At 70.7% G+C, this 56910-nt stretch carries 52 protein-coding genes (2 of these 52 running past the window's edge); 18 read left to right on the forward strand and 34 right to left on the reverse strand.

The features are described 5' to 3' along the window. The 4 genes from fdhF to FF100_RS23700 form a co-directional block, all read right to left on the reverse strand. Window positions 1-2390 carry the 5' portion of a formate dehydrogenase subunit alpha gene (gene fdhF / locus FF100_RS23685; RefSeq protein ID WP_139038227.1) on the reverse strand. 472 nt of this gene lie to the left of the window's left edge, so the window shows 2390 of its 2862 coding nt (coding positions 1-2390); the start codon lies at window positions 2388-2390; its stop codon lies off the left edge, out of view. A gap of 11 nt (window positions 2391-2401) precedes the next feature. Further along, on the reverse strand, window positions 2402-3964 hold the full coding sequence (locus FF100_RS23690) for a formate dehydrogenase beta subunit (protein ID WP_139038228.1): 1563 nt from the start codon (window positions 3962-3964) through the stop codon (window positions 2402-2404). After that, on the reverse strand, window positions 3961-4458 hold the full coding sequence (locus FF100_RS23695) for a formate dehydrogenase subunit gamma (RefSeq protein ID WP_139038229.1): 498 nt from the start codon (window positions 4456-4458) through the stop codon (window positions 3961-3963). The genes FF100_RS23690 and FF100_RS23695 overlap by 4 nt, the downstream gene beginning before the upstream one ends. Window positions 4459-4660: 202 nt before the next feature. After that, on the reverse strand, window positions 4661-5569 hold the full coding sequence (locus FF100_RS23700; protein ID WP_139038230.1) for a LysR family transcriptional regulator: 909 nt from the start codon (window positions 5567-5569) through the stop codon (window positions 4661-4663). Between the two features lie 312 nt (window positions 5570-5881). On the opposite strand from FF100_RS23700, the gene coxB reads away from it, so the two are divergent. The 10 genes from coxB (at window position 5882) to FF100_RS23745 (ending at window position 16877) form a co-directional block, all read left to right on the forward strand. Beyond that, window positions 5882-6754, forward strand: a complete 873-nt coding sequence (gene coxB / locus FF100_RS23705) for a cytochrome c oxidase subunit II (RefSeq protein ID WP_139038231.1) — start codon at window positions 5882-5884, stop codon at window positions 6752-6754. Between the two features lie 96 nt (window positions 6755-6850). Continuing rightward, window positions 6851-8479 carry a cytochrome c oxidase subunit I gene (ctaD, locus tag FF100_RS23710; protein WP_139038232.1) on the forward strand — a complete coding sequence of 543 codons (1629 nt, stop codon included), beginning with the start codon at window positions 6851-6853 and terminating at the stop codon, window positions 8477-8479. 195 nt (window positions 8480-8674) lie between these two features. Continuing rightward, window positions 8675-9625 (forward strand): heme o synthase, encoded by a 951-nt coding sequence (locus tag FF100_RS23715; protein WP_139038233.1) that lies wholly within the window; start codon window positions 8675-8677, stop codon window positions 9623-9625. 30 nt (window positions 9626-9655) lie between these two features. Then, the gene (locus FF100_RS37250; protein WP_048431787.1) at window positions 9656-9811 is read left to right on the forward strand and encodes a hypothetical protein; all 156 of its coding nucleotides are present in this window, start codon (window positions 9656-9658) and stop codon (window positions 9809-9811) included. A gap of 22 nt (window positions 9812-9833) precedes the next feature. Next, window positions 9834-10427 (forward strand): cytochrome c oxidase assembly protein, encoded by a 594-nt coding sequence (locus tag FF100_RS23720; RefSeq protein WP_139038234.1) that lies wholly within the window; start codon window positions 9834-9836, stop codon window positions 10425-10427. A gap of 194 nt (window positions 10428-10621) precedes the next feature. Beyond that, window positions 10622-11479: a cytochrome c oxidase subunit 3 gene (locus tag FF100_RS23725; protein ID WP_139038235.1), complete on the forward strand. Its 858-nt coding sequence runs from the start codon at window positions 10622-10624 to the stop codon at window positions 11477-11479. A 104-nt stretch (window positions 11480-11583) separates the two neighbouring features. Continuing rightward, entirely contained in the window at window positions 11584-11952 is a 369-nt protein-coding gene (locus FF100_RS23730; RefSeq protein ID WP_139038236.1) for a DUF983 domain-containing protein, read from the forward strand. Then, window positions 11949-12743: an SURF1 family protein gene (locus tag FF100_RS23735; RefSeq protein WP_139038237.1), complete on the forward strand. Its 795-nt coding sequence runs from the start codon at window positions 11949-11951 to the stop codon at window positions 12741-12743. The genes FF100_RS23730 and FF100_RS23735 overlap by 4 nt, the downstream gene beginning before the upstream one ends. Before the next feature lie 78 nt (window positions 12744-12821). Continuing rightward, window positions 12822-15821 carry a penicillin-binding protein 1A gene (locus FF100_RS23740; RefSeq protein ID WP_139038238.1) on the forward strand — a complete coding sequence of 1000 codons (3000 nt, stop codon included), beginning with the start codon at window positions 12822-12824 and terminating at the stop codon, window positions 15819-15821. Window positions 15822-15842: 21 nt separating this feature from the next. Next, window positions 15843-16877 carry a hypothetical protein gene (locus tag FF100_RS23745; RefSeq protein ID WP_139038239.1) on the forward strand — a complete coding sequence of 345 codons (1035 nt, stop codon included), beginning with the start codon at window positions 15843-15845 and terminating at the stop codon, window positions 16875-16877. A gap of 294 nt (window positions 16878-17171) precedes the next feature. Here the strand turns inward: FF100_RS23745 and FF100_RS23750 are convergent, their stop codons facing one another. The 5 genes from FF100_RS23750 to FF100_RS23770 all read right to left on the reverse strand — a co-directional run bounded on the left by FF100_RS23750 (window position 17172) and on the right by FF100_RS23770 (window position 22043). After that, window positions 17172-18074, reverse strand: coding sequence for a polysaccharide deacetylase family protein (locus tag FF100_RS23750; protein ID WP_139038240.1), 903 nt, complete (start codon window positions 18072-18074; stop codon window positions 17172-17174). Between the two features lie 120 nt (window positions 18075-18194). Then, entirely contained in the window at window positions 18195-18995 is an 801-nt protein-coding gene (locus FF100_RS23755; protein ID WP_139038241.1) for an ABC transporter permease, read from the reverse strand. Further along, a complete protein-coding gene (locus FF100_RS23760; RefSeq protein WP_139038242.1) occupies window positions 18992-19882 on the reverse strand; it encodes an ABC transporter permease in 891 nt (296 codons plus the stop codon). The genes FF100_RS23755 and FF100_RS23760 overlap by 4 nt, the downstream gene beginning before the upstream one ends. Further along, window positions 19879-20991, reverse strand: coding sequence for an ABC transporter ATP-binding protein (locus tag FF100_RS23765; protein WP_139038243.1), 1113 nt, complete (start codon window positions 20989-20991; stop codon window positions 19879-19881). The genes FF100_RS23760 and FF100_RS23765 overlap by 4 nt, the downstream gene beginning before the upstream one ends. Before the next feature lie 8 nt (window positions 20992-20999). After that, entirely contained in the window at window positions 21000-22043 is a 1044-nt protein-coding gene (locus tag FF100_RS23770; RefSeq protein ID WP_139038244.1) for an ABC transporter substrate-binding protein, read from the reverse strand. Window positions 22044-22244: 201 nt separating this feature from the next. Here FF100_RS23770 and FF100_RS23775 point away from each other — a divergent pair, with 201 nt between their 5' ends. Beyond that, window positions 22245-23138 carry a GntR family transcriptional regulator gene (locus FF100_RS23775; protein WP_139038245.1) on the forward strand — a complete coding sequence of 298 codons (894 nt, stop codon included), beginning with the start codon at window positions 22245-22247 and terminating at the stop codon, window positions 23136-23138. Between the two features lie 72 nt (window positions 23139-23210). Here the strand turns inward: FF100_RS23775 and FF100_RS23780 are convergent, their stop codons facing one another. From FF100_RS23780 to pxpA, 18 genes are all read right to left on the reverse strand, one after another. After that, window positions 23211-24899 (reverse strand): hydantoinase B/oxoprolinase family protein, encoded by a 1689-nt coding sequence (locus tag FF100_RS23780; protein ID WP_139038246.1) that lies wholly within the window; start codon window positions 24897-24899, stop codon window positions 23211-23213. A gap of 17 nt (window positions 24900-24916) precedes the next feature. Then, window positions 24917-26935, reverse strand: a complete 2019-nt coding sequence (locus tag FF100_RS23785) for a hydantoinase/oxoprolinase family protein (RefSeq protein ID WP_139038247.1) — start codon at window positions 26933-26935, stop codon at window positions 24917-24919. Window positions 26936-26969: 34 nt separating this feature from the next. After that, the gene (locus FF100_RS23790) at window positions 26970-27887 is read right to left on the reverse strand and encodes an aminotransferase class IV (protein WP_246102286.1); all 918 of its coding nucleotides are present in this window, start codon (window positions 27885-27887) and stop codon (window positions 26970-26972) included. A gap of 17 nt (window positions 27888-27904) precedes the next feature. Continuing rightward, entirely contained in the window at window positions 27905-28972 is a 1068-nt protein-coding gene (locus FF100_RS23795) for a branched-chain amino acid ABC transporter permease (RefSeq protein WP_139038248.1), read from the reverse strand. Next, window positions 28972-29886: a branched-chain amino acid ABC transporter permease gene (locus FF100_RS23800; RefSeq protein ID WP_048465254.1), complete on the reverse strand. Its 915-nt coding sequence runs from the start codon at window positions 29884-29886 to the stop codon at window positions 28972-28974. Before FF100_RS23800 ends, FF100_RS23795 begins: the two co-directional genes overlap by 1 nt. Next, the gene (locus tag FF100_RS23805) at window positions 29883-30635 is read right to left on the reverse strand and encodes an ABC transporter ATP-binding protein (protein WP_139038249.1); all 753 of its coding nucleotides are present in this window, start codon (window positions 30633-30635) and stop codon (window positions 29883-29885) included. The genes FF100_RS23800 and FF100_RS23805 overlap by 4 nt, the downstream gene beginning before the upstream one ends. 2 nt (window positions 30636-30637) lie before the next feature. Then, window positions 30638-31414, reverse strand: a complete 777-nt coding sequence (locus tag FF100_RS23810; RefSeq protein ID WP_139038250.1) for an ABC transporter ATP-binding protein — start codon at window positions 31412-31414, stop codon at window positions 30638-30640. A 31-nt stretch (window positions 31415-31445) separates the two neighbouring features. After that, complete coding sequence (locus FF100_RS23815; RefSeq protein ID WP_139038251.1) at window positions 31446-32642, reverse strand: ABC transporter substrate-binding protein; 1197 nt, start codon at window positions 32640-32642, stop codon at window positions 31446-31448. A 284-nt stretch (window positions 32643-32926) separates the two neighbouring features. Beyond that, window positions 32927-33130 (reverse strand): hypothetical protein, encoded by a 204-nt coding sequence (locus FF100_RS23820; protein WP_139038252.1) that lies wholly within the window; start codon window positions 33128-33130, stop codon window positions 32927-32929. Beyond that, window positions 33127-33873: a GntR family transcriptional regulator gene (locus FF100_RS23825; RefSeq protein WP_171070304.1), complete on the reverse strand. Its 747-nt coding sequence runs from the start codon at window positions 33871-33873 to the stop codon at window positions 33127-33129. Before FF100_RS23825 ends, FF100_RS23820 begins: the two co-directional genes overlap by 4 nt. A gap of 180 nt (window positions 33874-34053) precedes the next feature. Next, window positions 34054-36006: a hydantoinase B/oxoprolinase family protein gene (locus FF100_RS23830; protein WP_171070305.1), complete on the reverse strand. Its 1953-nt coding sequence runs from the start codon at window positions 36004-36006 to the stop codon at window positions 34054-34056. A gap of 5 nt (window positions 36007-36011) precedes the next feature. Beyond that, window positions 36012-38036, reverse strand: a complete 2025-nt coding sequence (locus FF100_RS23835) for a hydantoinase/oxoprolinase family protein (protein WP_139038255.1) — start codon at window positions 38034-38036, stop codon at window positions 36012-36014. A 184-nt stretch (window positions 38037-38220) separates the two neighbouring features. Next, entirely contained in the window at window positions 38221-39171 is a 951-nt protein-coding gene (locus FF100_RS23840; RefSeq protein WP_139038256.1) for an AraC-like ligand-binding domain-containing protein, read from the reverse strand. 216 nt (window positions 39172-39387) lie between these two features. After that, window positions 39388-40368 carry a 5-oxoprolinase subunit C family protein gene (locus FF100_RS23845; protein ID WP_139038257.1) on the reverse strand — a complete coding sequence of 327 codons (981 nt, stop codon included), beginning with the start codon at window positions 40366-40368 and terminating at the stop codon, window positions 39388-39390. After that, window positions 40361-41224, reverse strand: coding sequence for a 5-oxoprolinase subunit B family protein (locus tag FF100_RS23850; protein ID WP_139038258.1), 864 nt, complete (start codon window positions 41222-41224; stop codon window positions 40361-40363). Before FF100_RS23850 ends, FF100_RS23845 begins: the two co-directional genes overlap by 8 nt. Before the next feature lie 15 nt (window positions 41225-41239). Continuing rightward, entirely contained in the window at window positions 41240-42601 is a 1362-nt protein-coding gene (locus FF100_RS23855; RefSeq protein WP_139038259.1) for an acetyl-CoA carboxylase biotin carboxylase subunit, read from the reverse strand. 5 nt (window positions 42602-42606) lie between these two features. Then, the gene (locus FF100_RS23860) at window positions 42607-42849 is read right to left on the reverse strand and encodes an acetyl-CoA carboxylase (protein WP_139038260.1); all 243 of its coding nucleotides are present in this window, start codon (window positions 42847-42849) and stop codon (window positions 42607-42609) included. 25 nt (window positions 42850-42874) lie between these two features. Continuing rightward, window positions 42875-43609 (reverse strand): 5-oxoprolinase subunit PxpA, encoded by a 735-nt coding sequence (gene pxpA, locus FF100_RS23865; protein ID WP_139038261.1) that lies wholly within the window; start codon window positions 43607-43609, stop codon window positions 42875-42877. A 122-nt stretch (window positions 43610-43731) separates the two neighbouring features. On the opposite strand from pxpA, the gene FF100_RS23870 reads away from it, so the two are divergent. Then, on the forward strand, window positions 43732-44637 hold the full coding sequence (locus tag FF100_RS23870; protein ID WP_139038262.1) for a LysR family transcriptional regulator: 906 nt from the start codon (window positions 43732-43734) through the stop codon (window positions 44635-44637). Window positions 44638-44711: 74 nt separating this feature from the next. On the opposite strand, the gene FF100_RS23875 is transcribed toward FF100_RS23870, so the two are convergent. Genes FF100_RS23875 through FF100_RS23900 form a run of 6 tightly spaced genes read right to left on the reverse strand, consistent with a single transcriptional unit; the run spans window position 44712 to window position 50179 of the window. After that, on the reverse strand, window positions 44712-46001 hold the full coding sequence (locus FF100_RS23875) for an LLM class flavin-dependent oxidoreductase (RefSeq protein ID WP_139038263.1): 1290 nt from the start codon (window positions 45999-46001) through the stop codon (window positions 44712-44714). Then, on the reverse strand, window positions 45998-46753 hold the full coding sequence (locus FF100_RS23880; protein ID WP_246102288.1) for an ABC transporter permease: 756 nt from the start codon (window positions 46751-46753) through the stop codon (window positions 45998-46000). Before FF100_RS23880 ends, FF100_RS23875 begins: the two co-directional genes overlap by 4 nt. After that, complete coding sequence (locus FF100_RS23885) at window positions 46750-47547, reverse strand: ABC transporter permease (RefSeq protein ID WP_139038264.1); 798 nt, start codon at window positions 47545-47547, stop codon at window positions 46750-46752. Before FF100_RS23885 ends, FF100_RS23880 begins: the two co-directional genes overlap by 4 nt. Continuing rightward, on the reverse strand, window positions 47544-48545 hold the full coding sequence (locus tag FF100_RS23890; RefSeq protein ID WP_139038265.1) for an ABC transporter substrate-binding protein: 1002 nt from the start codon (window positions 48543-48545) through the stop codon (window positions 47544-47546). The genes FF100_RS23885 and FF100_RS23890 overlap by 4 nt, the downstream gene beginning before the upstream one ends. Before the next feature lie 15 nt (window positions 48546-48560). Further along, window positions 48561-49346, reverse strand: a complete 786-nt coding sequence (locus FF100_RS23895; RefSeq protein WP_139038266.1) for a class II aldolase/adducin family protein — start codon at window positions 49344-49346, stop codon at window positions 48561-48563. Beyond that, window positions 49346-50179 (reverse strand): ABC transporter ATP-binding protein, encoded by an 834-nt coding sequence (locus FF100_RS23900; RefSeq protein WP_139038267.1) that lies wholly within the window; start codon window positions 50177-50179, stop codon window positions 49346-49348. Before FF100_RS23900 ends, FF100_RS23895 begins: the two co-directional genes overlap by 1 nt. Before the next feature lie 233 nt (window positions 50180-50412). On the opposite strand from FF100_RS23900, the gene FF100_RS23905 reads away from it, so the two are divergent. The 6 genes from FF100_RS23905 (at window position 50413) to FF100_RS23930 (ending at window position 56350) form a co-directional block, all read left to right on the forward strand. Beyond that, the gene (locus tag FF100_RS23905; RefSeq protein WP_139038268.1) at window positions 50413-51132 is read left to right on the forward strand and encodes a GntR family transcriptional regulator; all 720 of its coding nucleotides are present in this window, start codon (window positions 50413-50415) and stop codon (window positions 51130-51132) included. 61 nt (window positions 51133-51193) lie between these two features. After that, the gene (locus FF100_RS23910) at window positions 51194-51973 is read left to right on the forward strand and encodes an SDR family oxidoreductase (RefSeq protein ID WP_139038269.1); all 780 of its coding nucleotides are present in this window, start codon (window positions 51194-51196) and stop codon (window positions 51971-51973) included. A gap of 1 nt (window position 51974) precedes the next feature. Further along, entirely contained in the window at window positions 51975-53111 is a 1137-nt protein-coding gene (locus tag FF100_RS23915; protein WP_139038270.1) for a pyridoxal phosphate-dependent aminotransferase, read from the forward strand. Between the two features lie 169 nt (window positions 53112-53280). Further along, on the forward strand, window positions 53281-54159 hold the full coding sequence (locus FF100_RS23920) for an alpha/beta fold hydrolase (protein WP_139038271.1): 879 nt from the start codon (window positions 53281-53283) through the stop codon (window positions 54157-54159). Window positions 54160-54161: 2 nt separating this feature from the next. After that, window positions 54162-55409 (forward strand): M20 family metallo-hydrolase, encoded by a 1248-nt coding sequence (locus tag FF100_RS23925; protein WP_139038272.1) that lies wholly within the window; start codon window positions 54162-54164, stop codon window positions 55407-55409. A gap of 11 nt (window positions 55410-55420) precedes the next feature. Next, the gene (locus tag FF100_RS23930; protein ID WP_171070306.1) at window positions 55421-56350 is read left to right on the forward strand and encodes a cupin domain-containing protein; all 930 of its coding nucleotides are present in this window, start codon (window positions 55421-55423) and stop codon (window positions 56348-56350) included. A 6-nt stretch (window positions 56351-56356) separates the two neighbouring features. On the opposite strand, the gene FF100_RS23935 is transcribed toward FF100_RS23930, so the two are convergent. Then, window positions 56357-56910, reverse strand: the 3' portion of a protein-coding gene (locus FF100_RS23935) for an ABC transporter ATP-binding protein (protein WP_139038274.1). The gene runs 172 nt beyond the window's last position; the window shows 554 of its 726 coding nt (coding positions 173-726); its start codon lies off the right edge, out of view; its stop codon occupies window positions 56357-56359.

Here is a 56910-nt window from a genome sequence, read left to right on the forward strand (position 1 = left end):
ATGAACCGGCCGAGGCCCCGCACGAAGCGGTCGACATGCATCATCGGCGTGCCCTGCGGCGCCTTGTCGTTGCAGGGCCACTGGATCGAGCCGAGTTCTTCGAGCTTGGCGTAGGACACGCCGGCGAAGCTCGGGGTCAGCCCCGCGATCTCGTCCATGATCTCGGACGGATGGGTGTAGTGCATCGGGTAGCCGAGGGCGTTCGAGAGCAGCATCGTGCCCTCCCAGTCGCCGTAGCCGCCCATCGGCGGCATCACCTGGCGCACCCGGCTGATCCGCCGCTCGGCATTGGTGAAGGTGCCGTCCTTCTCCAGGAACGAGGCGCCGGGCAGGAAGACGTGGGCGTACTTGGCGGTCTCGTTCAGGAACAGGTCCTGGACGACGATGCACTCCATCGCCCGCAGGCCGGCGGTGACGTGGTGGGTGTCGGGATCGGACTGGGCGATGTCCTCGCCCTGGATGTACAGGCCCTTGAAGGTGCCGGCGACCGCCTCGTCGAGCATGTTGGTGATGCGCAGGCCCGGATCGGGCGAGAGCTGCGCGCCCCACAGGGCCTCGAAGGTCTCGCGGGTCGCGTCGTCCGAGACGTGGCGGTAGCCGGTCAGCTCGTGCGGGAACGAGCCCATGTCGCAGGAGCCCTGGACGTTGTTCTGGCCCCGCAGCGGGTTCACGCCGGCGCCCGGCTTGCCGATATTGCCGGTGGCCATGGCGAGGTTCGCCATGCCCATCACCATGGTCGAGCCCTGGCTGTGCTCGGTGACGCCGAGCCCGTAATAGATCGCCGCGGCCCCGCCCTTGGCGTAGAGCCGGGCGGCCGCCCGCACCTCGGCCGGGTCGCAGCCGGTGAGTTCCTGCACCGCCTCGGGCGCGTGGCGCTCGTCGGCGATGAAGCGGGCCCAGATCTCGAAATCCTTGAGGTCGCAGCGCTCGCGGACGTAAGCCTCGTCGATCAGCCCCTCGGTCACGACGACGTGGGCCAGCGCGTTGACCATCGCCACGTTGGCGCCCGGCTTGACCGGAAGATGGTGGGTCGCCCGGATGTGGGGCGACTTGACGAGGTCGATCCGGCGCGGGTCGATCACGATCAGCTTGGCGCCCTGGCGCAGGCGCTTCTTCATCCGCGAGCCGAAGACCGGGTGGCCGTCGGTCGGGTTGGCGCCGATCACCAGGATCACGTCGGCCTCCTCGACCGACTTGAAGTCCTGGGTGCCGGCCGAGGTGCCGAGCGTCGACATCAGCCCGTAGCCGGTCGGCGAGTGGCAGACCCGGGCGCAGGTATCGACGTTGTTGTTGCCGAAACCGGCGCGGACCAGCTTCTGGACGAGGTAGGCCTCCTCGTTGGTGCAGCGCGACGAGGTGATGCCGCCGATCGAATCACGCCCGTACTGGGCCTGGATCCGCTTGAAGGCGGAGGCCGCGTGCTGGATCGCCTCCTCCCACGACACCTCGCGCCAGGGATCGGTGATCTTCTCGCGCACCATCGGCTTGGTGATGCGGTCCTGGTGGGTCGCGTAGCCGTAGGCGAAGCGGCCCTTGACGCAGGAATGGCCCTCGTTCGCCTTGCCGTCCTTGTAGGGCACCATGCGGACGATCCGGTCGCCCTGCATCTCGGCCTTGAAGGCGCAGCCGACGCCGCAATAGGCGCAGGTCGTGACCTTCGAATGCTCCGGCTGGCCCATCGCGATGACGGACTTCTCCTGCAGCGTCGCCGTCGGGCAGGCCTGCACGCAGGCGCCGCAGGAGACGCATTCGGAGTTGAAGAAGTCGGTCGGACCGGCCGCCACCCGCGAATCGAAGCCGCGGCCGGCGATGGTCAGCGCGAAGGTGCCCTGCACCTCCTCGCAGGCCCGGACGCAACGGTTGCAGACGATGCACTTCGACGGGTCGTAGGCGAAGTACGGGTTCGACTCGTCCTTCGGAAGATACAGCTCGGAGTTCTTCGAGACGTGGTTGGCGCCGTCGTAGCCGTAGCGCACCTCGCGCAGGCCGACCGTGCCGGCCTGGGTCTGCAACTCGCAATCGCCGTTGGCCGAGCAGGTCAGGCAGTCGAGCGGGTGATCGGAGATGTAGAGCTCCATCACGCCCTTGCGCAGGCGCGCGAGCTTGTCCGACTGGGTGTGCACCACCATGCCGGTCTCGGCCGGCGTCGTGCAGGAGGCCGGCGTGCCGCGGCGCCCGTCGATCTCGACGAGGCAGAGGCGGCAGGAGCCGAACGGCTCGAGCGAATCGGTGGCGCAGAGCTTCGGGATCTGCGTGCCGGCCTGCATCGCCGCCGCCATTACCGAGGTGCCGGCGGGCACGGTCACGCTCTGGCCGTCGATCGTCAGCGTCACGCTCTGGTCGGAGACGCGGATCGGGGTGCCGTAGTCGATTTCCTTGATGAGGGCCATGGGATGCGTCCTCACTCCGCCGCCAGCGGCAGCTTGGCGCCGCGGCCGGAGAAATCTTCCGGGAAATGGGTGAGCGCGCTCATCACCGGCACGGGCGTCAGCCCGCCCATGGCGCAGAGCGAGCCGTCGGTCATGACCTCGCAGAGGTCGGTGACGAGGGCGAGGTTTTCGCGCGGCGACTCGCCGGCGAGCACCTTGTCGATCGTCTCCATGCCGCGCACCGCACCGATCCGGCACGGCGTGCACTTGCCGCAGGATTCGGCGGCGCAGAACTCGAAGGCGAAGCGGGCCTGGCGGGCGAGATCGACGGTGTCGTCGAACACCACGATGCCGCCATGGCCGAGCAGGCCCTTCTTCGCCGCAAAGGCCTCGTAGTCCAGCGGCGTGTCGAGGAGGGTATCGGGGAAGTAGGCCCCGAGCGGCCCGCCGACCTGGACCGCCCGCAACGGCCGGCCCGAGCCGGTGCCGCCGCCGAAATCCTCGATCACCTCGCGCAAGCTCAACCCGAAGGCGGTCTCGATCAGGCCGCCGCGCTTGACGTTGCCGGCGAGCTGGATCGGCAGGGTGCCAAGCGAGCGGCCCATGCCGTAGGCGGCGTAGGCGGGACCGCCATGCTCCAGGATCCACGGGACGGCGGCGAAGGACAGCACGTTGTTGACGAGCGTCGGCTGGCCGAACAGGCCCTTGAGCGCCGGGATCGGGGGCTTCGCCCGCACGATGCCGCGCTTGCCCTCCAGGCTCTCGAGGAGCGAGGTCTCCTCGCCGCAGATATAGGCGCCGGCCCCGAGCCGCACTTCGAGGTGGAAGGCCCGGCCCGACCCCATCACGTCGGCGCCGAGGAAGCCCGCCCGCTCGGCCGCCGCGATCGCGGTCTCCAGGGCCGCGAAGGCGTGCGGGTATTCCGAGCGGCAATAGATGTAGCCGCGGGTGGCCCCGACCGCGACCGCGGCGATCGTCATGCCCTCGATCAGCGTGAGGGGATCGCCCTCCATCAGCATCCGGTCGGCGAAGGTGCCGGAATCGCCCTCGTCGGCGTTGCAGACCACGTATTTCTGCGGCGCTTGCGCCAGCATCACCGTGTTCCACTTGATGCCGGTCGGGAAGCCGGCGCCGCCGCGGCCGCGGAGCCCTGACGCCTTCACCGCCTCGACGGTGCCGGCGGGCCCTGCCGCCAGCGCGGCTTCGAGCCCGCGATAGCCGCCATGGGCGCGGTAATCCTCGACCGAGGCCGGATCGATGATCCCGCAGCGGCCGAAGGTCAGGCGCTGCTGGCGCGCGAGATAGGGATGCTCCTCGGGACGGCCGATGCGCAGGCGGTGCGCTCCGCCCTCCGCCAGGCCGGCATCGAGCAGCGATTCGATGTCGCCCGGCCGCACGGGGCCGTAGGCGATGCGCCCTTCGGGCGTCGCGACCTCGAGCAGCGGCTCCAGCCACAGCATGCCGCGCGAGCCGGTACGCACGAGTTCGACGTCGAGGCCGCGGGCTTGCGCCGCGCGGGTCAGCGCCCTGGCGACCCGGTCGGCGCCGAGCGCGAGGCTCGCGGCGTCCTTCGGGAGATAGAGGGTGATGCTCACGCGGCGCGCTCCGTCAGGGCATCCGCCAGGGTGTCGAGATCGAGGCGGCCGACCGGCTCGCCGTCGACGAGCGCCGCGGGACCGCAGGCGCAGAGGCCGAGGCAGAAGACCGGCTCCACCGTCACCCGGCCGTCACGGGTGGTGCCGTGCCAGGCGACGTCGTAGCGGCGCAGAACGTCCTCGTGCAGCGCGTCGGCGCCGACCGCCTGGCACGCCTCGGCCCGGCACAGCTTGACGGTGTGGCGGCCGGCCGGCTCGGCGCGGAAATCGTGGTAGAAGGTGAGGCAGCCGTGGATCTCGGCTCGCGACAGGTTCAGCGCGTCGGCGATCAGCGGCACCGCCTCGCCGTCGACGTAGCCGAAGGTCTCTTGCAGCGCGTGCAGGATCGGGAGCGTGGCGCCCTCGCGGTGGGCGTGCTCGGCGATGATTCCCGCCGCCCGCCCGGCGTCCCACGGCTCCCGGCTCGCGCCGCGAGCGTGTTCGTGGCTCGGCATGATTTCCAGCCCAGATCGTTATCGTTCTAGCCTGACCCTGGCCGGTCCAGGCCGTCGGATCAATCGCGCGGTTCGGTGGCACGACAAGGAATTTTTGTTAAAACGGGCTCTCTCGCGGGAGAAAGGCCGAGCGAGTGCCGGAGCTGCGACGAAAGTTCGAGGGGCTCGCACCCCGCGGGACGGGACCGGCCCGCCCGGATCGTCAGAGCGCCGCGACCTCCGCGGCGAGGTCGGGGGCGATCGCCCGCGCCTCGGACAGGAAGGCGGCGATGAGCGGGGTCATCGGATCGCGCTCGGGCACGACGAGGCCGATCGTGTGGCTGACATCCGGGTCGGTGATCGGCACCGCCCGCACCCGCTCGGTGAGGCGGAAGGTCTCGGCCAACGCCGCCGGCATGATGCTCGCCCACTTGGCGGTGCGCACGTGGGTGACGAGCACGATCATCGAGTTCGATTCGAGCAGCGGCGCCGGCTCGGCCCCGGCGGCGCGCAGGTGCCGGTCGATGATGCGGCGGTTCTGCATCGCCGGGGTGAGCAGGCAGAGCGGGATCCGCCCGACCTCGGCCCAGGTCACGCTCGCGCGCCCGCCATAGATCCCGTCGGCGGCGGTGAGCAGGCGATAATGCTCGCGGTAGAGCGGCAGGGCCGTGACGCGGCCGAGCGGCTCGTCCTCGATGTAGGTGAGCCCGGCATCGAGCTCGAGATTGGCGATCTGCCGGATGATCTCGTGCGAGGTGGCCGACTGCACCGTGAAGCGCACCGCCGGGTGGCGGGCCCGGAACGGCGTGGTCAGCGCCGCCACCATCGGGGTCGCGGTCGGCACCGCCGCCATGCGGAGCGTGCCCGAGAGGCCGCGGCGCAGGGCCGCCACCTCCTGGCGCATGGCGCGGGCGTCGCCGACGATGCGCCGCGCCCAGTCGAGCACCCGCTCGCCCTCCGGGGTGAAGCCCTGGAAGCGCGAGCCGCGTTGCACGAGAAGCACACCGAGCCGCTCCTCGAGTTGCTTGACCCCCGCCGAGAGGGTCTGCTGCGACACCCCGCAGGCCTGGGCGGCGCGGCCGAAATGCTGCTCGCGGGCGAGCGCCAGGATGAATTCGAGGCGCTCGATCATCGAAGGATCATGGAAGACTCAACCCCCCGTCGGGCCGCCCGAAGAGGCGCTTCCGAATCGCGCACGGCTGACCGGAATCATTCGAGCCTCAGGACGAATGTCCAGTGCCCACAGGCGATTTCCCGATGCCGATGCGACGCCAACGCCGTTGCGCTTGCGGCGGCATTGTGGTGAGAGACGGCGACCGGGTCTCGGCCGGCTACACGGCCGCAGGGCGGCGGGCCGGCGACCGACGGCCGAGACAGGACGGCGCTCCCGTTGCGCGGGCAGCCGTTGCCGGCACACAGCCTGTTGGGGAGCATCGAGGGCACCATGGGGATGGCGAGGGCGCAAGAACGGTCGACGGGCCGGGGCTTCTGGGGAGGCGCCGCGGCGCTGGCGACGACCGGGCTCCTCGGCAGCGTCACCGTGGCGAAGGCGGCGGGCATCGGCCAGCCGGTGCCGTGGCAGATGGACCTGCAGAAGCCGGTGACCGAGGTGGCGACGGAAATCTACAATTTCCATCACCTGCTGAACTGGATCATGCTGTTCGTCGTCCTGTTCGTGCTCGCCCTGCTGATCGCGGTGGTGGTCAAGTTCAACGAGACGAAGAACCCGACCCCGTCGCGCACCACGCACAACACGATGCTGGAGGTCGCCTGGACGATCGTCCCGGTGCTGATCCTGGTGGCGATCGCGATCCCGTCGTTCCGCGTGCTGCGCACCCAGCTCTCGGATCCGAAGGCCGACCTGATGGTCAAGGTCATCGGCCACGCCTGGTACTGGTCGTACGAGTATCCGGAGGCCGTCGGCGGCTTCAAGTTCGACGCCAACCTGCTCGAGGGCGAGGACCAGGTGAAGTCCGGCCAGCCCAAGCTGCTCGCCACCGACAACGAGATGGTGGTGCCGGTGAACAAGATCGTGAAGATCCAGGTCACCGCCGCCGACGTGATGCATTCCTGGGCGATGCCGTCCTTCGGCTTCAAGATCGACGCGATCCCGGGCCGCCTCAACCAGTTCTGGTTCAAGGCCGACCGCGAGGGCGTCTATCACGGCCAGTGCTCCGAGCTGTGCGGCCAGCGCCACGCCTACATGCCGATCACCGTGAAGGTGGTGAGCGAGCAGGCCTTCCAGGCCTGGACCGCCGAGGCCAAGACCAAGTTCGCCCGCACCGACGGCGGCGCCAAATTCGCGGAAGCCAAGTAAGGCCGACGCCGATTTCATGATGCGGGGCGCCGCCGGCGGCGCGCCCCGCCCCTTTCGACAGACCGACCGAGACCGATCCTCGAAGAGGCTGACCCCATGGCTCAAGCCGTCACGGCAGGGCACGACCACGCCCACGACCATACCCCACCGTTCTTCACGCGCTGGTTCAACTCGACCAACCACAAGGACATCGGCACGCTCTACCTGCTGTTCGCCTTCTCGGCGGGCATCGTCGGCGCGTTCCTGTCCTTCGGTATCCGGATGGAGATGGAGGCCCCCGGCCTGCAGTACTTCTCCAACCCGCAGACCTACAACGTGTTCGTGACCGGGCACGGCCTCATCATGGTGTTCTTCATGGTGATGCCGGCCCTCATCGGCGGGTTCGGCAACTGGTTCGTGCCGCTGATGATCGGCGCGCCGGACATGGCGTTCCCGCGCATGAACAACATCTCGTTCTGGCTGACGGTCGCGGGCTTCATGAGCCTCGTCTGCTCGCTGTTCGTCGAGGGCGCGCCTGGCGCGGTCGGCGCCGGCACCGGCTGGACGGTCTACCCGCCGCTCTCCACCGCCGGCCATCCCGGCCCGGCCGTCGACTTCGCGATCTTCGCGCTGCACCTGTCGGGCGCGGGCTCGATCCTCGGCGCCATCAACTTCATCACCACCATCCTGAACATGCGCGCGCCGGGCATGACCCTGCACAAGATGCCGCTGTTCGCCTGGTCGATGCTGGTGACCGCCTTCCTGCTGCTGCTGTCGCTGCCGGTGCTGGCCGGCGCGATCACCATGCTGCTGACCGACCGCAACTTCGGCACGACCTTCTTCGACCCGGCCGGCGGCGGTGACCCGATCCTGTACCAGCACCTGTTCTGGTTCTTCGGCCACCCCGAAGTCTACATCATGATCCTGCCGGCCTTCGGCATCGTCTCGCACATCATCTCGACCTTCTCGCGCAAGCCGGTGTTCGGCTACCTGGCGATGGCCTACGCGATGGTGGCGATCGGCGTCGTCGGCTTCGTGGTGTGGGCCCACCACATGTACACCGTGGGTCTCACGCTCCAGACCCAGTCCTACTTCGTGTTCGCCACCATGGTGATCGCGGTCCCCACCGGCGTGAAGATCTTCTCCTGGATCGCCACGATGTGGGGCGGCTCGATCCGCTTCACCGCCGCCATGCACTGGGCCGTCGGCTTCGTGTTCCTGTTCACCGTCGGCGGCGTCACCGGCGTGATCCTGGCCAACGCCGCCGTCGACCGCTACCTGCACGACACGTACTACGTCGTCGCGCACTTCCACTACGTGCTGTCGCTCGGCGCGGTGTTCATCATCTTCGCCGGTGTCTACTACTGGTTCCCGAAGATGACCGGCCGCATCATCCCGGAATGGGCCGGCAAGCTGCATTTCTGGCTCGCCTTCATCGGCGCCAACGTGCTGTTCTTCCCGATGCACTTCCTGGGTCTGGCCGGCATGCCGCGGCGCTATGCCGACTATCCGGAGGCCTTCGCCGGCTGGCATTACGTCGCCACCATGGGCGGCCACATCTTCGCGCTCGGCATGGTCGTGTTCGTGATCGGCGTGGTGCTGGCCTTCCGCTCCAAGGAGCGGGCCGCGGACAACCCGTGGGGCGAGGGTGCCACCACCCTCGAGTGGACCCTGTCCTCGCCCCCGCCCTTCCACCAGTACGAGACCCTGCCGGTGATCGTGGACGAGCCGTCCCACGCCCACTGAGCCTTGAGACCCGGTCCGCCGCGAAATCCCGCGGCGGACCAACATAAGCGAGCGGACGTGCCCCGCGATCGGGCGCACATCTCACGGAGGATCGCCGGTCCGGCGATCCTCGCTCTTCTCCCGAGCGCCCGAATGGGCGCTCCGGCGAGGAGCGCGACACCAGAAACCCTCCCAATCATGGCCGCGACACCCAGCATGACCTCCCTGTCGAACACCGCGATCCCCGACCGTCCCTTCGTCGAGGCGAACACCGCCGGCGGCGAGGTCGCGGATTACTTCGCGCTCCTGAAGCCCCGGGTGATGGCGCTGGTGATCTTCACCGCGCTCGTCGGCATGACGGTCACCCCCTCGCACGTGAACCCGGTGATCGGGGCGATCTCGCTCCTGATGATCGCGGTCGGGGCCGGCGCCTCGGGCTGCCTCAACATGTGGTGGGACGCCGACATCGACGCGGTGATGACCCGCACCCGGACGCGACCGATCCCAGCCGGCAGGATCCGGCCGAACGAGGCCCTGTCCTTCGGGCTCACCCTGTCGGTCGGCTCGGTGCTGGTGCTGGGCCTGGCGGCGAACTGGCTGTCGGCGGGCCTGCTCGCCTTCACCATCGTGTTCTACGCCGTGATCTACTCGATGTGGCTGAAGCGCTCGACGGCGCAGAACATCGTGATCGGGGGCGCCGCCGGCGCCCTGCCGCCGATGATCGGCCAGGCGGTGGTCACCGGCTCGGTCGGGATCGAGGGCACGGTCCTGTTCCTGATCATCTTCATCTGGACGCCGCCGCATTTCTGGGCCCTGGCGCTGGTCAAGGCCGGCGAGTACGCCCGCGCCGGCATCCCGATGATGCCGAACACCGCCGGCCCCGATTCGACCCGCCGGCAGATCCTCGCCTATTCGGTCCTGCTGGCCCCGCTCGGCCTCGCCCCGGTCTTCCTCGGCTTCGGCGGGATGATCTACGGCCTCGTCGGCCTCGTCGGCGGCCTCGCCATGGTGGGTTTGAGCGTCCAGGTGCTGCGCCGGCGCGAGGGCGAGGCGGCCAACAAGGCGGCGATGAGCCTGTTCGGATTCTCGATCCTCTACCTGTTCCTGCTCTTCTCCGCGCTCCTGGCGGAGCAGGGCCTCGGGCTGTTCCGGCCGGTCCTCGGCTGAAAGCCGCCCTCCCCCTTTGTCGATGCAGCGATGAGTGCGGTGCCCCAGCAACTGACCCCCGAAGAGATCCAGCGCCGGCGCAAGCGCTCCGTCGCCATCGCGATGGTGCTCGCCGCCCTGGTCCTGATCTTCTACGTGCTGACGATCGCCAAGCTCGGCCCCCAGGTCCTCAACCGGCCGCTGTGACGATCCGCGAGGCGAACCCGTCATGACCGATCCGCGCAGAGAGATGCAGAAGAAGGCCCGCACCACGGCGCTGGCCTGCCTCGGCCTCGTGGTCGGGATGACGGCGCTCGCCTTCGCGTTCGTGCCGCTCTACGACCTGTTCTGCAAGGCGACCGGCTACGACGGCACGCCCTTGCGGGGCGCGGCCGCCTCCGGCGCGGTCAGCCAGGACAGCATGCTGGTCCACTTCGACACCAACGTCGCGCCCGGCCTGCCCTGGCGCTTCGTGGCGGAGACGCCGCAGGTCGAGGCGCAGCTCGGCGCCACCAAGACGGTGTTCTTCCGCGTCACCAACACCGGCACGGTGCCGAGCACCGGGATCGCGACCTTCAACGTCCAGCCCGGGCTGACCGGCGGCTACTTCGTCAAGGTGCAGTGCTTCTGCTTCAACGAGCAGACGCTGCAGCCCGGCGAGACCATGGACTTCCCGGTGGTGTTCTACCTCGAGCCCGGCATCAAGGCCGATCCGAACACCCGCGAGCTCACCGAGATGACCCTGTCCTACACCTATTTCGCGTCGAAGAACGGCCAGCCGCAGGCCGCCCTCGCGACGCCGGCGGGAACGAAGGCCAATTGACGCCGATGGGCCAATCGACGGGATGGGCCAATTGACGAGGTGACAACCCCGCCGGGGCGGCATTAAAGCGTGACCGTGGAGAGCCGGGGGCGGAAACGCCGCGGCTCCGGGGAACGAGCCGCCCCGCGACCCTAGAATCCACGGCCGGCGCGGGGCGCGACCGGTCAGAAAGACCAGGCAGGAGACCCGCTACGATGGCCGAGGCGCACGGGAAGCACCACGACTACCACCTCGTCAATCCGAGCCCGTGGCCGCTCGTCGGCTCGATGAGCGGCTTCGTGATGACGTCGGGCGCCGTCCTGTGGATGAAGAGCCTGACCATCGCCAACATGGCGCTCGGGCCCTACGTCTTCTTCGCCGGCCTGCTCGGCATCCTCTACACCATGCTCAGCTGGTGGCGGGACGTCGCGCACGAGGCGAATACCGGCGACCACACCCGGGTGGTGCAGCTCTCGCACCGCTACGGCATGATCATGTTCATCGCCTCCGAGGTGATGTTCTTCGTCGCGTGGTTCTGGGCCTATTTCGAGGCGGCGCTCTACACCTCCGATCCGATCCAGGCGTCGCGGGTCGAGTTCACCGGGGGCCTGTGGCCGCCGAAGGGCGTCGAGGCGTTCGATCCCTGGCACCTGCCGCTGCTCAACACCTTGATCCTGCTCACCTCGGGCACCACGATCACCTGGGCGCACCACGCGCTGCTGAACAACGACCGCAAGGGCATGAAGTACGGCCTCTGGCTGACCATCGCCCTCGGCGTGCTGTTCTCCTTCGTCCAGGCCTACGAGTACGGCCACGCCCATTTCGGCTTCTCGGGCAGCATCTACTCGGCGACCTTCTTCATGGCGACCGGCTTCCACGGCGCCCACGTCATCATCGGCACGATCTTCCTCGCGGTCTGCCTGTACCGGGCCTATCTCGGCCAGTTCACCCAGCGCCAGCATCTCGGCTTCGAGTTCGCGGCCTGGTACTGGCACTTCGTCGACGTGGTGTGGCTGTTCCTGTTCGCCGCGATCTACGTCTGGGGATCGGGCGTCGGCCACGCCGCGCACTGATACCCGGCAGCGTCGGGAGCATGAGAGGGCGGCGAAAGCCGCCCTTTTCTTATGACGACGAACCCCCCAGATCGCGCTGATCCCCGCGTCCAGGAGTCGAGCCCATGGAATCCAACCGCACCGTCGATTCGCCGGCGACCGTGGGCCTGCGCGGCCGCTGCCCGCGCTGCGGCGAGGGCCACCTGTTCAAGGGCTTCTTGAGCTTCCGCCCGTCCTGCGAGGTCTGCGGGCTCGATTTCCAGTTCATCGACTCGGCCGACGGCCCGGCCTTCTTCGTGATGTCGATCGTCGGCATCGTCGTGGTGGCGCTGGCGATGTGGGTCGAGTTCGCCTACGAGCCGCCGATGTGGGTCCATGCCGCGCTCTGGGCGCCGCTCTCGATCATCTTGAGCCTGGCCCTGGTGCGCCCGCTCAAGGGCATGATGGCGGCCCTGCAATATGCCAACAAGGCCGCGCAGGGACGCTTCCGGTGAGCGCCGCGGTCGAGCGGCGGGCGGCCCTGCGCGACCTCCTGGCCCCTGCCCTCGCGACCCTGGTCTGCCTCGTCATCCTGATCGGGCTCGGCGTGTGGCAGATCGAGCGCAAGGCCTGGAAGGAGGCGCTGATCGACCGGATCGTCGCCCGTTCGCGGATCGACCCGCCGGCGCCGCTTCCGGCCTTCGACGCCTTCGATCCGGCGCGGGACGAGTTCGAGCGGGTGCGCGCCAGCGGCCGGCTGCTCAACGACAAGGAGACGCTGGTCCACGGCCTCGCCCCGGGCGACACGCCGGGCCGGGCGCTTCAGGGCTACTACGTCGTGACGCCGCTCCGGCTCGACGACGGCCGCACCGTGCTGGTCAATCGCGGCTTCGTACCGACCGAGCTCAAGGATGTCGGTCGCCGCGCCGCGGGCCAGGTCGAGGCCGAGACCACCGTCACCGGCATGCTGCGCCAGAGCGAGGCGCGGGCGATGTTCGTGCCGGCGCCGAACCCGCAGACCGGCGAGTGGTTCAACCGCGACGTGCCGGGCATCGCCGCCGCCAAGGGGCTGACGGGGGTCGCCCCCTACCTGATCGAGGCCGACGCCACGCCCAACCCGGGCGGCTGGCCGAAGGGCGGGCAGCTCCGGGTCGACCTGCCGAACAACCACCTGCAATACGCCTTCACCTGGTTCGGCATCGCCCTCTGCCTCGTCGGCGTGTTCGTGGCCTTCGCCCTGCGGCGCCTGCGCGGCGACGCTGTGGAGAGCCCGTCCGCCCCGGCCGCCGCCCCGCCGCGTCCTTAAAACAGCCGCGTTGTCCAGGCTCGGTTCAGGTCGCCGGGCGCCTCCTCCCTCGGGCGCCTCCCGGCCCTCTGGTCATCGATGAACGCGATCCTCATCAAGCTGTTTGCCACGGCCCTGACGCTGAGCCAGGTCACCACCCGTCCCGAGTCGATCCGGACGCAGTTCGATCCGGCGAAGGACGGGCCGGCGGTGGTGCAGCTCCTGCGCGACGGCTGCGCCCACATGCGCAAGGCCTTCGACATCGAGGACATCAACCTCGACGACCTGATCTCCACCGCGATGGAGGACCCGAAGGCCGTCGCCGGCGAGTCGAAGCTCCTGCACGGCCTCGACATCGCCGAGCTCAACACGAGCTACAAGCAGTTCTGCAAGGGCGAGAACCCGGCGAACTCGCCCTTCGAGGCGCGGGCCGTCATCGAGTTCTACAACAAGGCGGTCGCCGACCTGCCGGACGCCAACGCCCTCAAGACCCTGCGGCTGCCCGGCGCGACCACGATCCTCGACGGGCGGGGAAACCGCTTCTCGGAGACCTTCGAGCCCAACGGCCGGCGCGTCGCGGTGCCGATCGGCGAGATTCCCCCGCTGGTCCAGAAGGCGTTCATCGCGGCCGAGGACAAGCGCTTCCTGACCCATCACGGCATCGACGAGCGCGGGGTGATCCGCGCCTTCATCGGCAACCTCGCCTCGCCGGGCCGGCCGCAGGGCGGCTCGACCATCACCCAGCAGGTGGTGAAGAACCTCTCGGTCGGCGACGACGTCACCTACGAGCGCAAGATCCGCGAGATGATCGTCGCGGCCCGGGCCGAGCGGGTGATGACGAAGCCGGAGATCCTCGGCCTCTACCTCAACGGCATCTATCTCGGCCGCGGCGCCTACGGCGTCGAGATGGCGGCGCGCAGCTATTTCGGCAAGTCGGTCAAGGATCTGACCATCGCGGAGGCGGGCCTCCTCGGCGGGATGCCCAAGGGCCCGAACTTCTACAATCCCGACCGCTACCCCGACCGGGCGCGGGAGCGGCGGGCCTACGTCCTCACCCGCATGAAGGAGGAGGGCGCGATCACCGAAGGGGAGATGAATACGGCGCTCGCCGCCCCCCTCGGCCTCGCGCCGCTGGAGCGCCTGCGCCAGGATGCCGGCTTCCACTTCGTCGACCACCTCACCCGCGAGGCACGGACGCTCGCCGGCCTCGAGTCCTTGACGGCCGGCGCCTACACGGTGCGCTCGACCCTCAATGCCGGGCTCCAGGAGGCGACCGAGGGCATCCTGCAGGAGAGCCTGTCGCGCTACGAGGCCTCGACCGGCCGCGCCCGCTTCGAGGGCCCGGAGGCGAACCTCGCCGACGCGGTGCGCCGCATCGAGGCCGCGGCGCCGACGCCCGAGCCGGCCCCCGCTCCCACCCCTGCCCCGGAACCCGCACCGAAGGGCAAGAAGAGCCAGAAGCAGGCGAAACCCGCCAGGCCTGCCGGACCGAAGCCCGCCTGGCAGCGGGCGCTCGAGACCGCGCGCCTGCCGCTCTACGACGTGCACTGGCCGGCCGCGATCGTGCTCTCGACCGGCGGCCAGGGCGGCGCGCGGGTCGGCCTCGCCGACGGGCGGGTGGCGAGCCTGAACCCGGGCGCGGCGCGCGGGCGGCTGTCTCCCTACGACGTGGTCCGGGTCAAGCTGTCGGAGGGCAAGGGCTCGGCCCGGGCCGACCTGCGCATCCGGCCGCAGGTCCAGGGCGCGGTGCTGGTGCTGGAGAACCGCACCGGGCGCATCCTCGCCATGGCGGGCGGCTTCTCCTATCCGTTGAGCCAGCTCAACCGGGTGACCCAGAGCGTGCGCCAGCCCGGCTCGACGCTAAAACCCCTGACCTACCTCGCCGCCCTCAATGCCGGCCTCCAGCCCAACACCCTGGTGATGGATGCCCGGGTCACCCTGCCGCCGATCGGCGGGGTGGGTGATTCCTGGTCGCCGAAGAACTACGAGGGCGGCGGCTCCGGCCCCACCACCCTGCGCCGCGGCCTCGAACACTCGAAGAACCTCGTCACCGCCCAGCTTCTCAAGGGCGGCATCGCCGAGAAGGCGCCGGCCAGCCTGACCAAGGTCTGCGACGTCGCCCTCGAAGCCCAGCTCTACGCCGAGTGCGAGCGCTACTATCCCTTCGTGCTCGGCGCCCAGCCGGTGCGGATGATCGATCTGGCGAGCTTCTACGCCGCCGTCGCCAACGAGGGCGAGCGCCCCTCCCCCTACGGGCTGGAGAGCGTCGCGCAGGGCGACAAGACCCTCTACCAGCACGCCGACCGGCCGCTCGCCCGCATCGGCTCGGCCGACCGGGTGGCGTTCTACCAGCTCAAAAGCCTGCTCCAGGGCGTGACCCAGCGCGGCACCGCGGCGGCGCTGGCCCGGTTCTCGCCCTACGTCGCCGGCAAGACCGGGACCTCGGAGGACGAGAACGACGCCTGGTTCGCCGGCTTCACCAACGAGATCACCATCGTGGCCTGGGTCGGCTACGACAATGCCGACGGCAAGCGCCGGACGCTCGGCCGCGGCCAGACCGGCGGCCATCTCTCGGTGCCGATCTTTTCCCAGGTGCTCCAGGCCGCCTGGGCCAACGGCGTGGCGAAGACGCCGCTTTCCGGCCCGAGCCCGGAGGCCAAGCGCCTGATCGCCGACGAACCGATCGACCTGCGCTCCGGCAGCCGGGTCGCCGGCGGCGGCTTCATGGAGCATTTCCGCCTCTCGGTCGACGGCCGCCTCGCGGAGACCCGCTTCAAGCTGGTGCCGCAGGAGCAGATCTACGCCATGCGGCCCGACAGCGAGCAGGACGGCGACAGCCAGGACGGCGGCTTGCCGGGCGAGAACCCCGGCCGGATGCCCGACGAGGCGCCGGATGCCGACCGCTACGACCCGTTCGGCGCGCTGTTCGGCCGACCCGAACCGCGGACCTATAGCCGGCGGGCCCAGCCGGTGCAGCCGCCGGAGCCGACATGGCCCGGTGCGCGCAGCCGCTCGCCCTTCGGCGACGACGACGAGTATATTCGCCGGCCGCGGCGGCGCGACCCGGACTACCCGTTCGGCGACGACCCGACCTACTGACCTCGAGACAGGACACTTCCCGTGCGTGACAGCCTGACGGCGCGCCCGCGCCTCCCCTTGCTCGTGCTCGCCGCGCTGTTCGCGGCCTCCCCGGCCTGGGCCGAGTACCGCACCAAGGACGTACCGGCGGTGGCCGGGCTCGATCCGGTGGGGATCGCCCCGAACACCATCGCGTTCACCGATCACCGCGACAACCCGGCGAGCCCGGAAAGCGGGCTCGTGCCGTTCGCCGAATGGGGCAAGCGCAGCCCGGCCCAGAAGGCCCTGCTCTCCCCCCACCCGGCCTATGTCGAGCCGGATTACGTCCAGACCGTCAACGGCGTGGCGAAGCCCCGGCACGAGGCGCTGAAGGTCTACGTGGCGGAGGCGCGGTTCATCGTGCCGCGGGCCGCCGACCGCATCGACCTGAAGCGCTTCGCCACGATCCCGTTCGTGTCGCGGATGGATCCGGCCATCAGGCACAAGGCCTTGAGCCCCGCCGACGCCACCCCGACCAAGGATCCGGCCGCCGCCTTCGCCCGCCGGCCCGACCGGCCGTGGTGCGAGGCGCCCGACACCACATGCATCGAGTCGCGCTACGACCTGGAAGGCAAGCTGCCGCTCGGGGTCAAGCTCGCCAACAAGCTCGAGGACGGGGGCAAGAAGATCGCCGAGTTCGTCTCGTTCCAGAGCGAGCTGCGGGTGCTGCCGCCGGACGAGGCGGCGAAGCTGGTCCAGCTCACCAAGATCGAGGCGCCGGTCGCCGGCGCGATGGAGCAGAACATCTTCTGGGTCAACCAGATCCTGCGCTTCGGCAAGTTCCTGGCGGTGCTGCAGCCGGCGGCGGGCGACCCGAACAAGACGGTCGTCACCGCCTACATGACCCTCGGCATCAAGGCCGACGTGCTCGACCGCAAGAAGGAGTACGAGCGCGTCCCGGTCCTGCGCAACCTGCTGCCGGCCCAGGTGCTGATGGGCAATTCCTCGTTCAACACCGGCACCTCGATCAGCGCCGGCCTGCCGGCCTACGCCCGCAACCGGATCGCGGCCTTCGCGGACGCCCTGGCCAAGGAATAGGGCGGAGAGCCGGATGTCGGCCTGGGCGAGCCCCGCAACCGTCGCGCCGGGTGCTCGCTCATTCGGTCCGTCGCCGCTTGGCGCGCAAGGTGCTCGGCAGCGATGCCCGCATGATGCGGGACAAGGGGCCGGGCTGTCTGCACGCTCGTCCGTGCCGCCCGGCTATCGGCGCCCACCCGGGCGTGGCCGGGCGGGGCAGTCTCCCCATCGAGGGACATCGGATCCAGCGCGGGCGCGTGGAAGGCGACCTTCACGACGGCGCGCGATGCCGTCGTCCCGACCGCGCGGCCTCGGTCACCCGGCTCCCGCGGCCTCGCGCAGCCAATGCCCCGCGATGGCATCGCGGCGGGCGAACCACGTGCCCTCGCGGGCGGCCGCGTGGGCGAGGAAGCGCTCCAGCCCGCCGATCCGGCCGGGCCGGCCGATGATGCGCAGGTGCAGGCCCACGGACAGCATCCGGGGTGCCTCGCCTCCCTCGGCATGGAGGCGGTCGAAGGCGTCGATGCAGTAGCGGGCGAAGTCGTCGCCGAAGACGAAGCCGCCGCCGCGCTGGAAGCGCATGTCGTTGGTGTCGAAGGCGTAGGGCAGCACGACGTGCGGCCGCCCCTCGCGGCCCGGCACGAGATAGGGCAGGTCGTCGTTGTAGGCGTTCGAGTCGTACAGGAAGCCGCCCTGCTCCAGGAGCAGCCTCCGGGTGTTGACCGAGGTGGCCGAGCGGGTGTGCCAGCCGACCGGGGGGCGGCCGGTCGCGTCGCGGATCGCCGCCACGGTCTGGGCGATCGCCGCCCGCTCCTCCGCCTCGCCCATCCCGGCATGGCGCTCCCAGCGCCAGCCATGGGCCGCGACCTCGTGCCCGTCGGCGACCGCCTCCTGGGCGAGCCACGGCGACAGCGCGACGGCGCGTCCGTTGGCGTTGAGGGTGGCCGAAACGCCGTAGGCCGCGAGCAGGGCTCGGATGCGCGGCCAGCCGGCCCGGGTGCCGTACTCGAAATGCGATTCCATGCAGAGGTCGCGGGAGCCGACGACCTCCTCCACCACCTCGTAGACGGATTCGTTGCGCTCGTCGCCCATGCCGAGGGACAGCTCCGCCCCTTCCTCGACGTTGACGACGACCGAGACGGCGAGCCGGGCGCCGCCCGGCCAGGCGACCTTGGGCGGGTGGCCGCCATAGCCGCGGAAATCGCGATCGTGAACCATGGGGAGATCAGACCTCACCTCGGCGTTAGACTTGGACCTTGGCGTTAGACTTGGACCTTGGCGTTAGACTTGGACCTTGGCGCTAGACTTGGACCTTGGCGCTAGACTTGGACCTCGGCGTTAGACTTGGGCCAGGCGGCGCAGGCCGACGAGGCGGTCGCCGAGGATCAGCACCACGACGGCGAGCAGGATCAGGAGCGTCGAGACCGCCGCGATCGTCGGGTCGGGCCGCTCCTCGACGAGCTGGAGCATCTGGATCGGCAGGGTCTTGGTCCAGGCATCGGTGAAGAAGATCGAGATCGGGTAATTGTCCATCGAGGCGAGGAAGGCGAACAGGCCGGAGGTGAGGAAGGCCGGCGCGAGGCCCGGCACCAGCACGCGCAGGATGGCGGCCGGGTAGGACAGGCCCAGCGTCCGGGCGGCGTCGATCAGGGTGAAGTCGAACAGCGAGAGCGCCGCCGCCACGTTGCGCACGACGTAGGGCAGCGTGATCACCCCATGGGCGACGAGCAGGCTCACGCCGACGTCACGCAGGCCCATGGCGCGAAACCCCTGCAGCATGGCGATGCCGACGACGAGGCCCGGCAGCATCAGGGGCGAGATCAGGAAGGTGACCAGGGCCTCGCGCCCGGGAAAGCGGCCGCGCACCACCGCGATGGCGCAGAGCGTGCCGAGGACGAGCGCCAGGGCGGTGGCGAGGCCGGCGACCCGCAGCGAGGTCCAGAGGGCCGGCCAGAGGTCGCGGGAGACCCAGAGCCGCTCGTACCAGCGCGTCGACCAGGCGGGCGGCGGCAGGGTGAAGACTGCGCTCGACCCGAACGAGACCGCCACCGTGACGGCGAGCGGCGCCATCAGGAAGGCGGCGGAGGCCACCGCCAGGGTCCAGACCAGGGCGAGGGACAGGCGCTCGGTCGCGGTCATGACAGTCCTCCTCCGCCGAGGCGGCGCGCGAGCGCGGTCGAGCCGACCACGACGGCGACCGCCAGCGCGAGCAGGATCACCGCCGTGGTCGAGCCGAGCTGCTCGTCGCGCAGGAACAGGAAGGCGCGGCCGGTCAGCGTCGCGAGGGTCTGGTAGCGGTCGCCGATGACGAGGCTCGGCACGACGTACATCGACACCGCCAGCGAGAACACGAAGGCCACCCCCGAGACGATGCCCGGCAGGGTCAGCGGCAGGGTCACGGTGAGGAAGCGGCGCACGGGGCTGGCGCCCAGGGTCGCGGCGGCCTCCGACAGGCGCGGGTCGATCAGGCGGATCACCGCGTAGATCGGCAGGATCATGAACGGCAGGAAGACGTTGGCGGCGCCGATGACGAGCCCGGTCTCGGTGAAGAGGAGCCGCTGCGGCGCATCCCAGATCCCGAGCCCGACGAGGGCCTGCGACACCACCCCGTCGCGACGCAGCACGATCTGCCAGGCATAGGCCTTGACCACGACCCCGACCGAGAGCGGCAGGATGACGGAGAGCAGCAGGAGCGCCTGCACCACGCCGCGGGCCCGCGCCAGGGCGATGGCCGCCGGATAGCCGGCGAGCAGGCAGACCAGGGTGACGAGGAGCGCGCTCCTCACCGTGTTGCCGATGACCCGCCAGCTGAACGGATCGGACAGGAACCGCGCGAACGGCGCGAGGCTGATCCCGTCGGGGCCCGAGAGGCTGTGGCCCAGGAGGACGAGCAGCGGCCAGCCATAGGCCGCCGCCAGATAGGCGAAGGCCGGCAGCGCCATGAGCGCCACCGGGTCGGGGCGCGCGAGGCGCGGCCAGCGGGCCGGGACCGGACCGGCGGCGGGAGCTGCGGTGGGCGCGCTCATGCGGCCTGCCTCAGCGCCGGCTCGGCGGGGAAGACCAGCGTGTCCTCGACCGCCCAGGACAGCCGCAGCCGCACCCCGGGCGCGGCGCCCGCCGGGATCTCGGGGGCCTCCACCAGCAGGGTCCTGTCCCCGTCCGGGCCGGCGAAGAACAGGTGGGCGCGGGCGCCCTGGAAGGCGACCTCGACGAGGGCGGCCTCGACCGTGTTCGCCCCGAGGCCCGGTTCCTCCCGGACGAGGCGGATCCGTTCCGGCCGCACGCCGAGGAGCACGGGGCTCCCGGGACGGAAGCGGCCCGGCGCCCGCACCGTCCCGAGCGCCGTCTCGACCCGGAGCATCCCGTCGCCCTCTTCCTGCACGAGGCCGGGGATCCGGGTCGACAGGCCGACGAAGCCGAGGGCGAAGGCGGAGGCGGGCCGGCGGTAGAGCGTCACCGGATCGGCGAGCTGCTCGATCGCGCCACGGTTCATCACGGCGATCCGGTCGGACATGGTCAGCGCCTCGTCCTGGTCGTGGGTGACGAACAGGGCCGTGATGCCGAGCTCGCGCAGCAGGCGCTTGAGGTCGATCTGCATCGCCTCCCGGAGCTTGCGGTCGAGGGCGGAGAACGGCTCGTCGAGGAGCAGCAGCTTGGGCTGAACGGCGAGCGCCCGGGCCACCGCCACGCGCTGCTGCTGCCCGCCCGAGAGGGCTTGCGCGCGGCGGTCGGCGAAGGCCGTCATCTGGACGAGGTCGAGGAAGCGCGAGACGGTGCCGGCGATCCCGGCCCGGGGGTGTCCCTTGGCCTTGAGCCCGAAGGCGACGTTCTCGGCCACCGTGAGGTGAGGGAACAGGGCGTAGTTCTGGAACACGACCCCGACGTCGCGCCGGTGCGGCGGGGTGCGGCTGATGTCGCGCCCGTCGAGCACGACCCGGCCGCGATCGGCGGCCACGAGGCCGGCCACGATGCGCAGCAGGGTCGTCTTCCCGCAGCCGGAGGGGCCGAGCAGCGAGACGAACTCGCCGCGGGCCACCGCGAGGTCGACGCCGCCGAGGACCGCGCTCGTGCCGAAGCGCTTCTCGGCCCCGGTGATCGCGAGGAAGCCGGGATCGGGGAGGCGAGGATCCGACATGCTGCGCCTCAGATCGCCATCTCGCGGTCCCAGCGCTTGATCCAGCCGTCGCGCTCGCGGGCGACGGTGGCCCAGTCGATCTGGTGCACCACGAGGTCGGAGGGCAGGCCGGCCGGGCGCGGCACCGCGCGGTTGGTGGGCAACGAGAAGGTCGGGCCGACGAGGCGCTGCTGCAGCTCGGCCCCGAGCAGCATGTCGACATAGGCGAAGGCGAGGTCGGGCTGCGGCCCCCCCTTCACCACGGCAACGCCCGACGGCATCGCGAACACGCCCTCCTTCGGCGCCGCGAGGCCGATCGGGGCGCCGGCGGCCTTGCGCTCGAGGGCGTAGGACGACATCGCGGACGAGATCATCCAGGCCTCGCCCTGCTCGAGCAGGTTATAGGCCTGCGGCTGCTGCGTGTAGACCGTGAGCAGGTTCGGCTTGAGGGCCGCGAGCTTGCGGAATCCCGGCTCGACGTCGCGCTGCGCCGCGTCGAGGGACCGGCCGGTCGCAAGGGCGGCGGCCACGAAGAGATTGGCCAGCCCCTCGGTGTTCTGCAGCGAGGGGAGGATCACCCGGCCCTTGTATGCGGGGTCGTAGGGGTCGGCCCAGGAAGTCGGGGCCTGGCGCATCGCCTCGGTGTTGTAGGCGATGCCGAGCCAGGGCTGGAGGTAGTTCGCCCACATCCCGTCCATGTGGACGGTGCCGGGGATCAGGGCGGCGAGGTTCGGCACCCGGGCCGGGGTCAGCGGATCGAGCAGCCCTTCCTTGATCGCGAGGATCATCACCGGATCGTCCATCTGGACCACCGACAGGTAGGGCCGGTCGCGGTTCTTCTGCATCTTCTCGAGGTTCACGAGCGAGCGCGTGCCCTCGAAGATCACTTTGGCGCCGTGCTTCCGCTCGAAGGCCGGGACGACGATCTCCTCGACCCAGGCCTTGTGGCCGGCGGCCCCGCCGACGACGAGCTCGCGGGTCTGCGCCCGCAGGATGCCGGGCGCCGCCACCAGGGCGCCGAGCGTTGCCGCCCCGCGCAGAACCGAACGACGGTCGGGAGAGAAGGACGGCATGGCGGGGAAACCCTCCTGGCGGGGCTGACGACGCCTTCAGGGATACGGCCGACCGGCCCTAAGATGAAGCACAAACTGGTCGCAATTGTGCACAATCTTGGAGCGATGGACGGCGCGAACGGGCTTGGGCGACGGCGCGTCCGGCTTTATCTCGAGCCGGGGCCCAGGCGAGGTCGTCAGATGCGGGCCGGGAGGGGCTTGATGGATCGGAAGGCGGACCCCGACATTCCGTCGGGCGACGAGACGGCGCAGGCCGGGATCGACGACGGGGCGGTCCATGCCGGCTCTCTCGACGAGGCGGCGGTCCACGCCGGCTCTCTCGACGAGACGGCGGTCCACGCCGGCTCTCTCGACGAGACGGCGGTCCACGCCGGCTCTCTCGATGAGACGGCGGTCCACGCCGTCTTGGCGCGGGTGCTGCTCGACGGGCGGGTTCCGGCCGGGACGAAGCTCGGCGAGCACTTCCTGGCCGAGATCTTCGGGGTGAGCCGCGAGCGCGTGCGCAAGGTGCTGCACCGGCTCGGCCACGAGCGGCTGATCACCGTCGAGAAGAACCGCGGCGCCTTCGCGATCGCTCCCGATCTGGAAGAGGCGCGGACCGTCTACGAGGCGCGGCGCATCCTCGAGGGCGGCATCGTCGGCCATCTCGCGACGAGCCTCGACGCGGCCGGCGAGGCGCGGCTCGCCGCCCACGTCGCGGCCGAGGACGCCGCGATGGCGGCGGGCGACCGCTTCACCTCGATCCGCCTGTCGGCGGAGTTCCACACCATTCTGGCCGACCTCACCGGCAACCCGCTGATCCGGCGCCAGATGCAGGAACTCGTCGCCCGCACGATGATGCTGGTGGCGTTCTTCGAGCCGGACAGCTCGGTCGCCTGCCAATGCGCCGAGCATCGGGCGGTGTTCCGGGCGCTCAGCGGCCGTTCGCGGGCGGGGGCGGTGCGGGCGATGACGACCCACCTGTCCCTGGTCGAGACGCGGCTGCGCCCGCGGGTGTGCGAGGCGGTGCCCCCTCCCCTCGACGAGGTTCTGCGCGACGCCCTCTCCGCCTGGCAGAGAGGGTCCGCCGCGCGGACGGCCCAGGGCTCCGCCTGATACGGTCTCCGCATCGCGAAGCGATGAACCGGAAACCGTATGGCGCGGCTTTCCGCGGTCCGAAGGGCGTGCTCAGCCCGCCGCGTAGACGGTGCGGGCCTGCTCGGGCGTGATGAACCCGTCGAGGAGATCGTCGCGAACCCGCTCCGGATCGCGGGCCTCCGGCGGTCCCCAACCGCCGCCGGCCGGCGAGCTGATGCGGATGCGGTCGCCGGGGGCGATCGGCACGTTGGCGAACTTGCTCGGCGAGACCTTGCCGAAGGCCTGCGTGACGGTGAGCCATTCCCCGCTGCCGGCCCGCATCATGAGGAGCTCGGCCTTCGCGCCGTCGTGCCCGCCATGGAGGCCCCAGGGGCTCACCTTCTGGCGGTCGCTCATGTAGCTGAAGGTCATCGGCGTGCCGGTGCTGCGCACGGTCTTCGAGAGGGCGAGGCCGCCCCGGAAGGTGCCGGGCCCGCCGGAGCCGTCGACGAGACGGAACTCCTCGACGTGCCAGGGGAAGCGGTACTCGAACACCTCGACCGGGATGTGCGGGCAATTGCCGTTGATGCCGCCGACCGCGTCGTTGCCGTCGGCGAAGCTGCGCCCGCCCCAGCCGACCGGGGTGAGATCGTAGCAGCAGAAGAACTCGCCGGTGGCCGGGTCGGTGCCGCCGAACAGGAAGTTGCTGTGCGTCGCCCCGTCGGTCGCCGCCGAGCGGTCCTTGAGGCCCGGCGCCAGCGCGCCCATCACGCAATTGGCGATCCGGCAATGGGTCTCGGTGTTGCCGCCGACCGAGGGGCCGGGGAAGTTCACGTTCACCACCGTGCCGGGCGGGGCCAGCACACGGATCGGCCGGAAGCAGCCGGAATTCTTCGGGATCGTCGCATCGGTGAGCTGGAGGATCGCGTTGTAGGCCGCCCCGTAGGCGACCCCGAGGGTGCCGTTGATCGGCCCCTTCGCCTGGGGCGAGGAGCCGTGATAGTCGACCACGAGGTCGGAGCCCGCCACCGTCACCTCGGCCCGGATGGTGAAGGCCCGGTCCTCGATGCCGTCATCCTCCATGCAATCCTCGAAGCTGTACCGGCCGTCCGGAATCTTCTCGATCTCCGCCCGCATCCGGCGCTCGGAATAGTCCATCAGCGCCGCGACGTGCTCGCGGAAGGCTGCGACCCCGTGCTTGCGGACGAGATCGGCCATGCGCCGCTCGCCGAGATCGGTGGCGGCGATGAGGGCGCGGAAATCGCCGTAATTGTAGCGCGGGGTGCGGACGTTCGCGAGCATCAGGCGCCAGACGTCGTCGACGTCGCGCCCCGCCCGCTTGATCTTGACCGGCGGCACCCGCAGTCCCTCGTGGAAGACCTCCGTCGCCTCGCCGGCGAACCCCGCCGGCGCCATGCCGCCGACCTCGCAGACGTGGCCGATCGCGACCGAGAAGCCGATCAGGCTGCCCTCGACGAAGACCGGCTTGAAGAAGGTGTGCTCCGGCGTGTGCAGGCCGCCCCGGTAGGGGTCGTTGTGGACGAGGACGTCGCCCTCCTCGAGGTCGGCGAGCGCGATCTCCTGCACGCAGGAGCGCAGCAGCAGCGGCATGCCGCCGATCATCGAGGGGCAGAAGTCGCCGGTGGCGACCAGCTCGCCGGTCGGCAGGGCGAGGCCGCAGGTGAAGTCGAGGGATTCCGAGAAGATCGTCGAATAGGAGGTGCGCATCAGCGTCACCCCCATGTCGCGGCAGATCGAGACCAGGATGCCGCCGACGATGTTGAGCGAGACCATGTCCATGGCGAGGGCTCCCTGGCTCAGGCGGTGATCAGGAGGTTGCCGGTGCGGTCGACGGTCAGGCTCTTGCCGGGATCGAGCACCGTGACCGAGGCCGCCTCCTCGACCAGCGCCGGTCCGGTGATGGCGTGGCCGGCCCGCAGGTCGTCGCGGGCATAGACCGGGGTGTCGAGAAAGCCGCCGCCGAACCAGACCGGGCGGCGCCCGCGCGGCACGGCCGGGCCGTCGGCCTCCGGGATCGACGGAAAGGCGAGATCGCCGGTGCGGGCGGTGCCGGTGACGAGGAAGTTGACCATCTCCATCGGGTCGTCGAGGCGGAAGCCGAACCGGGCCTCGTGCTGGGCGTGGAAGGTCGCCAGCAACGCGGCGACCTCGTCCTCGGTGAAAGCGTCGGCCTCGGTCGGGATCTCCAGCTCGTAGTTCTGGCCGAGATAGCGCATCTCGACGCTGCGCCGGATCGCGACCTCCGGATGGCCTTGCGCGGCAAGCTCGGCCCGGCATTCGGCGACGAGGTCGCCCATCGCCGCGGCGGCGCGGGCCCGGTCGAAGGCCCGGGAGGTGAGCTGCACCGTGCGGGCGCGGTCGACCCGCGCATCCGCCATCGTGAACCCGAAGGCGGAGAACTGGCCTGGGAAATTCGGCACGAGGCCGCGGGGGATCGCGGCCTCGCTCATCAGGTCGCTGACATGCGGCGGGCCGGCGCCCCCGAAGGCGACGAGGACGAAGTCGCGCGGATCGAGGCCCTGTTCGGTCAGCACCGTGTGCAGCGCCCCCACCATGTTGTTGTTGGCGATCCGCACGATGGCGAGCGCCGCCTGCTCGACCGAGAGGCCGAGCGCCTGCCCGACCGGGGCGACCGCCGCGCGGGCCGCCTCCGCATCGAGCGCCATGGCGCCGCCGAGGAAGTTGGCGGCGCCGATGCGGCCGAGCACGACGTTGGCGTCGGTGACGGTGGGCAGGCTGCCGCCACGGCCGTAGCAGGCCGGCCCCGGATCGGCCCCGGCACTCTCGGGGCCGACCACCAGCATGCCCCCGGCATCGATCCGGGCGATCGAGCCGCCGCCGGCGCCGATCGTGCGGATGTCGATCATCGGGACCTGGATCGGCCGGCCCCAGGAGATCTCGAAATCGGTGGTGAACTTCTCCTGCCCGTCCACCACCGTCGAGACGTCGGTCGAGGTGCCGCCCATGTCGAGGGTGACGAGGTTCGGCAGTCCGAGATGGGCTGCGACGCGCTTGGCGGCGATGACGCCGCCGGTCGGCCCCGAGACGGCGATCTGGATCGGCTGCGCGACGGCGGCATCGAGGCTCATCTCGCCGCCGTTCGAGCGCATCACCACGATGCCCGCCGCGACGCCCTGCTCGTCGAGCTGCCGGCGCATCGCCCCGAGCTGGCGCCCGACCACCGGCTTGATGAAAGCGTCGCAGATCGTGGTCGAGGCACGGAAATGCTCCTTCCACTTCGGCAGCACCTCGTAGGAGATCGAGACCGGCAGGCCGGGCAGCCGCTCGGCGAAGATCGCCTTGATCCGCCTCTCGTGCGCGGGCGCGAGGTAGGAATGCAGCAGCACCACCGCGACCGCCTCGACCGTGCCCTCGGCCGCGAGCCGGTCGGCGAGGTCGGCCACCGCCGCCTCGTCGAGGGGCTGGAGCACCGCTCCGTCGGCGCCGACCCGCTCGTCGACCTCGTGGGCGTCGCGCCGCATCACGAACGGCTTCGGCTTGACCCAGGCGAGGTCGTAATGGTGGCGCCGGTTGCCGCGGCCGATGAACGGCACGTCGCGAAAGCCCCGCGTCGTCACGTAGGCGACCCGGGCGCCCTTGCCCTCGAGGAGCGCGTTCGTCGCCACCGTGGTGCCGAGCCGGATCGCCCCGATCGCCGGGATGTCGCCGAAGGCGTGCAGGCCCGTCATGATGCCCTGGATCGGATCCTGGGGCGTCGAGAGGTTCTTCCAGGCTCGCAGCGCCCGGCCCGATTCGTCGTAGGCGACGAAATCCGTGAAGGTGCCGCCGATGTCGATGCCGAGCCGATAGGCCATTGGGGGCGTCCTCCCGTCGTCAGGCGGTGCGTGGTCAGGCGTGGATCGAGGCGTAGTCGACCGGGGTCGCGTGCCAACCGGCGCCGCGCTTCTCCCAGAACGCGTCGTGCAGGCGCCGGAAGACCGGGCCGGGCCGGTCGTTGCTCATGATCCGCCCGTCGATGCGCGAGGCCGGCATGATCCCGCCGGCGGTGGTGACGAGCAGGATCTCGTCGGCGTCGCGCAGCTCCGCCACGGTGACCGGCCGGACCGCGACGGCGAGATCCATCTCGCGGGCGAGCTCGATCACCGACTGGCGCGTCAGGCCTTCGAGCACGCCCGCATCGGGCGTGGCGAGCCGCCCGTCGGCGACGACGAACAGGTTGAAGCCCGGCCCCTCCGTGACGTGGCCGTCCTCGTCGAGGAGGACGCAGAAATCGGCGCCGCGGTCATGCGCCTCGAACTGGCCGCGGGTCAGGTCGGCCCAATGGAAGTTCTTCGCCCGCGGATCGACCGAGCGGGTCGGGATGCGCAGGGTCTCGGCCACCACCAGATGGGCGCCGCGCGCCATCACCTCCGGCCGCACCAGGGAGATCCACGGCAGGGCGAAGGCCGCGAGGTAGTTGCGGGCATGGGCCGGGTGGTAGGGCGCCCCGGCGGGCGGGCGGCCGCGCAGGCAGTCCATCGCCACGTAGGCGTCGCGCAGGCCCGCGAGGGCGACGCAGCGGTGGAGCACCCGCTCGATCGCCGCGTCGTCCTCGGGAGGCTTGAGCCGAAAGGTCTCCATCGAGGCGCGGAAGCGCCGGACATGGTCGTCGAGCCGGAAGAAGGCACCGTCGCGCACGCCGACGACGTCGTAGGTGACGTCGGAGCGACGGTAGCCCCAGTCGGTGATCGGGATCGCCGCCTCGGCGATCGGCATGAAGCGGCCGTCGATATAGGCGGCGCCGGCCGTCCAGGGGAGTTCGGTCACGGGCGTTCTCCGGGCTGTCACGACGCCGCCTTCGGCCGGGGGCTGAGGCCCGCCGGGGCGGTGGGAGCGTGCCTCGCCGAGGGCAGGACGAGCTCGCGCCCGCGGCTGAGGCCGTTGGGTCGGAAGATCAGGATCAGCGCCATGACGAGGCCGAGCCCGATCTCCTGGCTGCCGGCGGGCAAGGCCAGGGTCGTCCCGCCGACGGTGATCCCGCGTTCGAGGAGGCGCAGCAGCTCGACTACCGCCGTCACCGCGACGACCCCGGCGACCGCGCCGGTGAGGCTCGCCTGGCCGCCGACCACCAGCATGGCGATCGTGATGAAGGACAGGCTGAGGTAGAACGGGTCGACGGTCAGGATGCCGAGGAACTGGGCGTAGAGCCCGCCGCCCATGCCGGTGATCGCGGCGCTGAGCACGAAGGCGACGAGCCGCATCCGCACCACCTTCACGGCACAGGCACGCGCCGCGACCTCGTCGTCGCGGGAGGCCCGCAGCATCAGGCCGACCCGCGAGACCTGGAACCCGTAGGCCGCCAGGATCGCGAGCCCGGCGAAGGCGTAGGCCGTCCAGGGGCCGACCAGCGTCGGGATGCCGACGATCGAGCTGACGCCGGCGGTGACCGAATCCCAGTTGGCGTAGACGCTGTTGACGATGATGAGGAAGGCGAAGGTCGCGATCGAGGCCGCCGTCCCGGACAGCCGCATGATCGCCAGCCCGAGCCCGAACGCGACGATCGCCGGCAGCAGGATCGCGCCGAGGATCGCGGCCCAGAACGGCAGCTGGTTCTCCTGGAGCACCGCCGGCAGGCCCTGCAGCATGATCTGCTTGAACGACGGCTCGGCGGTGGCCCAGGCCGCCGCATAGGCGCCGATGCACATGAATCCGACCTGACCGAAGGAGATGATGCCGGAATTGCCGATGAAGACGAACAGGCCGACGACGACGACGACCCGGATGAACATCTCGGTCAAGGTCACCTGCACGGCATCGCCGCCGACGAGGCTCAAAGCGGCGATCAGCCCGAGGCCTAGGATCAGCAGCAGCGGCGTCTGATGGCGGGCGAGGAGGCGCATCGCGATGTCCATCAGACGCGCTCGATCGTGCTGCGGGCCGGCACCAGGCCGCTCGGGCGCACCAGCAGGACCAGGATCACGAAGGCGAAGGCGAAGGCGTCGCGAAAGGCGCGCAGGTCCGGCGGCAGGTAGGCCTGGAGCATCGTGACGATGAGCCCGATGGTGAAGCCGCCGACCACCGCCCCGACGAGGCTGCCCATGCCGCCGACAACGACCGCCACGAAGGCGAACAGCGCGAGCGGCACGCCCATCATGTGGCTGAGCGAGCCGGATTGCGTCGTGGTCAGCAGCGAGACCACGCCGGCCAAGATGCCGCTGATCGCGAAGGCGAGGCCGATCACCAGGTTGCCGCGCACGCCGAGATACTGCGCCATGCGGAAATCCTCCGCCGCCGCGCGCATCTGGATGCCGTAGGGCGTCTTCTTGAGGAACAGCGTCAGGCCGCCCATCAGCGCGAGGGTGACCACTAGGGTGACGAGCTGGAGCATCGGCACCCGCAGCTCCCCGATCAGGATTTGGCTGTTGGCGCCGCTCCACAGGTCGACGGCCTTCGGTCGCGCGCCGTAGGCCACCAGCACGCCGTTCTGGATGATGTAGCTGACCGCGAACGAGGCGATCATCAGCGTCGGCGAGGAGGCGCGGCGCAAGGGGCGGAACACCAGGGCGTCGGTGAGGAGCGCCGCCACGATCACGATGAGGCAGATCGTCGGGATCATCACCGGCCAGGGCCAGGCACCGATGAGGAGGCGCGCGGTCACGTCGGCGGAGGGCACGATCAGCGCGTAGGCGCCGACCGTGATGAAGTCGCCGTGGGCGAAGTTGATGAGCCGCAGGATGCCGAACAGCAGCCCGATGCCGAGCGCCACCAGGGCGTAGATGCTGCCGAGGCTGATCGCGTCGATGAGGTTCTGCAGGAACGGGATCACGCGCTCGCCTCCGCCGGTTGGGCCGCCCGCTCGCCGAAGCCGAAATACGCCTGCCGGATCGCCTCGCCGTCCTTGAGGTCGGCGGCCCGGCCTTCGAGCTGGATGCGCCCGCCGCGCAGGACCGAGATGCGGTCGGCGTGCTTCAGGATGCGGGTGGAGCTCTGCTCGTTGATGAGCAGGGTGAGGGAGGCCTGGCGGCGCAGGTCGAGCAGGATCTCGTAGATCTGGTCGATGATCTTCGGCGCCAGCCCGAGCGACGGCTCGTCGACGAGGAGCAGGCGCGGCCGGGTCATCACCGCGCGGGCCACCGCCAGCATCTGCTGCTCGCCCCCCGAGAGCCGCCCGGCCGGGCTGTGCAGCCGCTCGCCGAGGCGGGGTAGCAGCGACAGGATGCGGTCGCGGTCGGCCCGCGCCGCGGCGCGGTCGCCGCGCAGATGGCCGCCGATGGCGAGGTTCTCGTCTACCGTCAGAGTGCCGAAGATGTGGCGCCCCTCCGGCACCAGCGAGACGCCGAGCCGGGCGATCTTTTCGGGCCGCTCGCCCCGGATGCTGGCGCCGTCGAGCCGGACGTCGCCGGCATGCGGGACCACTCCGCCGGCGATGGCGGCCATCGTCGTCGACTTGCCGGCGCCGTTCGGCCCGATGATGCAGACGACCTCGCCCTCGGCCACGGTGAGGGAGACGCCGCGGAGCGCCACGAGGTCGCCGTAGCGGACGTGGATGTTCTCGACGCAGAGGAGCGGCGGCATCCTCAGGCCTCCATGCCGAGATAGGCGGCCATCACCGCTTCGTGACGCTGGATCTCGTCGGGCGTGCCCTCCGCCAGGGTACGGCCGCCGTCGAGGACGTGGATGCGGTGGCTGATGCCCATCACCACCCGCATGTTGTGCTCGATCAGCAGCACGCCGCAGGTGAAGGTCGAGGGAATCGAGGCGACGAGCGCCATCAGCTCCTCGCACTCGGCGTCCGACATGCCGGCGGCCGGCTCGTCGAGGAGCACGAAGGCCGGCGACAGGATCAGCGCGCGGGCGATGCCGAGGCGACGCTGGTCGGTATAGGCGAGCGCGCCGGCCGTGAGCGCCGCCTTGTCGGCGAGGCCGATCCAGTCGAGCATCGCCCGGGCGTGCTCGCGGGCGGCGCGCAGGGACAGGCCGAGGCCCGCCCCCGTGACCTCGACGTTCTCGATCACGCTCATGTCGCGGAAGAGCCGGCCGGCCTGGAAGGTGCGGGCGACGCCGCGGGCGCGGAATTCCGCCGCGCTCCAGCCCGCGGTGTCGGCCTCGCCCAGAACCACCCTCCCCTCGGTCGGGCGCTGGAAGCCGGTGAGGCAGTTGACCAGGGTGGTCTTGCCGGCGCCGTTCGGGCCGATCAGCCCGAACACCTCGTGGCGGTGCAGCGTTAGGCTGACGCCCGAGATCGCCGCCAGCCCCTGGAAGCGCACCGCGAGCCCTTCGGCGGACAGGTCCGAGGCGTTGGTCAGGGAGCGGTCGACGCCCCGGGCCGCCGGTTCGGCGTAAGCGTGCTGCATGGGAGGACCACCCCTGGGTCGGAGGAGCCGGCTACTTCTTCAGCCGATAGAGGACGGCGTCCGGAATGGTGTCCTTGATGGTCCATTCCTCGAGCGGGCTCTCCTTGCCGTCGGCGTAGGAGACGACGATCATCGGCATCCGGGTCTGGATATGGAGCTTCGGCGTGAAGGTGCGCGGGCCGAGGATGGTCGGGGCGTTGTCGTCCTTGTTCAGCTCGGCCACCACCTTGGCGGCGTCGGTGGTGCCGGTGCCGGTCACCGCCTTCGCCCACAACTCGAGGAAGGCGTAGATCGGGTAGGCGTACTGGGTCGTCGGCGGCTTGCCGTACTTCTTGGCATAGGCGGCGGTGAGTGCGTTCACCGGAGGCCGCGGATCGTCGACCGTGAGCGCCTGAACCGGCAGGTAGAAGTCCTTCAGGCCCGGCGTCGAGTTGAGCCAGTAGGTGCCGTCCATCGCGGTGGCGCTGAACACCGGCAGGGCGACCCCGGCGGCGCGCAGCTGGCGCACCGCGCTCGCCGCGCCCGGATTGGTCGAGCACAGCATCACGTGGTCGACGCCGCCGGTCCGGATCGCGTCGTTGAGGCGGGTGATCTGCGAGTTGATGGTCGGATCGAGACCCTTGAAGGTGTCCTGGCCGACGACCTTGCCGCCGACGGTGGGGAAGTTCCACTCGTAGCCGGCGCAGACCGACTTGTTGTACTCGATGGTCTCGTCAACCAGCATGTAGCCCTTGCGCACGCCCTTCTTGGCGTAGCCCCAGCTGGCCATCACGGCGCCTTCGAGCTGGCCGGCATTGTTGGCGGTGAAGGAATACGGCCCGACGCCGATCACGCCGGCCTTCGGGTCCGAGGCGCCCATGAAGACCGAGACCACCCCGGCCTTCTGGGCCTGGAGCGCGGCTGGGGCGCCGTAATCGTAATCGGCCGAGACCAGGAGCAGGTTGGCGCCCTGGTCGATCAGCTGCTTGCCGACCTTGGCGCCCTCGACCCGGTCGGTCTTGGTGTCGGCGGTGACGACCTTGATCGGCTTGCCGAGGAGGCCGCCCTTCTGGTTCGTCTGCTCGATCCAGAGCTGGGCCATCTTGGCGGCCTCGCCGTCATAGGCCTCCATCCAGCCGGAGAAGGCCACCGCGAGCCCGATGGTGATGCCGTCGGCCGCCGCCGCCGGCCGTGCCCCGAGGGCGAGGGCCGTGGCCAGCACCGCGCCGATGATCCGCTTTGCCGTCATCGTTGGTTCTCCTGAAGGCCGGGCGCCGGCCGCCTCTGGTCTGTTCGCGCGTCGCCGGGGTGGAGCCAGGCAGCCGCGCCCGTTCGCAGCTCGGAGCCGCGGGGGATGTCGCGTTTCGGTGAACCAATCCGGCTTCCGCAGGGTCCGGACCTCGACAGGAAGGCGCGGGATCCCCTCTCCCAGACGGGAAAGGGGAGGCGAGCCTCGAGTCGAAAGATCGGGATATGATTCGATTTATATGTGTCTTATTCTGATTTTTCGTCTGCAATTGAACGACAAATAGTTCACTGCGCCCCAGGCTCGCCCGCCTCCCGCCGCCGCTTCTCCCGCTCCGCCTCCCAGGTCACGCACCAGGCGGAGCAGTAGATCCGGCCGTTCGCCCGGACCGTGTCCGGCGCTTCGTTGGCCGGGTTCTCATAGAGCAGGATGCCGCAATTCGGGCATTTGGCGTAGCTCTCGACGTAGAGCCGGTTCGGCGCGAACTTCATCCGCGGGTCCTCCGCGTGGGATGGGGTGCATCCTCGGCGCTCACCAGCGGCTCGCCGCGGCCGGTCCGGCCGTACATCCGGTGGACGAAGGCCCAGGTCGTCTCGAGGTGGTGCTGCATCGCCGCGACCGAGCGCTCGACGTCGCCGGAGGCCAGCGCCTCGACGATCGGCTGGTGGGCGAGCGCCGATTGCAGGGGCGGCTCGCGCTCGAGATCGACATAGGCGATGAGCATCTGCACCTCGGTGTCGATGCCCTCATGCGCCCGCAGGGTCTGGCGATTGCCCGACAATTCGCAGATCCGCCGGTGCAGGGCCATGTCGGCCTGGTGCAATTCGGCGAGGCGCCCCGCCCGGGCCGCCGCCGCCATGCGGTCGACGAGGCGCGCGAGGTCGTCGTGGTCGGGCTGCCGCATCCGCGGCAGGGCCTGGCGGATCGCGAAGGATTCGACGCAGATCCGGAACGAGAACACGTCGTCGACGTCCTGCGGCGTGAACCGGCGCAGGAAGTGGCCGCGCCGGGGCGCCGAGACCAGGAAGCCGCGCTGGGCGAGACCCGAGACCGCCTCCCGCACCGGGTTGCGGCTGATGCCGAGGGTCCGGGCCAGCTCGGCCTCGTTGATGCGGTCGCCCGGACGCAGGCGCCCGGAGGTCAGCGCATCCAGCAAGTAGTGCCGCACCTGATCGGACAAGCTCAACGCATCGATCAGCCTCTGCACGGCGCGCGTCTCCGGCGTTCGCAGCATGGCGGTCTTCTCCTGCGGGTGGCGCGACACCGGGGCGGATCGAAAACCAGAGATCTGCATTTGAATACATCAATTGCAGACAGTGGACAGTTTAAATACTTACCAAAACCTGTCAACGGGATGATCTGTGGGAATGTTGAGCGACGCCTGCGCAACGGATAGGCAGGCGCCGCCGGCTCGTCAGGCGTCGCGCCACGCGGCGGCCGAGCGCTTGGCGAATTGCTCGCGGAACTGCGCGGTCGAGCGCGGCAGCAGGGTGCCCTTGTCCCAGTCGAGGAGCACGCCGTAGCGGCGCACGACGTCGAGGGTGTCGAGGCGCCCGGCCCGGTACTCCTCGGCCACGTGCTCGGGATCGGTGGCGAGCCAGCCCCGGCGCTGCGCGCGGATCTCGGCCCGCAGAGCCTCGGTCGCCGCTGCATCGGCCTCGTAGCGGCACAGTTCGGCATCGATCACCCGGATCACCACGCCGTAATCCTTGGCGGCGCGGGCGACCGAGACGTAGTCGTCGGCCACATCCTCGACGACCATGGCGGGATCGCGCTCCAGCGGATCGCCGAAGCCGCCGCCGCCGGCGGTCGGGCGGCTGAAGACGTCGCCGGGGCCGATCGGCACGTCGGAGAAGACCGAGCCGAGCCATTCCTCCGCCTGCCCCGCCCGGGTGAGGGAGAGTCCGTGCGGCATGGAGGGCAGGCCGCCCTCGATGCCCCAGACCACCGCGCGCTCGCGGTCGCAGATGTAGGAGATGACGCTGCCCTCGGCCTCCAGCATCACCGAGGTCTTGCGCACCCCGGCGCCGCCGCGCCAGCGCCCGGGCCCGGGGGAATCGGTCAGGATCTCGTATTCCGTGGTCAGGATCGGGTTCGCCCGCTCCTGGCCCTCGACCGGCTGCGACATCAGGCCGGTGCCGAAGCAGGCGGTGGTGACGTTGCAGCCGTCCCGGCCGTTGCGGCCGCCCCAGCCGCCGGGCAGCCAGTCGTAGAACATGTAGATCGGCTTGTCGGCCCGGCGCCCGTCGCGGCCGCCGGTGAGCAGGTATTCGAGGTTGAACGCGCAGGCGATCGCCCGCTCGGGCATGATCCGCGACCACATCTCGTAGATCGCGTTCATGATCTTCTCGAAGGGCATCAGGTAGCCGGTGACGGCGACCGGCCACTTGGCATCGACGATCGAGCCCTCCGGCGCGACGATCGAGAAGGCACGGTAGAAGCCGCTGTTGAGCGGCAGGTCGGGGAAGAAGGTCTTCATGCCCGCCGCCACCGCCGAGAAGGTGGCGCCGAAGGCCGAGTTGTAGATCGACCCGATGGTCGGGTGGCTGCCGGTGAAGTCGTAGGTGACCGAGTCGCCCCGGATCGTCATCTTGATCCGGATCGGGATCATGCCCTCCGGCCCGCTCGGGTCGCGGTCGATGTAGTCCACCGTCTCCCACTCGCCGTCGGGCAACGCCGCGAGGCGCTGGCGCACCGCGCGCTCGACGTAATCCTGCACCGCGGCGAGCCCGGTCTCGACGGTGTCGCGGCCGTATTTGGCGACGAGGCGCAGGATCTCGCGCTCGCAGACCTGGGTCGCCTCGGCCTGGGCCTGGATGTCGCCGATGATCGAGGCCGGGTCGCGGGTGTTGGCGGCGATCAGGCAGGCGACGTCGGCGCAGAACCGGCCCTTCGAGAACAGCCGCACCGGGGTGATGCGCAGGCCCTCGCGGAACATGTCGCGGGCGGTGACGTCGAACGAGCCCGGCACGCTGCCGCCGACGTCGGACCAGTGCCCGTTGGACTGGCTGAAGGCGATGATCTTGCCGTCGGCGAAGATCGGCCGGATCAGCCGCACGTCGGAGAAATGGGTGCCGCCCGCGTAAGGATCGTTGATGGCGTAGACGTCGCCCGGATGCATGTCGCCGGCGAACGCCCGCATCACGTCCTGGCAGGTGAAGTGCAGGGTGCCGACATGGACCGCGATGTCCTGGTTGCCTTGCGCCGCCGAGTGGCCGCTCGCGTCGTGCAGCGCACTCGAGAAGTCGCGGTTGTAGATCACGAAGGAGTAGCAGGTCCGCAGGATCTGCTCGGCCATCTGGTCGACGCTGGTGATGAAGGCGTTCTTCAGCACCTCGAAGGTGACGGGGTCGAGGGTCTCGGCCATGGCGCTCACTCCTTCACCCGGATCAGGATGTTCAGGTAGCGATCGACCTCCGCGCGGGTGCCGGGCGGGACCAGCACGGTGGAATCGACCTGCTCGACCACCGCCGGGCCGGCGAGGCGGAAGCCCGCCGGCAGCGTCGCGCGGTCGTAGACGGGGGTGTCGTGGGCGGCGCCCTCGAACCAGACCGGCCGGCGGCTCACCGGGTCGGGTGTCGCGCCCGTGGGCTCGTGGGTGGCGAGCGCCGCCTTTGGCACCATTCCGACCGCCTTGAGGTTGAGGCGGAAGAAGCCGACCGGCGCGTCGTCGCGGCGGAAATTGTATTCGCGCTCGTGGTGGCGGTGGAACGCCTCGGTGAGGTCGGCGACCGCCCCGATCGGCCGCGGCGCCGGCACCGCGAGCGAGCGCCACTGGCCCTGGTACATCATGTCGATGCTGCGCTGGAGCACGATGTCGGCCTCGGCCACGCCCTCGTGGGCGAGGCGGGCGAGCGCCTCCGCCTCGAGGCGGCCGAACTCGGCCTCGATCGCGGCCGGATCGGCCTCGGCGGCGCCGACGAGGTAGCTCTCCGAGAAGTCGTGCTGGATGTCGACGAGGAGGCAGCCGAGCGCCGAGGTGACGCCGGGATTGGGCGGCACGATCACCACCGGGATCGCCAGCTCGCGGGCGATGTCGACCCCGTGCAGCGCGCCCGCGCCGCCGAAGGCCACCAGGGCGAAGTCGCGCGGGTCGTAGCCGCGGCTGATCGAGATCAGCCGCACCGCGTCCGACATGTTGGCGTTGGCGACCCGCAGGATCGCGTCGGCGGCCTCCGGCACGGAGAGGCCGAAGGGCTCGGCCACGCCCTCGCGCACGGCATCCGCCGCCAGCCCCTGATCCAGGGTGATCTTGCCGCCGGCGAGGCTGGTGCCGAGGCGGCCGAGCACCACGTTGGCGTCGCTGTTGGTCGGCTGGCGGTTGCCGTTGCCGTAGCAGGCCGGGCCCGGATAGGCGCCGGCCGATTGCGGCCCGTTGCGCAGGGACCCCGCCTCGTCGGTCCAGGCGAGGGAGCCGCCGCCGGCCCCGATGGTCAGGACCTCGATCGAGGCGAAGCGGATCGGGTAGCCGAACTCGATGTGCCAGTCCTTGGTCACCCGCGACTGGCCCTCATAGGCCAGCGACACGTCGGTCGAGGTGCCGCCCATGTCGAGGCCGATGGAGTTCTGATAGCCGCACAGGCCGGCGATGTGGCGGCTGGCGATGGCCCCGGCCGCGATGCCCGAACCGGCGAGCCGCGCCGCGAAATCCTTGACGCTGCCCGGCGTCATCACCCCGCCGCCGGTGTGCAGCAGCAAGAGGTCGCGGTCATAGCCGCCGTCCCGCAGGCGCTCGCCGAGGCGGGTGGTGTAGTCAACCACGACCGGGCTCAAGGCGGCGTTGACCACGGTGGTCGAGAAGCGCTCGTGCTCGAAGATCTCCGGCAGCACGCCCGACGAGATCGAGACCGGCACCCCGGGCAGCTCCTCCTCCAGGATTGCCTTCATCCGGCGCTCGTTGGCGCCGTTGACGTAGGCGTTCATGAAGCAGACCGCGACCGCCGCGACCTCGCGCCGCCGCAGGATCCGGGCGACCCGGCGCGCCTCCGCCTCGTCGAGGGGGGTGACGACGGTGCCTTGCGCGTCGATCCGCTCCGGCACGGTGAGGCGGTCGCGCCGGGGCACGTAGGGGCGCACCACGTCCTTGTAGGTGTCCCAAAGGTCTTCCTTGTTGGCGCGCCGGATCTCGATCACGTCGCGAAAGCCCGCGGTGCAGACCATGGCGGTGCGCGGCAGGCGCCGGGTGATGAGGGCGTTGGTCGCCACCGTGGTGCCGTGCGAGAACAGGGCCACCCGGGTCAGGTCGATGCCGGCCTTGTCGACGCCGGCCAGGATGCCGTCGATCGGATCGCGCGACGAGGCGGTCTTCTCGATCCGGATCAGCCCGGTCGCCTCGTCCATGATGCAGATGTCGGTGAAGGTGCCGCCGACATCGACGGCCACGCGCAGGGTCTGCACGATGGAGCCTCCTTGTTGTGAAGCGATCGTCTTCGAGAGACAGGCGGTGGTCGCGCCTGCTGCATAGGCTCTTCGTCATTCCGGGCTCCGCTTCCGCGGCCCCGGGATGACCCGGTCGAGGCTCGGCCAGTCGGCTCGGTCTTCACTCGGCAGAGCATCCGGACGTGGCCGCGTCCGGAGACCCTCAGCCCCGCGCCGCCGCCCGCGCCTCCCGCGGGGTGCAGCCGAACTCGGCCCGGTACTGGCGGCTGAATTGGGCCTGGTCGCCGAAACCCCAGCGATAGGCGATCTCGGAGAGCGACCGGCGGCAGGCCGGGTCGCGCAGGGCCTCGTCGCACATCGCCAGCCGCTGTCGGCGGATGAAGCCGCAGACGCTGGTCCCTTGCGTCTCGAAGAGCTGGTGCAGGTAGCGCACCGACAGGCCGCAGGCCTCGGCGATGCCTTGCGGCCCGAGATCGGCGCGGGCGAGGTTGGCGCGGATGTAGCGCTCGACCCGGTGCAGGTGGGCGCCCTGGACCGAGGAGGCCTGGCTGCCGAGCGTGCGCGGGTCGGCCTCGACCGCCAGCGCCAGCAGATCGACGAGGTGGCGCCCGGCCATGGCGCGGGCCGCCTCGTCCAGCTCGTCGACCCGCGGCGCGGTGAGGCGCAGCATGTCGACGAAGAGGGCGCCGACGCCCTGCGCGGCGTCGAAGCTCAGGGTCGCGAGCCGCTCGGGCGCCCCGATCCGGGCGCGCAGGACGGGGCTCGGCACCTTGAGCACCCAGAGGGCGTTCGGCTCCGAATAGGCGAACTCGTAGGGCAGGTGGCTCCGCTCGATCAGGAAGGCGCCGGGCCGGCAACGCACGTCCCTGCCGTCCTGGCGGAAGCTCACCTCGGCACGGTCCGGAACGGTGATGAGGAAGCTCTCGTCGTGGGCCTGGAGCAGGTGGCGGGCGTGGCGGCGGTAGACGACCCCGTCCGAGACATTGCGGGAGATCGAGACGTCGCCGAGGCTCCAGACCTCGAGGGCGCCGGAGAAGGCCGGGCCGGGGCGAAAGCCGAGTTCGAGCGGGAAGTAGGTCCGGCTGACCGCCTCGCTCCAGGCGCGCTTGCGCTCCGCCGGCTCGGCGTGCGCGGTCGAGAACGCGGTTCGCATCACCCGATCCTCCTGCCCTGTCCCGCCCGGATGTCGAGGCCCGCTCCGGCTTGCCGGCTCAGGCCAGCGCAGTAGACGGCGTTCCGGTGCCCCGCTCTTGCACGCGAGTGCGCGAAGACTTGCTTCTCAGCGCACTCATCTTCACGCCAACACGCGCAGCGGCGATGGTCCGGAGACGAGGTCTCCGGGTTGCTTCATGACCCTCGGTCGCCCCGCTCACGCCAGGGCGTCCCGGATCCGGGCGAGCCGCCCGGCCGTCTCCGCCCGCGCCGCGAGCGCCCCCGCCATGTCGGTCCGGGCGAAACGCACGGGCTGGTGAGGCTGCAACTGCCCGATCAGGTCCATGTCCGCTGCAATCACCGTGCCGATCATGAAGTAGCCGCCGCCCGACACCGCGTCGCGGTGCAGCACGATCGGCTCGGTACCGCCCGGCACCTGGATCGAACCGTAGGGGTAGCAGCTGTCGACGATGTTCGACGGATCGGAGCCGGCGCCGAAAGGCGGCTCGCGCGGGACGAAATCGAGGGCGTGCCCGCCGCGGAAGCGGTAGCCGATCCGGTCGGCCTCGGGCGCGACCTTCCAGGTATCGGCGAAGAACCGCTCGGTCGCCTCCGCGGTGACCCGGTGGTCGTAGAGGCCGGGCAGCATCCGCAGCACCGGCTCAGGGACGCGCCGCAAGGCCGCCGGGAGGCTGCGTCCCTCGTCCACCGGGCGTCCGGGCCCGATTCCGAGCCGGTCGCCGGCCTTCAGCGCCCGCCCCCCGTGGCCGCCCAGCGCCCCGAGCGCGTAGGTCGCCCGCGAGCCGAGCACCACCGGCACGTCGATGCCGCCCGACACCGCGATATAGGCCCGCGCCCCGGCCTTGAGAAAGCCGAAGGACAGGACCTGCCCGGCCCGGACGGGCAAGGCGGTCCAGCCCGCCTGCTCGACCCCGTCGAGCTTGAGCGGCATCTCGGCCCCGGTCACCGCCACGGTGGCGTCGCCGGTGAAGCGGATCTCCGGCCCGAGGAACACCGCCTCGAGCCCGGCCGCGCCCTCGTCGTTGCCGACGAGGAGGTTGGCGGCGATAAGCGCCTCCCGGTCCATCGCCCCGGAGAGCGGGATGCCGAGATGGTAGTAGCCGGGCCGGCCGAGGTCCTGCACCGTGGTCGACAGGCCCGGCTTGACGATCTCGATCATCGATGCGGCCTCAGCCATGGAGCACCTCCAGCAGCGCGGCGTTGGTGCCGGCGGGATCGGCCTGGAACGCGGCGAGCGAGAAATCGACCTCGCGGATCAGCGGACTGAACCGCCCGGCCTCGACCTCCTCCACCGCCGCGTCGTACGCGTCGCGCCCGACCGGTCGGAACTTCACGATGTCGCCCGGCCGGAACAGGACCATGAAGTCGCGCAAGTAGCTGATCTCTTGCGCCGGATCGTAGATCGGCATCGGGGTGATGCCGAACATCTGGTAGCCGCCGGCCCCTCGCACCGAGTAGATCGCCCCGAAGCAGCCGCCATGACCGATCGTGAGCTTCGGCGTGTCGGTGCGCGGGCGGAGATACTTCGGGGCCTGGATCTGCTTGTCGCGCTCGACCATCTGGTACAGGAACGGCAGGCCCGCCACGAACCCGACCATCGAGACGAACCACGGCGAGCCGGCATGCGCGGCGATCAAGGACGGCACGTCCGGGTAGCCGTTGATCCGCGCGGTGTATTCGAGGTCGGTAGCCTGCGGATCCTGGTGGCGCTCGCGGAAGCGCATCAGCGTCTCGCGGGTCCAGGGATCGTCGTAGAAGACCGGCATCTCGAGGATCCGGGTCTTCAGCTCGGCCCCGCCGGCTCCCGCGCCCTCCAGGCTCCGAAGTTCCTTGAGCAGGTCGTCGGGGGCGATGAGGTCGGGGTCGAACTTGATCTGGAACGAGGCGTTGGCCGGGCAGATCTCGGTGATGCCGCGGATGCGGCTGTCGCGCACCGCGTTGGTGATCGAGAGGCTGCGGAAGAAGGCTTCGAGGGACATCGCCTCGTCGACCTCGACGAAGACGTGCTCGTCGCCACCGAACGTGTAGCGCATGATCGCGAAGGCTCCTCAGGGGGTGAGCGGATGGGCGTCGAGCCAGGCTTCGAGCCAGCGGGTGTGGACGTCGCCCGCCCGCACGGCCGGATCGGCGACCAGCGCCCGGTGCAAAGCCGCGGTGGTCGGCAGACCCTCGACGGCGAGTTCGCCGAGCGCCCGGCCGAGGCGGGCGAGCGCGGCCTCGCGGGTCTCGTCGTGGACGATGAGCTTGGCCAGCAGCGAATCGTAGAAGGGCGGCACCGCGTAGCCGGGATAGAGCATCGTATCGACGCGCACGCCCGGCCCGCCGGGCAGGCTCAGTCCCGTGACGGTGCCGGGCGCCGGCCGGAAACCTTCGGCCGGATCCTCGGCGTTGATCCTCACCTCGATCGCGTGGCCCCGCGGTCGCACGTCGGATTGCGACAGGCGCAAGGGCTCGCCCCCGGCGATCCGGATCATCTCGCGCACGAGGTCGATCCCGGTGATCATCTCGGTGACGGGATGCTCCACTTGGATGCGGGTGTTCATCTCGATGAAGAAGAACGCACCGGTCCCGGCGTCGTACAGGTATTCGAGGGTGCCGGCGCCGCGATAGCCGACCGCCTTCGCCAGCCGGACCGCCGAGGTGCACAAGGCCTCGCGCGCCTCCGGCGGCAGGCAGGCGGCGGGCGCCTCCTCCCACACCTTCTGGCGCCGGCGCTGGAGCGAGCATTCGCGCTCGAAGAGGTGGATCGCGTCGCGCCCGTCGCCGAGCACCTGCACCTCGACGTGGCGGGCCCGTCCGACGAAGCGTTCGAGGTAGAGGCCGCCATCGCCGAAGGCGGCCTTGGCCTCGGCGGTCGCCTGCGGGATCAGGGCCGCGAGCTCGTCGGGGTCCCGCGCCACCCGGATGCCGCGCCCGCCGCCGCCGGCCGCCGCCTTGATCATGACGGGAAACCCGATCGCCGCCGCCGCCGCACGGGCCGCGTCGAGGCCCTCGATCCGGCCCTCGCTGCCCGGCACGGTCGGCACGCCGGCCTCTGCGGCGATGGACCGGGCGGTCGCCTTGTCGCCCATCCGCCGGATCGTCTCGGGACGAGGCCCGATGAAGGTCAGGCCCGCCTCCTCGACCATTCCGGCGAAGTCGGCATTCTCCGACAGGAAGCCGTAGCCCGGATGGACCGCGTCGCAGCCGCTCTCGATCGCCGCACGCAGGACCGCCCCCTTGTCGAGGTAGGACTTGCCGGCATGGGCCGGGCCGATCTCCGCGACGGCGTCGGCGAGGCGGGCGGGCAGCATCGTCCGGTCGGCGGCGCTCACCGCCTGGACGGTGGAAATCCCGAGTTCGCGGGCGGCACGGACGACGCGCAGGGCGATTTCGCCCCGGTTGGCGACGAAGATTCGGCTGATCGTCATGCGGTTCAGGCCTCGAGGTCGTAGAGCGGCTGGCCGGCCATCACCGCGTCCTCGTTCTCGATGTGGAAGGCCCGCACCGTGCCGGCCTCCTCGGCGAGGACCGGGGTGAAGGTCTTCATCACCTCGATCAGCCCAATCGTGTCGCCGACCGCGACCGGATCGTTCTCGGCCTTGAACGGCGGGTCGCCCGGATTGGCCGCCCGGTAGAAGGTGCCGGGGATCGGGGCCTGGATGGTCTTGAGCGCCATGGATGGTCCTCCCGTCGATCAGGGATCAGGCGGCGTGGTCCAGCCCCTCACGGCGGAGGGCCTGGCGCAGGGTGCGGGCGAGGTCGGCCGCCCCCGGCGTGTCGGAATGGATGCAGATGCTCTCGCGGCCGACCGGCACGTCGTGCCCGCCGACCGTCGCCACCACCCCCTCGCGCAGCGCGCGCAAGCAGCGGGCGGTGCCGGCCTCGGCCTCGACCGGCGGGTGCTCGCGGGTGATGATCAGGCTGCCGTCATCGGCATAGTCGAGGTCGGCGTAGAACTCCGCCACCATGGTGTGGCCGCGCGCCGGATAGACGCTCTCGTGCAGCGTGCCGCGCATCCCGAGGATCGGCACCCGGAAGATGTCGGCGGCGTCGCAGATCGCCGCGGCGATCTCGGGGTCGCGCGCCGCCATGCCGTAGAGCGAGCCGTGCGGCTTGATGTGGTTGAGGGACATCCCCTCCGCGCCGAGGAAGCCCGTCAGCGCGCCGATCTGGTAGATCAGGCAATTCGTCAGCTCCTCGCGGCCGATCTTCATCTCGCGCCGGCCGAAGCCCTGGAGGTCGGGCAGGGACGGGTGCGCGCCGACCGCGACGCCGTGGGCCTTGGCCAGCCGCACGGTCGCCCGCATGTGGTTGAAATCGGAGCCGTGGAAGCCGCAGGCGACGTTGGCGATGTGGATGTGGGGCATCAGGGCGGCGTCGTCGCCGAGGCGCCAGATGCCGAAACCCTCGCCCATGTCGCAGTTGATCGAGACCATCGGGGTGCCTCCGGCTGGATCGCGGGCCGGAGAGTTGCAAGCGTGCAGCCCATTGTAAAATCGGAAATCTGCGTGCCGGGTTTCGAAAAATCCGATACCCTCCGCCGTGTCGGGGACCGGGCATGTCGATCTCGCTCAAGCAGATCCGCTACTTCATCGCGGCGGCGGATTCCGGCCGCATCTCGCAGGCGGCGGTGGAGCTGAACGTGTCGCAATCCGCCGTGACGGCGGCGGTGCAGCAGCTCGAGGCGATCCTCGGGGTGCGCCTGTTCGAGCGCCACGCGGCCGGCGTCGCCCTGACGCGGGAGGGCAACCGCTTCCTGCTCCACGGCCGCAACATCATGGCGGCGGTGGCCGAGGCGGTGCGCGAGCCGCGGGCGGCGGGCGCCGCCGTCACCGGGACGGTCCGGGTCGGGGTGACCTACACGGTGGCGGGCTACTTCCTGCCGCGCCACCACGCCCGCTTCGCCTCGAGCTTCCCGGGCGTGACGCTGACCCTGTTCGAGGCGCCGCGGGACGTGATCGAGCGGGCGCTCCTCGACGGCGCCCTCGACATCGCGGTCATGCTGGTCTCGAATCTCCAGGCGCGCGACGCGCTCGCCTCCGAGACCCTGATCCGCTCGCAGCGCCGGCTCTGGCTGCCCGCCGAGCACCCGCTCCTGCGCGAGGGCCGGGTGGGCCTGAGCGACGTCGCCCGCCACCCCTACGTCATGCTGACGGTCGACGAGGCCGGCCACACCTCGGGCCGCTACTGGGCCCTGACCCCGTTCCGTCCGCAGGTCGTCTTCAAGACCTCGTCCGTCGAATCGGTCCGCAGCATGGTGGCGGCCGGGATGGGGGTCACCATCCTCTCCGACCTCGTCTACCGGCCCTGGTCCCTGGAGGGCCAGCGCCTGGAGCGGCGCAAGATCGAGGGCGAGATCCCGACCATGGATGTCGGCCTCGCCTGGCGGGCCGATACCGCGCTCACCCCCGCCGCCAGGACCTTCCGCGAGTTCGTCAGCCTCGCCTGCGCGGGCCAGGGCTGAGCCGTCCGGCCCCTCGCCCTGGCCCCCTCGCCCTGCCCCTCGCCGCGGCGCGATCCGGTCCGGCGGGGCCGTCGTCAGCGCGCCGGCCGGGCGAGGCCGAGGCGGTCGCGCAGCGTCGTGCCGTGGTAGTCGCGGCGGAACAGCCCGCGCTCCTGGAGCAGCGGCACGACGAGGTCGACGAAATCGGTGAAGCCGTCGTGGAAATAGGGCGGCATCACGTTGAAGCCGTCGGCGGCGCCGGTCTCGAACCAGTGCTGGAGCGTGTCGGCGACCGCCTCGGCCGATCCGCACAGCACCCAGTGGCCGCGGGCCGCGGCGGTGAGGTTGTAGAGGTCGCGTAAGCTCATGGCGTCGCGGCGGGCCTTCGACAGCATCACCCGGGCGAAGCTGTGGTAGCTGTCCGGCAGGGCGATGTCCGGCACCGGCCCGTCGAGGTCGTACGCCGACATGTCCTGGCCGAGCCGGTCGGAGAGCAGCGCCAGGGCGTTGTGATCGCCGACGAAACCCTGGAGCATCGCCAGCTTGTCGAAGGCCTCGCGCTCGGTGCGGCCGACCACCGGCATCACGCCGGGCAGGACGCTCACCTCCTCCGGGCGCCGGCCAAGGGCAGTCAGCCGGCGCTTCAGGCCCGCATAGGCGGCACGGGCCTCGTCGATGTCCTGCACCACCGAGAACACCACGTCGGCGGTCCGGGCGGCGAGGTCCTGGCCGGCCTCCGAGCCGCCGGCCTGGAGCACCACCGGCCGGCCTTGAGGGCTGCGGCCGATGTTGAGCGGGCCCTTGACCGTGAAGAACGGACCGTCATGGTCGAGGGCGCGGAGCTTGGCCGGATCGATGTAGCGGCCGCTCTCCCGGTCGGCCACCACCGCGTCGTCGGCCCAGCCGTCCCACAGGCCGGCCACCACGTCGAGGAACTCCCCCGCCCGCTCGTAGCGCCTGGCATGGTCCGGATGGACCGTGCCGAAATTGGCGGCGGTCGCCGGGCTCGCCGTGGTGACGGCGTTCCAGGCGGCGCGGCCGCCGCTGATATGGTCGAGGGAGGCGAAGGCGCGGGCGACCGTGAAGGGGTCGCTGTAGGTGGTCGAGACCGTGGCGCCGAGGCCGATATGGCGGGTGAGCGGCGCGAGCGCGGCGAGCAGCGTCAGGGGTTCGAGGCGCAGGGTGTAGGACGGGTGCGCGGCCGGATCGGCATAGAGGTTGTCGCCGATGAAGATCAGGTCGAAGCAGCCGCGTTCGGCGGTGCGGGCGATCTCGGCGATCGCCGCAAAATCCTGGAAGCTGTCGACCGCGCCGGGCATGCGCCAGCCGGCGACGTGGCTGCCGGTGCCGAGGAGGAACAGGCCGAGATGCATCTGCCGGGTCATGACGCTTTCCAGAACAGCAGCCGGCGCTCGGCGAGGCCGACGAGGCCGAAGAACAGGAGGCTCGCCGCCGAGGCGACGACGATCGCCGACCACACCTGGACGAAGTCGATCTGGAGCACCGCCTGGTAGATCACCCAGCCGAGGCCGCCATAGGCGCCCAGCATCTCGGTGACGATGGCCACGATGATGCTGCGCACCGTCGAGACCCGAAGCCCCGCGAGGATCAGCGGCAGGGCCGTCGGCAGGCGCAGGCGCCACAGCAGGGCGAGGCGCCCGGCGCCGAAGCTACGCATCAGGTCGATGCTGCGGCGGTCGACCCGGTCGAGGCCGGCGAGCGTCGAGAGGAACAGGGTAAAGCTGACGGCGAGCGCCACCATCACCACCTTCGAGGCGAGGCCGATGCCGCACCAGAGCAGGATCAGCGGCGAATAGGCCACCACCGGCACGGAATTGACCGCCGTCACCGCCGTGACGACGACACCGCGGGCCCGCGGCACCAGCGTCAGCGCCACCGCGAGGCCGATGCCGACGAGCGCCCCGAGGCCGTAGCCGAGCAGCGCCTCCGTCAGGGTGTAGGCGGCGGCCTCAGCCAGCATCGCGCGCTTCGACCAGACGCCGAGGAGCACGTCGCTCATCGCCGGCAGCACGTAGGCCGGCAGGGCGAAGCCGCGGGCGACCCCTTCCCACAGCCCGATCAGCAGCAGCGCGCCGAGGATGCCGCGCTGCACGGCGAGGGACTTGTGCGCCGTCACTGCTCGGCCCCCCAGAAGACGAGGCGGCGCTCGAGGAACGCCACCGCCGCGTAGAAGCCGGTGCCGAGGAGCGCTGAGACCAGGAGCGCGGCCCAGATCGCCACCACGTTCTCGTTGTACATCGCTTGCAGCAGCAGCACGCCGAGGCCGGTCGTGTCGCCGAACCACTCGCCGACGATGGCGCCGACGAGGCTGAGCGAGGCGGCGAGCCGCAACGCCACGAAGGTCTGCGGCAGGGCGCTCGGCAGTTGCAGGCGCGTCAGGATCTGGCGCGGCGAGGCGCCGAAGCTGCGCATCAGGGCGATCTGGCGCGGATCGACCGATTCGAGGCCGATGAGCGCGTTCACGGTGACCGGGAAGAAGGTGAGGTAGAAGGCGATGACGGCCTTGGCCATCAGGGTGTTGCCGAACCACAGGACCACCAGCGCCCCGAAGGCGATGACGGGGATGGTCTGCGACACCACGAAGAGCGGGAAGACCATCTCGCGCAAGGTTCGACAGCGCAGGAAGGCGACGGCGACCGCCACCCCGAAGGCGCCCCCGGTCACGAAGCCGATCAGGGTCTCGGTCAGCGTGCGCAGGAAGCCGGCGGCATAGGCGCCCGGCGTCGCCAGGATCGCCGCCAGGACCGCCGAGAGCCGCGGCAGGTAGAACGGCCGGATCCCGAACAGGATCACCAGCCCCTCCCAGGCGAGCGCCACGGCAAGGAGGGCGGCGACCCGCAGGCCGATCCGGCGCGCGAGGCCGGCGGCGCGGGGCGCGGCCGGCGGGGATGCGGCGAGCGCCGCGCTCACAGCTGGCGGTCCGCGCTCGACAGGGCGTCGAGGGGCCGGGACTCGAAAGCGCTCGTCAGGTCGACGGGCTTTCCGATGACCTTGGCCTGGAGCAGCAGGTCGTGCGCCTTGGCGATCGCCGCCGGATCGATCGCGAACAGCCCCTTCTCCTTGGCGGCGCCGGCCGTCATCAGGCGCTTCACCTCCGCCAGCATGAACTCCTGGTGCGCCCGGTCGAGGGTCGGGGCGATCGCCATCACGGTGTCGACGGCCGCCTTCGGGTCGGCGAAGGCGTCGCGCCAGCCGCGGATCGAGGCGCGCAGGAAGCCCTTCACCAGCTCGGGCTTGTCCTTCAGCGTCGTCTCCGACACGATCAAGGTGTCGCGCGGGAAGGTGACGCCGTAATCCTCCGCGACGAAGGTGCGCAAGGTCTCTTTCCCCATCCGGCTCTGGATGGCGTAGAGTTCGTTGTAGTAGGTCGCCGTCGCGACATCGACGGCGCCGTCGACGAAGGGCGTGACGCTGACCTGCTGCGGCTGGATCTTCACCTCGCCGGGTTGGATGCCCTCCTTGGCCAGGATGGCGTTGAGGACGTGGTTGGCCCCGGTGAACCAGGTGGTGACGGTGCGTCCCTTGAAGTCCTGGAGCGTCTTGACCGCGCCGTCCTTGCGGGTGACGAAGACGAACGGGGTGACCTGGTGCGAGACGCCGATGCAGACCACCGGCAGGCCCTTGTCGCGGGCGGCGAGCACGCTGTCGCTGCCGCCCGACAGGCCGAACGTGTCGGCCCCGGTGGCGACGAGGTTCTCGGCGAGCAGGTTCGGCCCGCCCGGATTGATCGTCAGGTCGATGCCTTCCGCCTTGTAGTATCCCTTCTGGGCGGCGACGTAGAAGCCGGCGAACTGCGCCTGCGGCAGCCATTTCAGGCGCAACGAGGCTTTCACCGGCTCGGCGGCGGCAGCGGGGCCGGCGAGCATCACGGCGGCAAGGGCGGCGAGGAGGTGACGGCGTTTGAGCATCGGGGATCTCCGCGATCAGTGGCGGTAGGACGGGTCGGTGCGGTCGAGCCGGCGCATCAGCGCCGGCCATTCGCGCTCGCCGGGGATCAGGATGTCGCCCTGCAGCTCCCAGAACTGGCGCGCGGCGCGCTCGCAGACCTCGTGGGCCGGGATCACCAGGGCGGCGCCGGCGGCGGCCGCCGCCTGCATGTCGAGCTGGATGCGCGCGGCGCGCTCGAAGTAGTAGAGCAGCATGAACGCCTCGCCGGGCGTGCGGCCGACGGTCAGGATGCCGTGGTTGCGCATCAGCATGACCTTGTGGGGCCCGAGATCGCGCACGAGCCGGCCCTGCTCGTCGAGGTCGATCGCCACGCCCTCGTAATCGTGGAAGGCCTGACGGTCGTAGAACCGCATCGCGAACTGGCTCAGCGGCAGCAGCCCCTTCTCCTGGCCCGAGACGGCGACGCTGGCATCCGAGTGGGTGTGCAGCACGCAGGCCGCGTCGTGGCTCGTCTTGTGGATCGCCGCGTGGATCACGAAGGCGGCGAGGTTCACGGTGTGGGGCGTGTCGTCGAGGATTTTGCCCTCGACGTCGATCTTCACCAGGCTCGACGCGGTGATCTCGTCGAAGAGCAGGCCGTAGGGGTTGATCAGGAACTCGTTGTCGCGCCCGGGGATCCGGGCCGAGATGTGGTTGTAGATCAGGTCGTCCATGCCGAGCTGCGCCACCATGCGGTAACAGGCGGCGAGCGCCACGCGGGCCTCCCACTCGGCGGGGTCGAAGCGGCTTGCGGGGTTCGCAGCGCTCACGGGGGCGTTCATCAAGCCTTCTCCTCGGCGATCTGGAACGACTTCAGGCTCTCTTCCTCGATCGCCTCGAGGAGCGTGCGCTTGAGCCGGATGAATTCGGGAGCGGTGACGAGGTCGGGCCGGCGCGGCCGCGGCAGGTCGATGCGCTGCTCCAGCTTCACCGCGCCCGGCCGGGCGGTCATCACCAGCACCCGGTCGCCGAGGAAGATCGCCTCGTCGACGTCGTGGGTGATGAACAGGATCGTGCGCCGGTGGCGCTGCCAGACGTCGAGCAGCCAGCGCTGCATCAGCGTGCGGGTCAGCGCGTCGAGCGCCCCGAACGGCTCGTCGAGCAGCATCAGGTCGCGCTCGAACAGGAAGGTGCGCATCAAGGCCACCCGCTGGCGCATGCCGCCGGAGAGCTGGTGCGGGTACTGCGCCTCGAAGCCGGCGAGCCCGAACTCGGGCAGCATCCGGAGCGCCTCCTCCCGCGCCTCCTTACGCGGTCGGCCCTCGATCTCGAGCGCCAGGATCGCGTTGTCGATCACGTTGCGCCACGGCAGCAGCAGGTCGCGCTGGGGCATGAACGAGACCCGGCCGAGCAGGTCGGCGGCGTGGCAGCTCTGGCCCTCGAAGCGCAGGGCCCCGCCCGGATCGGGCTCCTCCAGCCCGGCCACGATGTTGAACAGGGTGCTCTTGCCGCAGCCGCTCGGGCCGACGACGGTGACGAACTCGCCCCGCCCGATCCGGGCCGAGAAGCCGGACAGGGCCTTGACCGGCCCGAAGGTCTTGTCGACGCCCCTGAGCTCGATCAGCGGTGCGGGTTCCGCAACTGTGGCGGGAGCGTCGTCCTGGTGTCGCAGCATCGCCCGCAAGAGACGTCCTTTCGGGTTCTTGTATAACGAGGGCCGCCTCTGGCATGCCTGAGCGCCGGCCGCGATGGACGGAGCACTGCAACGGATGTGCCAGAAGGCGGCGAGCGGGCCGGATCACGCGGCATCGCGCTTGCCTCGGCCGTCGCGGGTGCGACGCAGAACCGCCGGCGGGGCAGGAATGCACGAGGTCTTGGGGCTGATGTATACAGAAATGAGTAACATGGATGCATAAGACGGCAGCAAGCGCACAAAACGGCGTCATCCGGATCGACGAGGGGCGCCCGTCGGTCTCCCCTGCCCCCGGCCTGACCCTCGCGGAGGGCCTGCGCCAGCGGCTCGAAGCCGCGATCGCCGCCGGCCACCTCGAACCCGGCAGCCGCCTCGACGAGCAGGAGATCGCGCTGCGCTACGGCGTGTCGCGCACCCCCGTCCGCGAGGCGTTCCGGCTGCTCGCCGCCAGCAACCTCGTCGAGCTGCGCGGGCGCCAGGGTGCGGTGGTGCGCACCATCGGCCCGCACGCCCTGATCGAGATGTTCCAGGTGATGGCGGAACTCGAAGGCCTGTGCGCCCGGCTCGCCGCACGGCGCGTCCCGCCGACCTGGCGGGCGACGATCGAGCCGATCCACCAGCGCCTCGTCGACCTCGTCGATGGCGGCGACGCCGACGCCTTCTACGACGTGAACCAGGACTTCCACGAGGCGATCTACGAGGCCGCCCGCAACGGCTTCCTGGCCGACCAGACAAGGCGCCTGCGCAACCAGGTCGCCGCCTATCGCCGCCGCGTCACCCGGATGCCGAACCGGATGAGCGACACGATCCGCGAGCACGAGGCGATCCTGCGGGCGATCCTCGCCCACGACCCGGAGGGCGCGCACCGGGCGATGCGCGACCACGTCGCGCTGCTTGGCGACAACCTGCTCGACTTCCTGGCGGCGTTCGAGTGAGGCCCGGCTTGGTATGCAAATTGCTGCACGTTGCATACCTGTTGCCCGTCAGGAGTGCCCCGTGCAGCTCGACCTCACCGACAAGACCGCCCTGATCACCGGCGCCTCGAAGGGCATCGGCCTCGCCGTCGCCCGCACCTTCGCGGCCGAGGGCTGCCACCTGCATCTCGCCGCCCGCAACGGCGCGGCGATGGAGGAGGCCAAGCGCGCACTGGAGGCCGAGTACGGCGTGCGCGTCACCGTCCACGCCCTCGACTTGTCGAGCACCGCCGCGATGGAGCAACTCGCCGCGCAGGCCGGCGAGATCGACATCCTGGTCAACAATGCCGGCGACATCCCGGCCGGCTCGATCGAGATCCTGGAGGAGGCCGACTGGCGCCGCGGCTTCGACCTCAAGGTCTTCGGCTACATCACCCTGTCGCGCCTCTACTATCGGCGCCTGAAGGGCCGCGGCGGCGTGATCGTCAACGTCATCGGCAATTCGGGCGAGAACTGGGATGCGAGCTACATCGCGGGCTCGACCGGCAACGCCGCGCTGATGTCCTTCACCAAGGCGCTCGGCGGCCGCAGCCTCGACCACGGGGTGCGGGTGGTCGCGGTCAATCCCGGCCCGGTCGCCACCGACCGCATGCTCAAGATCATGAAGCGCAAGGCGATCGACATGCTCGGCGACGAGGCGCGCTGGCAGGAGCTGTTCGACAAGTACCCGGGCAAGCGCCCCGCCACCTCGGAAGAGGTCGCCGATCTCTGCGCCTTCCTGGCCTCGCCGCGGGCCGGCTACATCACCGGGACGGTCGTCACCATCGACGGCGGCATCGCCTCCCGCGGATCGGTGATCTGAGATGGCCTCCCCTGCCCTCACCCGCAACCGCTACTTCGACGACCTCTCGGCGACGCCGGACCTGATCTGGCTCGGCCAGAACACCAACCACATCGAGGCGCATCCGGCGGTGCGCGCGGCGATGATCCGGGCGGTGGAGGAGAACGCCTTCAACGCCTACGCGCCGCCGCTCGGCTTCGAATCGTTACGCGCCGCGATCACCGCCGATCTCGGCACGCCCGGCGCCGAGGCGCTGGTGACCGAGGGCGGCGTCAATGCGCTGGCGATGGTCTGCCGCGCCCGCTGCCGGCCCGGCACCACCTTCGTCACCACCGACCCGACCTGGAAATGGCCGTGCCTGTTCGCCGAACAAGCCGGCGCCACGGTGATCGAGATCCCGATCTACGATCCCGCCTGCCAGTATCGGCTGACCCCGGAGGCCCTGCGCGCCCATGTCGATGAGCGCACGGCGATCATCTACCTCGTCGATCCCAACAACCCGCTCGGCATCCGCTACACCAGGGCCGAGATCGAGGCGTTTGCCGCCATCGCGCGGGAATGCGGGGCGCTCCTCGTCCACGACTGCACCTATCGCGACTTCGCCGAGGGTCACCACCCGGCGCTCCTCGCCGACCCCGAGAACACGATCGTCTCGCTGAGCTTCTCGAAGTGGCTCGGCCTCGCAGGGCTGCGCATCGGGGCGCTCGTCGCCGCGCCGGCCCTGTTCGAGGAGATGGCCGCGCGCACCACCAGCGTGCTCGGGGCGAGCGTGATCGCGCAGCGCGCCGCCGAGGCCGGGCTGTCGGTCAAGCCGGCCTGGATGGCGGAGGTCCGGCGGATCGACCGGGCCAACAAGGCGATGATCGCCGAGGCCGCGGGCCGGGTCGCGGGGCTGGCGCTGCCGGTCTTGCCCTCGCACGGCAACTTCCTGGTGCTGGAGACGGTCGGCGCCGGCATCCGGCCGGAGGCCCTGGTCGAGTGCTACCGCCGCCGCGGGATCATGATCCGCCAGGGCACCTACCACACCGCCCGCTTCGGCGATCGCTTCGTCAAGGTCTCGACCTCGGTGCCGACGCCGTGGGTGGAGCGGTTCTGCGACCTGCTACCGGGCCTCGCCGAGGAAGCCCGCACGCTGAACGACCTGCCGCCGCAATTCTGAGTGGGTGTTCGTTCTGTCGTTCGCAGAACTGTCCGGAGACAATAAACGGCCCGGGATCGTCCCCTCCCCGCGGGGAGAGGAGAAGGCCCACGTTTTTCTTACGCCCGAACTGTCCCCGGACAGATCCCCGTCATCCGGGACATAACTTGATGGACCAGGACAAATACCCATGACGATCACGACGACGGACGGCGTGGCGCTCCACGTCGAGGAGGCGGGGACCGGCACCCCGATCCTGTTCATCCATGAATTCGGCGGCAACCACGCGAGTTGGGAGCCGCAGCTGCAGTATTTCAGCCGGCGCCACCGCTGCATCACCTACGCGGCGCGCGGTTATCCGCCGTCCGACGTGCCGGAGAGCCTCGACGCCTACTCGCAAGGAATCGCCGCCGCCGACGCGGTCGCGGTGCTGGACGGGCTCGGCATCGACAGGGCGCACGTCGTCGGCCTGTCGATGGGCGGGTTCTGCACCGTCCATGTCGGCCTGCAATACCCCGAGCGCGCCCTGTCGCTGACGGTGGCGGGGGCCGGCTACGGCTGCGAGAAGGAGTTCGAGGACTATTTTCGCGGCGTCTCCCTCGAAGTGGCCGACAATTTCGAGCGCAAGGGCGCGCAGGAATTCTCCAAGATCTACGCGCTCGGTGCCAGCCGGGTGCAGTTCCAGAACAAGGACCCGCGCGGCTGGCAGGTCTTCGCCGACCGGCTCGCCACCCATTCGGACAAGGGCGCCGCGATGACGATGCGCGGCGTCCAGGCCCGCCGGCCGTCCTTCTACGATCTCGAGGACGAGCTGAGGCGCATGGCGGTGCCGACCCTGGTCGTGGTCGGCGACGAGGACGACCATTGCCTCCAGCCCGGGATCTTCCTCAAGAAGACGATCCCCGCCTGCGGGCTCTCGGTATTCCCGAAGACCGGCCACACCCTGAACCTGGAGGAGCCCGCCGCCTTCAACGCGCTCGTCGCCGAGTTCATCGCCCAGGTCGAGGCCGGGCGCTGGCTGCCCCGCGATCCGCGGGCGCTGCCGGGACAGATCATGCGGACGACGTGACGATGGCCGGATCCGTCTCCGACCGGCTCTGGCGCCGGCTGATGCAGCTGTCCGAGATCGGTGCCATTCCGGGCGGCGGCGTCGACCGGCAGGCGCTCACCGCGGGCGAGGCCGAGGCCTGGCGCCAGGTGATCGGCTGGGGCCGCGAGGCCAGGCTGGCGCCCGAAACCGACGAGGCCGGCAACCTCTTCCTGGTCCTGCCCGGCCGCGACCGGGCGGCTCCGCCGGTCCTGGTCGGCAGCCACCTCGACACCCAGCCGACCGGCGGGCGCTTCGACGGGGCGGCGGGGGTGCTCGCCGCCCTCGACGCCGTGACGGACCTCGCCGCGGGCGGGCGGGTGCCGGAGCGCGATTGCATCGTCGTCGCCTGGATGAACGAGGAGGGCAGCCGCTTCGCCCCCGGCATGATGGGCTCGGAGGCGTTCTGCGGCGTGCGCGCCCTCGCGGCGATCCGGGCCGTCCGGGACGCGGACGGGATCGGCGTGGGCGAGGCCCTCGACGGCTTCCTCGCCGGGTTCCCCGACCTGCCGCGCCGGCCCCTGGCTACGCCGGTCGCGGCCTATCTGGAACTGCATATCGAGCAGGGACCGGTGCTGGAGGCGGCGGGCTGCCCGGTCGGAATCGTCACCGGCATCCAGGGCAAGAGGACCTATTCGGTGTGCCTCGCCGGCGCGGAGGGCCATGCCGGCACCCTCGCGATGGCGGAGCGCCACGACGCGGTGGCGGCCTTCGCGCGCTGCGCCGTCGCGCTCCACGCCGCGATCGGCGGCCTCGACCCGGCGATCAAGTTCACCATCGGGCGGGTCACGGTCGTGCCGAACGCCCCCTCGGTGATCGCCCGGGAGGTGCGGTTCAGCATCGACCTGCGCCACCCGGACAACGCGGTGCTGGACGCGGCGGGCGCCCGGATCGAAACCCTGTGCCGGGCCGAGGCGGGCCCCTGCACGGTCGCGGTGACGCCCCTCGTCGCCGCCCCCTCGAACGGCTTCGACCCCGTGCTCCGGGACCGGATCGGGCGGGCGGCGGCGGATCTCGGGATCCCGGCGATGCCGCTCCTCTCGGCCGCCGGCCACGATGCCCGTCACCTCGCCTCCTTATGCCCGAGCGCGATGATCTTCGTCCCCTGCCGGGCTGGGATCAGCCACGCCCCGGCCGAATGGGCCGAACCCGACGACCTCGCCGCCGGCGCGGGCGTTCTCGCCCGCGTGCTCGGCGAGCTCGCCTTCGCCGACACACTGCCCCTCGCGTGAGGAGACGCCCGATGACCGACACGGCCCCGATCGACATGGCGGACCTGCCGGTGCAGCACCCGCACAACCCCGGCAGCCCGGCCGAGGCGCGGGCGCGCTTCTTCAATTCCGGCAACGCCTTCAACATCAAGCTGCCGCCGGTGCCAGCCCGTGTCTTCACCGAGGAGGCCGCCCGGGCGCTCGCCCCGGACGCGCCGACGGGCTTCGTGGCCTGCGACCAGGCGGAGGCGATGGCCTGCCCCTTCCCGGCCACCACCCCGTTGATGCTGGCGCGCTACGCCACCATCGCGGCGGGCGAGCGCCTCGCCTGCGACCTCGTGGCGACCGGCTCGGTCTGGTTCGTCATCGCCGGCACGGGCGAGACGCGGGCCGGCACCGAGACCCTGCGCTGGGGGGCCGGCGACGTGATGCTCCTGCCCGGCGGCGCGGTCGCGCATGTGGCGGAGAGCCGGGCGGTGCTGTGGAGCGTCAGCAACGCGCCGCAGCTCGCCCACGACGCCTCGTGCCCACCCGCCATCCCGGTCGCTCCGGTGCATTACCCGGCGGCCGAGATCGACCGCCAGCTCGCGGTGATCACGGCGTCCGGCACCAACGCGACGACCTCGGGCCTCGCCCTGATCTTCTCCTCGGACGGTCTCGAGGCGAGCCGCAACATCCTGCCGACCCTGACCCTCTCGCTCAACACCCTGCCGCCCGGCACGGACCAGCGGGCTCACCGCCACAACTCGGCGGCGGTGACCCTGGCGGTCGCGGGCGAGCGCTGCTTCTCCAGGGTCGACGGCTCCCGCTGCGACTGGACCCCGTGGGCGACCCTGGTGACGCCGCCCGGCGCGCCGCACTCGCACCACAACGACGGCGGCGACCGGGCCCGCTTCCTGATCGTGCAGGATGGCGGCCTGCACTACCACGCCCGTACGATGGGCTTCGCGTTCCTGGAGTGACGCGCCTCAGACGCTGAGATGGCCCAGGATCCGCTCTCGCGCAGTGCCGTCGATGCCCCCCTCGTCGTCAATCTCGCCGAGCTTGAGCGCGGCCCAGCGGTCGGCGACCTTGAGGGCGAAGCCGAGATTCTGCTCGACGATCAGCATGGCGGTGCCGCTCGCCGCCCGCTCGGCGGTCAGGGCGGCGGCGATGCGGTCGACGACCGAGGGCTGCAGGCCCTCGGAGATCTCGTCGATGAGGAGCAGGCGCGGCCGCAGCATCAGGGCGCGGGCGAGGATCAGCATCTTCTGCTCGCCGCCCGACAGCGTGCCGGCGCGCTGGGCCAGCCGGTCCTTCAGGAACGGGAAATGGCCGAACACCCGGTCGAGCGCCTCCGGCAGGAGCCGGTCCGAGGCCAGCGCCAGGCGCAGGTTGTCGCGGATCGACAGATCCTGGAACAGGGGCTGCTCCTGGGGGGCGTAGCCGATTCCGAGCGCCACGAGCCTGGCCGGCGACAGGCCCGCGACGGAGCGCCCGTCGATCGCGATCGAGCCCGCCCGCAGGGCGACCAGCCCCAGGA

It is taken from the genome of Methylobacterium terricola, from assembly GCF_006151805.1.
GTDB classification, from domain to species: Bacteria; Pseudomonadota; Alphaproteobacteria; order Rhizobiales; family Beijerinckiaceae; genus Methylobacterium; species Methylobacterium terricola.

Bases quoted from the DNA above. Each gene is read 5' to 3' on its own strand.
- FF100_RS23890 (WP_139038265.1), bottom strand. From the start codon at position 48,545: ATGCTCAAACGCCGTCACCTCCTCGCCGCCCTTGCCGCCGTGATGCTC.
- FF100_RS23920 (WP_139038271.1), top strand. From the start codon at position 53,281: ATGACGATCACGACGACGGACGGCGTGGCGCTCCACGTCGAGGAGGCG.
- FF100_RS23700 (WP_139038230.1), bottom strand. From the start codon at position 5,569: ATGATCGAGCGCCTCGAATTCATCCTGGCGCTCGCCCGCGAGCAGCAT.
- FF100_RS23740 (WP_139038238.1), top strand. From the start codon at position 12,822: ATGAACGCGATCCTCATCAAGCTGTTTGCCACGGCCCTGACGCTGAGC.
- FF100_RS23725 (WP_139038235.1), top strand. From the start codon at position 10,622: ATGGCCGAGGCGCACGGGAAGCACCACGACTACCACCTCGTCAATCCG.
- FF100_RS23820 (WP_139038252.1), bottom strand. From the start codon at position 33,130: ATGAAGTTCGCGCCGAACCGGCTCTACGTCGAGAGCTACGCCAAATGC.
- FF100_RS23930 (WP_171070306.1), top strand. From the start codon at position 55,421: ATGACCGACACGGCCCCGATCGACATGGCGGACCTGCCGGTGCAGCAC.
- FF100_RS23775 (WP_139038245.1), top strand. From the start codon at position 22,245: ATGGATCGGAAGGCGGACCCCGACATTCCGTCGGGCGACGAGACGGCG.
- FF100_RS23845 (WP_139038257.1), bottom strand. From the start codon at position 40,368: ATGGCTGAGGCCGCATCGATGATCGAGATCGTCAAGCCGGGCCTGTCG.
- FF100_RS23730 (WP_139038236.1), top strand. From the start codon at position 11,584: ATGGAATCCAACCGCACCGTCGATTCGCCGGCGACCGTGGGCCTGCGC.
- coxB (WP_139038231.1), top strand. From the start codon at position 5,882: ATGGGGATGGCGAGGGCGCAAGAACGGTCGACGGGCCGGGGCTTCTGG.
- FF100_RS37250 (WP_048431787.1), top strand. From the start codon at position 9,656: ATGAGTGCGGTGCCCCAGCAACTGACCCCCGAAGAGATCCAGCGCCGG.
- FF100_RS23895 (WP_139038266.1), bottom strand. From the start codon at position 49,346: ATGAACGCCCCCGTGAGCGCTGCGAACCCCGCAAGCCGCTTCGACCCC.
- FF100_RS23760 (WP_139038242.1), bottom strand. From the start codon at position 19,882: ATGAGCGCGCCCACCGCAGCTCCCGCCGCCGGTCCGGTCCCGGCCCGC.
- FF100_RS23875 (WP_139038263.1), bottom strand. From the start codon at position 46,001: ATGACCCGGCAGATGCATCTCGGCCTGTTCCTCCTCGGCACCGGCAGC.
- FF100_RS23850 (WP_139038258.1), bottom strand. From the start codon at position 41,224: ATGCGCTACACGTTCGGTGGCGACGAGCACGTCTTCGTCGAGGTCGAC.
- FF100_RS23900 (WP_139038267.1), bottom strand. From the start codon at position 50,179: ATGCTGCGACACCAGGACGACGCTCCCGCCACAGTTGCGGAACCCGCA.
- FF100_RS23795 (WP_139038248.1), bottom strand. From the start codon at position 28,972: ATGGACATCGCGATGCGCCTCCTCGCCCGCCATCAGACGCCGCTGCTG.
- FF100_RS23715 (WP_139038233.1), top strand. From the start codon at position 8,675: ATGACCTCCCTGTCGAACACCGCGATCCCCGACCGTCCCTTCGTCGAG.
- FF100_RS23815 (WP_139038251.1), bottom strand. From the start codon at position 32,642: ATGACGGCAAAGCGGATCATCGGCGCGGTGCTGGCCACGGCCCTCGCC.
- FF100_RS23860 (WP_139038260.1), bottom strand. From the start codon at position 42,849: ATGGCGCTCAAGACCATCCAGGCCCCGATCCCCGGCACCTTCTACCGG.
- FF100_RS23780 (WP_139038246.1), bottom strand. From the start codon at position 24,899: ATGGACATGGTCTCGCTCAACATCGTCGGCGGCATCCTGGTCTCGATC.
- pxpA (WP_139038261.1), bottom strand. From the start codon at position 43,609: ATGGTCTCGATCAACTGCGACATGGGCGAGGGTTTCGGCATCTGGCGC.
- FF100_RS23825 (WP_171070304.1), bottom strand. From the start codon at position 33,873: ATGCTGCGAACGCCGGAGACGCGCGCCGTGCAGAGGCTGATCGATGCG.
- FF100_RS23695 (WP_139038229.1), bottom strand. From the start codon at position 4,458: ATGCCGAGCCACGAACACGCTCGCGGCGCGAGCCGGGAGCCGTGGGAC.
- FF100_RS23765 (WP_139038243.1), bottom strand. From the start codon at position 20,991: ATGTCGGATCCTCGCCTCCCCGATCCCGGCTTCCTCGCGATCACCGGG.
- FF100_RS23915 (WP_139038270.1), top strand. From the start codon at position 51,975: ATGGCCTCCCCTGCCCTCACCCGCAACCGCTACTTCGACGACCTCTCG.
- FF100_RS23840 (WP_139038256.1), bottom strand. From the start codon at position 39,171: ATGCGAACCGCGTTCTCGACCGCGCACGCCGAGCCGGCGGAGCGCAAG.
- FF100_RS23750 (WP_139038240.1), bottom strand. From the start codon at position 18,074: ATGGTTCACGATCGCGATTTCCGCGGCTATGGCGGCCACCCGCCCAAG.
- FF100_RS23785 (WP_139038247.1), bottom strand. From the start codon at position 26,935: ATGGCCTATCGGCTCGGCATCGACATCGGCGGCACCTTCACGGATTTC.
- FF100_RS23870 (WP_139038262.1), top strand. From the start codon at position 43,732: ATGTCGATCTCGCTCAAGCAGATCCGCTACTTCATCGCGGCGGCGGAT.
- FF100_RS23770 (WP_139038244.1), bottom strand. From the start codon at position 22,043: ATGCCGTCCTTCTCTCCCGACCGTCGTTCGGTTCTGCGCGGGGCGGCA.
- FF100_RS23810 (WP_139038250.1), bottom strand. From the start codon at position 31,414: ATGCAGCACGCTTACGCCGAACCGGCGGCCCGGGGCGTCGACCGCTCC.
- FF100_RS23720 (WP_139038234.1), top strand. From the start codon at position 9,834: ATGACCGATCCGCGCAGAGAGATGCAGAAGAAGGCCCGCACCACGGCG.
- FF100_RS23855 (WP_139038259.1), bottom strand. From the start codon at position 42,601: ATGACGATCAGCCGAATCTTCGTCGCCAACCGGGGCGAAATCGCCCTG.
- ctaD (WP_139038232.1), top strand. From the start codon at position 6,851: ATGGCTCAAGCCGTCACGGCAGGGCACGACCACGCCCACGACCATACC.
- FF100_RS23755 (WP_139038241.1), bottom strand. From the start codon at position 18,995: ATGACCGCGACCGAGCGCCTGTCCCTCGCCCTGGTCTGGACCCTGGCG.
- FF100_RS23925 (WP_139038272.1), top strand. From the start codon at position 54,162: ATGGCCGGATCCGTCTCCGACCGGCTCTGGCGCCGGCTGATGCAGCTG.
- FF100_RS23805 (WP_139038249.1), bottom strand. From the start codon at position 30,635: ATGCCGCCGCTCCTCTGCGTCGAGAACATCCACGTCCGCTACGGCGAC.
- FF100_RS23830 (WP_171070305.1), bottom strand. From the start codon at position 36,006: ATGGCCGAGACCCTCGACCCCGTCACCTTCGAGGTGCTGAAGAACGCC.
- FF100_RS23905 (WP_139038268.1), top strand. From the start codon at position 50,413: ATGCATAAGACGGCAGCAAGCGCACAAAACGGCGTCATCCGGATCGAC.